Below are 46,109 nucleotides of genomic sequence, written 5' to 3'. Positions count from 1 at the left end.
GTATCGCTATACTCGCTACGCTTCGCATAAAGCGATCGGTGTGCGAAGCTAAAAAGGATAAGCAGTTATCCTTTTTTTAACGCTTCTCCTCCAAAATCCCATCATCACAATAATATCTGCTTGCCCTTATTTCTTGCACACATTTCTTTTTTGCCATCCTCACTTTTTAATCCACTTTATATTTTTTAATATGATTTACTATTTTTATCTTTGCACAACATTATTTTTACCCACATCAACCCTCTTATTTTCCTCACCTGAAGTGCCAAAATCCTTCATTTCATATGATTTTTTAGATACTATTTTTATAAATTTGTCAAGCCTTCTTTTGATTAAAAAAAGTATTTTAACCCGCCTAAATTTCACTATCAAGCCCTATTTTAATCCAATCTCTGCCAATAGCCCCACAAAACCCCTTCTAATACGCATCTTACAACCACCCATCAAATGTTATTAAAATGATATTTTTAAAACCTTTTTTAAAATATTTTTTTTATTTAAATTTTATATGAATATGAACTCACCTTTTTTCCCCCTTATCCCATCCTCCCCCCGCAGGTGGCTAACCGCAGGAATTTATGACGAGTGAGAAGGACCCAAACACAGGGGAGGGGTTGAATGCAGAGCTTGATTGATTCTCTTATGTAGCTTGTATGCACAACTAAGATTTTATTTTGGCAAAACATATTTTATATTTTTTGTGCATATTGATCGGATTTTTATTTGATCTTAGAGTTTAGAATGATATTTACTAGCATCTTGTATTAATGATTTATTTTGGAAGTTTTTTGAGGCTAGTTTTTCGGAAAAACCATAGATAGTTTGATAGTTATTATGCGGAAGTTAAGGGATTTTATGGCGGTTATTTTTCGGAAATTAAAGATTGAGAATAGAGTCAAAATAAAGAGATTTTTAGCCTTTTTAAATGAATAAATTTCTTAACAATTAAAGCTTTTAACTTTCAGTCAATTCCATATTTTATCTACCCATTCTTTGCCACTATCAGGCATTAAATGAGAGTATCGCATTGTCATGTGTATATCCTTATGATTGAGGAGTTTTTGAATGATCTGAATAGGTGTATTCCCGATAGCTAAATGAGATGCAAAGGTATGACGCAAACTATGAATAACGACTTTTTGTTTATTTTCAGGTGAGTTTTGATTGAATAAATGGTTTAAAATACCCTGCAGTTTTTCGGTGATAAGTCTCTTGCTTTTTTGAATAACTTTGTCATCATCTTTTAGATTATCCCATTTTTTTAATAATAATTCTTTGACCTCATCATTTAGATAGCCTTGATAAGTTGATGGATTTTTAAAATCTCTTAGTTTGATAGTCTTGTTTTTTAAATCAATATCTTTTTTTCTTATATCTAAAATACTCATCAGCCTAGCACCAGTACAGAGAGCTAGATTTACAAATAATAAGTGTTCATAGTGGCTATTTAGTGCTATTTTGAGTGCTAGAATCTCCTCTTTGCTCAAGAATCTCTCTCTATTATCATTGGTTTTGAGTTTTTGAATAGATAGTTTTTGAGCTTTAATCCCATATTCTGTGTTGGCAAATTCTAAAACAGCCTTTAATGTGCTTATTATTCGGTTGATACTGCTATTTGCCATCTTGTTTTTAAGGCTGATAATCATATCATTAATATCTTTTTGGTTGATTGAGTCAATATATCTATCATCTAAATATTCTAGGTGTTTTCTAACTCCACAAATAGTTAAAAATGATTTTTTTCTTAGGTGAATCTTTTTTATTTCTAGTAATCTATCGGCAACTTCTCTGAATTTGATAGACTTATCATCAATCTTTTCTGAATGCTCCATCTCTATTTTTTTGTTGTAAGCTTTTTTCTCGCTATAACCGCCAAATTTTGTCCCCACTTTTTTCTCATATCGTTTTCCATCTTTGGTAAAACGAATATAATAAGCCACATCCCCATCGCTTAAGTTTTTGTATCTTACACCTTCATATTTTCGGCTACTGAGGTTTTTAGCCATCCCCAATCTGTCCCCTTTTTGTGATTATTTTGGATAATTTTAAATGATTTTAGATGATGATAAATAAAAATCATTGCCTTAAAATCATCAGTGATTATACCTTACTAAGTCCATATTTATGGGATAAAATGATGATAAATATATTAAAATAATTTTAGATGGTATTTTAAGAAAATTGCAGAAAATCTAGTGGTGTCCTCGGCGGGATTCGAACCCACGACCTTATGATTAGGAATCATACGCTCTATCCTGCTGAGCTACGGGGACAGACATTAAAAAACCGCATCCAGACTCCATAAAAGTCCAAAATGCGGTATAAACTTATTTTTTTGCTTTAGCAACTTGATCTTTAAGACCTTTGCCTGGTTTGAATTTTGGTACCATTTTGTCAGCTGTTTTGTAGGTTTTACTACTACCAGGAACTTTTCCTGACTTACCTTTTTGAAGAACAGTTTCAAATTTTCCAAAACCTACAAGCTCAACGCTTTGTTTTTTCGAAAGTGCTTTTTCTACTGCTGCAACAAAAGCATTAACTGCAGTCTCTGCATCTTTTTTTGTTGAGTAGTCTCCTGCGTCTTTTACAAAATCGACAAATTCCGCTTTATTCATAATAAACCTCCGTTTAGGATATTTTGTTTTTATTCAAAACCCGCTTATTCTACATATATTTTGTTTTAAAATCAAGTATTTTAGGGCATTTTATAAAATTTTCCTCATTTTTTTCGAGTTTTTAAGGCATTTTCATATAGAATTACCCCAATATAACAATAATACTAAGGAGTAGGTATGTCCTTAAAAGTTGCAATCAATGGAACAGGTAGAATTGGATTATGCACAAGTAGAATTATTGGAACTAGAGATGATATTGAACTTGTTGCACTCAATACAACAACAGATATTGATACTTTACTTCATTTGATACGATACGATTCTGTGCATAGAAGCTATGATGCAGAAAAGATAGATGATAATACCCTTCGTATAGGGAATAATAAAAATGTAAAAATCTTCTCTGATCGAGATCCTGCAAAATTAGATTTTTCTAAATGCGGAGTTATAGGCGTAATTGAATGCACTGGCAAATTTAATGCTTTGGAAAAATCTTCTATCCACATAAGAGATAAAGTGCAAAAAGTTGTCATATCCGCACCTGCAGAAAATACACCTACTTTTGTCTATGGGGTTAATCACACTGCTTATAAGGGTGAAAGAGTAATCTCTAATGCTTCTTGCACGACAAATTGCCTAGCCCCTATAGCAAAGGTACTTCAAGATAATTTTGGTATAGAAAATGGATTGATGAGCACAATTCATAGCTATACTAATGACCAAAATATTTTAGATGTTAAACACAAGGATATTAGACGTGCGAGGGCAGCTGCACTTAATATGATACCAACTTCAACGGGCGCGGCAAAAGCTATTGGTTTAGTGATGCCTGAGTTAGATGGGAAGTTTAATGGTTTTGCCATTCGCGTACCCACTCCTGATGTCAGTTTGGTAGATTTGAATGTGAATTTGCTCAAAAGTGTTACAAAAGAAGATATTAATCAAGCCTTTTTAGGTGCTCAAAAATCTTCCATGAAGGGTATTATTCTTGTAGATGAGGACAAATGTGTCTCTAGCGATTTTATAGGTTCTTCTTATAGTGCTATTTTTGTCCCTGATAAAACGCTTGTAGTAGGTCAAAAAACTGCAAAAGTTTTGGCATGGTATGATAATGAGATGGGTTATAGTCATAGACTTGTAGATATGACTGTTTGGGCTTTGACTCACTAGATATGCTAACTTTTAACCAATATTTTGATAAAAATTCAGATCTAAGGCATCTTGCTAACCCTAATCAAAAGGCACTTGATAGTGTTTTTGATCTTATTTCCCTTGAGCGAAAAAATAAAAAAAGTGGCTATTATGAACTTCCTTTTGAACAAAAAGCCTTACAAGAATCCCATGCTTATGTAAAAGAAAAGCAGTTTTTTTTAGATAGTGTGAAAAATATTGTTATTATAGGCATTGGTGGGAGTTCTCTTGGATTAAAAGCAATTGATGGACTTCTTTCTCATCTTCCTGCGAGAAAAAAGATTCAATTGGCTTTTTTGGAACATACTGATCCTATAGAGATTCAAAAATCTCTATATAATATTCACATAAAAGATTCGCTTTTTATCATCATTTCAAAATCTGGCACAACTATTGAAACTTCATCGTTAATGAAGTATGTTATTCATCGTTATGGCTTGTTTGAAAGCTTTGAAAAAAAATCTCATCTTTTATTTATTACAGATGAAGATTCCCCCTTGTATCTTCTAGGAAAAAAAGAACAAGTATCTACAGTGGGTATTTCAAAAAATATTGGCGGAAGATTTTCTGTTCTTAGTGCAGTTGGAGTGCTTCCTTTGATGCTTCTGGGTTATGATGTAGAAAGACTTTTGGAAGGGGCAGCAGAATTTGAGAAGAATTTTTTTGAAAGAAAGGAGGAACATCTCTTAAAAAAAGCGATTTTTCTAGCAAAAAATCGAGATAGATTTCCTATTAATATTTTATTTTCTTACTCAAGTGTATTTAAGGATTTTAATTCTTGGTATGTCCAATTATGGGGAGAGTCGCTAGGAAAGTTTGATATTTATGGTAAAAAAGTTGGTCTCACCCCTATTAGTCTTATTGGAAGTATCGATCAGCATTCTTTTTTACAGCTTATTGCACAGGGATTGATGGATAAAACCATTACTTTTTTAAGTATTCATCAAGCCAAATATATTGAACCAAAGATACCAGATATTTCTTTTGAGTATTTAGGTTGTACTGATTTTGTCAATGGTGCTTCATTTGCAAAACTTCTCAATGTACAGCAAATTGCCACAATGGAAACCATACAAAATGAGGGTATTCCTACAGATCATATTGAGTTAGAAGAATTATGCGAAACAAATGTTGGGAAGCTTATTATATATTTTGAACTTCTGACTTCTTGTGTGGGTGGCATATTTAATATTAATTCTTATGATCAGCCCGGTGTAGAACTTGGAAAAATTCGCCTTAGAGAGATTTTTAAGATTTTATCAAAAGCTTGATTTTGATAAAATGCCTGAATAATTTACTTCCCAAAAGGAGCTTCAATGCTACAAGTAGCTAGTATTGCACTAATGCAACGAACAAAAAGCATTCGTGATATTGAACTAAAAGATAAAAAAATACTCATTCGTGTGGATTTTAATGTACCCATGGATAAAGATTTCAATATTTCTGATGATACCCGTATGCGTGAAGCATTGCCTACAATCAATTATTGTATTGATAATGATGCAAAATCCATTATTTTGGTAAGTCATCTAGGGCGACCTAAGGGCAAGGATTCCGCATTTTCTCTTAAGCATATTCTCAAACGTCTTGAGAGGCTTTTAGATAAAAATGTTTCTTTTGCTGACAGTATCGATTCTGCAATCACTCTTCAAAAGACTCTCCCAAAAGGAAGTGTGATACTTTTGGAAAATATTCGTTTTTATGAGGGCGAAGAAAAAAACTCTAGAGAACTCAGTGAAAAACTTGCTAGTTTGTGTGATGTGTATGTAAGTGATGCATTTGGAACTAGTCATCGTGCCCACGCTAGTACTTATGGAGTGGCAGAATACGCAAAAGAAAAAGTTGCAGGTTTGTTGCTCAAAAAAGAAATTGATTCTTTTGCAAAAGCTCTAGCAAATCCGCTTCAACCTGTTTTGCTTATTGTCGGAGGTGCTAAAGTAAGCTCAAAGCTAGAGCTATTGGTAAATATTCTTGATGTGGTGGATAAAATCATCATAGGAGGTGCAATGAGCAATACTTTCTTGAAGGCGATCGGTTATAATATGCAAAAATCCCTTACAGAAGATGCCCTTATTGAAGATGCGTTGAAAATTCTCCATCTTGCTAAGACGAAGAATGTGAAAATATATCTACCTGTAGATGTCGTGAGTACAGATGATGTTAAAGAGCATAAAAATATCAAAATCACTCCGGCTCAAGATGTGCCTGAAGGCTATATGGCTGTAGATATGGGACCAGCAACTACAAAGCTTTTTACAGAGGTGATACATTCTTCTCAGACGATTATTTGGAATGGTCCACTTGGAGTTTATGAAATATCGCAATTCTCAAGAGGAACATTTAATATTGCTCGTGCCATATCTGATACTTACGCATTTTCACTTATTGGAGGTGGGGATACCGCAGATGCTATTGACAAAGCGGGTGAGCGAGATAATATGAGCTTTATTTCTACAGGCGGTGGAGCTTCTTTGGAGCTTTTAGAGGGCAAAATACTCCCTGCATTTGAAGTGCTAGATAAAAAATAAGTCTAAACAAGGAGAGATATTGGAAAATCAGCGTAGTTAGGGCTATGGATTTTTCGAGTCTGTATTTATTGCAGATTCTACAAAATCCATAGCCTCGAAGTCTTTATTTGCACAAAGGTTGTTATATGATGAATGTGTTTATGAAAAAAAAATCTCTTGTGGCTAGAGAAAGTTTCCAGAGTGTTGAAGATATTTCCCTTGATGATGGGATTATTCTATGGATAGATTTACTCCATCCTAGCAGTTCAGAAGTCTCTTATATTGCCAAAACATATATGCTTGATATTCCAACAAAAGAAGAACGCGAAGAGATTGAGCAGAGTGCTAGATATTGGGAAGATAGTACAAGCATTACTATCAATACCTATTTTTTGATAAGAAGTTCAGAATTAGAGCTCCATAATCAGACTGTTACTTTTATCATTTATCAGGGGATTTTATTTACCATTCGTTACAACGAATTCAGGGTTTTTGATGAGATACAGCAACGTGTTCTAGCAAGTCCAAAAAATTTTGAAGATGGTTTTGATCTTATCAGTAAGATTTTTGAAGTTAGAGTGGAAAAAGATGCTGATATGTTAGAGAGTGCAGGGAGAGAAACGAGTTGGCTTAGAAAAAATGTTGTTTTCAATGAAAGCAGTCTTGATCATGATGGAATTCTTGCAAAATTATCAACCCTACAAGAATTGAATATGAGTCTGCGTGACTCACTTTTTGACAAACGTCGTGCTATTACAGCACTACTAAAGAGTGACAAAGTTGATATGGATGTCAAAAAGAATCTCACGATTGTTCTTAAAGATATTAATTCGCTTGTAGAGTTTACAACTGTAAATATGAATGTGCTTGATAATATCCAGAGTCTTTTTACTAGTCAGATCAATGTAGAACAAAATAAAATCATTAAGGTTTTTACTGTTGCGACAATGGCTATGATGCCTCCAACACTTATTGGAACTATATATGGAATGAACTTTGAACATATGCCCGAACTTCAATGGGAGTTTGGCTATCCTTTGGCAATTATTGTGATGATTATTTCTACTATCTTGCCTGTGATATATTTTAAGAAAAAAGGATGGTTGTAGTGTTTGAATGGCTATTAGATCCCAGTGCATGGATGGCATTAACTACGCTTACATTGCTTGAAATTGTACTTGGAATTGATAATATTATTTTTATTGCTATTTTGGTGGGTAAACTCCCTGAAGCACAACGCGATAAGGCAAGGATATTAGGACTTGGTTTAGCTATGCTCACTCGTATTGCACTCCTTGCTTCATTGTTTTGGATCATGAAACTTACACAACCACTTTTTGTTCTCTTTGGAAATGAAATATCAGGCAGAGATATAATTCTTATTGCTGGAGGGTTGTTTTTGATTTATAAAAGTACTCACGAGATACATCTTCAGCTTGATTTTAATACAGATGAAAAAAAAATCTCAAAAAAATCTCTCAAATTCTTTCCAGCTCTAATTCAAATAGCCATATTAGACATTATCTTTTCCCTTGATTCTGTTATTACAGCAGTTGGAATGGCAGATCATCTTGAAGTGATGATCATTGCAATAATTCTTGCAGTGCTTATTATGATGATAGCTTCTAAGGGTATTTCAAGTTTTGTAGATAATAATCCTACGATAAAAACTCTAGCACTTGCATTTCTTATTCTCATAGGCATAGCACTTATTGGAGATGGATTGGATTTTCATATTCCTAAGGGTTATATTTATTTTGCGATGGCATTCTCATTAATTGTAGAATGTATTAATATCTACTCAAGTAAAAAATCAAAAAAACAATAAGATAAGAAGGACTACTCTAGCCCTAAAATAGCTCAGAGTAGTTTGATGGATTAAAAAGTATAGAGATAACTCACATATACAGAGTAGTTGAGTTCAACATTTGTTTTAGTATCTACATTGGCTGACATTGGTCCTATCTTGAAAGGTTCATTGGTATCTTTGAAAATCTCATCTTGAAGTAATGGAATTTTCACTCCAACTTCTAGACCATGATGTTTCGCGAAGTTGGTTCTTAGTCCTACATCAATAGTAGTTTGGAAGTTTGCATAAGTAGCCTTTCCATTTGGAAGATATTTGTCTTGAAAGTCTTTTCCATTTGCTATCCAAGTATCCGCTCCAACTCCTACACCAGCAAAAATACCAAAGCTACCGTTTTCTTTATTGATAATATTCCATAAAGTATCTATGCCCACTCCATAGCTAAACATATCTGTGTGATATTTTTCATCTGGAAGAATACCTGATCCAAAATTACTATGACCATAGTCCAAAAAAGCGTAATAGCGCAAACCAAACCATTTAGATTGACCGAAAAATTGCTTATAACCGATTTTTAGTCCGGCTCCATTTGTGTAGGCTTTTTTATTAAAGTTAGGCAATAAGCCACCTGCCATTGAAGTAACATCCTTTCCACTCATAGACGCAGTCGTTGTTTCTTTGGCATTTGTTTGTCCAAACTGATAACTTACTCCTACAAATGCTCCGCTATCCTCTGCAAAAGCTGAACTAGCTAATGCGACAGAACAAAGAGTTCCTGCTAGAATTTTTTTCATACCTTCTCCTGAATCAATTTGATTATTTATAATAACTATTCCTAGTTAGGTAAAATAATTATTATATGATTGCATAATAACATAATTATTTCAAGAAAACAAGAGATATAAAAAATGAAATAGTTATTTTTATTTATTAATAAAAATAATAAAATATATTATTGGGTAAAGAGCTTACTCAATAATATAAGAGATTGGAGATGAATAAAAAGATAGGAGAGGAAGATCTATTTTTTACATTGTTTATATTTAAATTCACAGCGACCTAGTGCCACTATGTGTCCCCTCATTGCGTCATGCATGTCATTGATGAAAAAAGGTAATTTAATGTCTAATTTTTCAATATCAAGTGCATAGACATTAAAAAGATAGTAATGATCACCATTAGGAGGCATAGGACCAATATATTTGCTCGATTTTATATTGGATTGTGGCTTTTTACTTTCATCTATATTTGAGCGTAAAAAACCTTCTGTGAGACTATTGATTCCTTGTATAATGTCGGTATTTTTTCTACTAGCATTTTCTTCTAATATAGTTGAGTGGATATTTCCTACAATCCAATGCACGAAGATTTTTCCTATAACAGGACAGGAGTCATAATCAATGAGTTCCAAAGCATAACTTTTTGCATTTGGTACTTTTTCCCAGCTTATCTTTGGAGAAAAATCAGGATAACTGTCTTCATCTAGAAATTCCGCATTTGCATTTCCGCCATACTTATTATGTATAAATCCATCCTGATCGACCTCAACATTGACTTTGAAAAATTCCATATTTATGACCTTCTTGATTTAATTTCTACAGCATTGTACCTCCATAGAACAAATGAATATCAAATCTCTGTTCCATGCTGAATTGTGGCATACAAATCTAAAAAATTTTTATGTTAAAAAGAAAAATATATTCAAGAGTCAGCTATTGTTCTTTACAATCTATTTTATAATCGATTAAATTTTCATCAACGACCTTATGATTAGGCATTTGGTAGCATTCTTTTATATTTCCTGCTTGGATTATTTTTATGTAGCTTTCAGGAATAGCGATATTATCTTTGATATAATCTGGATTTTTGGGATAAATAACTATGTTTAATACCTCTGCTTCCCCTTCTTGTTTAGCTAGTTTTCGTTCTCTATCTTCGGCTTTTTTCCATACCCTTTGATTGATTTGAGGGTTTTGCGGAGTGATATTGCTCATTAAAAATGTTGAAGCTTGAGCCTGTGTTGTTGCATTCATAGATTGGTTAGATAGTGTATGACCCCTGTCATATCCGCTGTGAGTGTAGTCTTGGGTTTTGGTGCGGTATTGTTCTGGGACTTGAGAGTCTGATTTAAAAGAAGGTCTTTTTCCTGCACTTCCTAGTTCTAGTATTTTCCCCTCTAATTTATAAGCAATTGCATCAGTTCCCTTATGTTTAAAACTGTAGCAATTGACATAATAATATTTGTCCATCACTAGAGAACATTTTTGTTTTGTAAAATACTTTTCAAACGGAGGATAGATTTTATAGTGCTCATATACCGCTAAAAGTGGCGTAATACAAATAAAAATTATAGTCAAAAGGCTTTTGATTTTCATGTGAAATCCTTTTGAACATCTTAGCTAAAAAAAACATTCATAAATCAAAAATGATATTTTTGAATCTAGCTTTCTGACCTAATGTGAACTATACTTACATGTTTATCAGATGTATTTTTATATTAAAATAGAACATTTATTCCAAAGTTAGGATCTAATTGAAAATAAGCCATTAATTTTAAGATTAATAAAACACTAAGCCCTGCTAAAATACCAGCTAGTGCATCATCACCAACAACCCCAAGTCCACCTTTGACATTTCTATCTATTTTTCCAATGATTGATGGTTTGGTAATATCATAGAGTCGGAAGAATAAAAATGATCCTATGATGCCCGTGATAGAGATACCAGCCATTCCCATCGTAAGCCACATACCCACCAATTCATCAATAACGATACTTTTATCATCGTGAATGCCACCATTGTTTTCATAAATATCAATTTGTTTTATCGATATTAAGCCAATAAAAATACCTAGCAAAAATATGGTTTCATTAGAGTAATATAATATAGGGATACCTAGAATAAGTGCGAGTATGCTACCCATAGTTCCAGGTGCTATAGGGGATTTGCCACTATAAAATAAAGTTAAAAATAACATTCTCATTTTATTATACCAAGTGAGATTTTTGATAAAGTTGCATGAGTTTAATATAAAATTCCTCTTCGCTTTTATTTTTCAATATACCTTCTGATGGCACAATATCATAGTAGAGTTTTTCTAGGTTTGAAAAACGATTTGGATGGAGCGTGGAGAGGATGATAGCGGATATTTCTTCTCTTACTAATATAGAAGGTGGCAAAATACCTAATTTTAATAGCTCCAAAATAGATTCTGAGTTATAGTTGGTGTGGCGGTGGTTTCCATGAGGGCAGGTTGATTGACTTACTAGAGTTTTACATAGCTCACAATAAACATACTCACTGATGATTTTAACCTCAATATCCACTCCTTGGAGATTGTCAAAGATAGAATGTCTAGTTTTTTCTGTGTAGTAAATAGAGAGATTGGGGCTATTTTGACCTACAATAAGTTTGGTGCATCCATAGTTTTTTGCTACTATTGAGTGGAGTATCATTTTGTTTTGTCCTGCAAATAAATAAGTATCATCAAGAGGAATAATGCAGATTTTATCCTTGATAAGGTAGTTATTGGCTATGTATTCTAAAATCCTTTTTCTCAATGAATAGGGCATAAAATCATTTCTATAGGGTTTGAGTAAAAATACAACCATCAGATCACAATCTTGCAGCTCTTCTCTGAGCATTCTTTCATGAGCTCTATGGATTGGCTTAGCACTCATCATTACACCCGTTATTTTTTTTGCATTGTGAAGTTTTATTTTTTCCTGTAGAGCTTTTTTCGTTTCTTTGATTTCTTCAAAGATCACATTATATTCCCCACTGATTGCATAATCTCCAAGTCTTTCAAGCACAGATGAAGCTTCTTTTGTGGATAAATCTCCGCCCATAAGCTTTTCTAGTCTTTGGATTTTATCTATTTTAAAAACCTCTTGAGCTTTGATTTCTCCAACAATTTGATTGTCGCAAACAATATCTAATACCTCATTTTCTTGTGCTTTAGATAAGACTTGAAGATTTCTTTTACCATTAGGGCATAATAAAAAAGGGCAGGGGAAGGTTTGATCTTTATATATTCCCATTTTATTTACAGATTCCATTTCTTTTTGTCCCATCAGTGTGGTTGCAGGATGCAACAACCCTTCTTGCACGAGCGATAGTGCAGAAAGTGCCTCTTTGTCGATGTATATTTTATTTTTTTCTTGAGATGCCATATTTTTTTCTCTTTTCCCATAAGCTTTTTCGACTCATACCGAGTTTTTTTGCGAGTTCTATATCAGGATAGCGTCCTTCAAATTTTGTAATGATAGCCTTTTCGTATTCCTTTACAGAAAGTATTTCTGCCCCAATCTCATGATTATTTGGAATATTGGATATATCGACAATCTGAGGGAAAATTATTTTGTCAGTGGTGATGATAGAAGCGATTACAGGATATTTGGTGATCGAATCTAAAAAATCCTTCCGATCTTGTTTTTTGAGTTCTTCTAGGTTCGTTATGTATGCAAGGGTATTTTTTGAAGTGTTGTTTTTGAGGAAATTCTTGTATCTGTCTTCTTTGATACTAAAAAATTCAAATTGAATATTTTTTTCTTTGGCGTATTTCATTGCATAAATATCGGCACTTCTTTGGGAATTGCTTTTAATTACAAATGGTGGATGGTATTGAAATGGCGTAGGGGTATTAAGCTCTTTTTCTATGAAATTAAAATAAGATCTGTAAAAGTTGATTTTGTAGAGTGTTTCTTTGTATTCTCTATAATGTTCAATTTTTCTTATCAATTCATCAATCATAAAGGGTTTGAGGATATAGTCTTTTGCACCTGCTTTGATGGGTTTGCTAACAGTATCATCACTTACATATGAAATCATCATAATAATAATTGAATCAGAGTTGTTGCGTATAAATTTTTCATAATGATCCCCGCAAATGCTTGAAGAAATCAATATAACATCATAAGCATTTTTTAGATTTAAATCTATTACGGAAGTGATATGGCAATCATGACCGATATCAGCTAGTTTTGAGGCTATGCTTTGTGCCAGATAAGTTTCATTTTCTATAATCAATACATTCATATTTTTTCCTTCCAGTTTATAAGTCTTAAATTTACATTTGCGATCGCACACACACCTTCTTTTCTGCCAATAAAACCGAGATTTTCGGTTGTGGTTGCTTTGATATTGATTTTGGCTTTGTCGGTATATAAGATTTTTGCAATACACTCTTTGATTTGAGATTTATAGGGAGAAATCTTTGGAACTTGTGCCAAAATTGTAATATCAGCATTGACAAGCTCAAACCCCACGCTCAGTGCAAAATCGTAGATTTTTTTGAGCAAGACTTTTGAATCTGCATTTTTATGTACCATATCAGTGTCTGGAAACCATTCTCCGATGTCTCCACCACCTATGGCACCAAGTATCGCATCACACAGAGCATGAAGAGCCACATCTCCATCGCTATGAGCAGCAAATCCAAAATCAGATTCTATTTTTACTCCACCTAAGAACATAGGCTTATTTTTTTCAAAGCTATGGACATCAAATCCACTTCCGCTAAAAATATTGCTAGAAGGTGGTGGCAATTGTGTGAGTGAATGAATATCTTCTTGATAGGTTATTTTAGAGAGTTTTACACTTCCTTGAACATATTCGACTTTCCCCCCATTATTTGTGATTGCAGAGCTTTCATCGCTAAATTCTTGATTTTTAAGTGATGATTTTAGTTTGTTTAATCTGGAGATTTGTGGTGTTTGGATGAGTTTTAAAGATTCTCTATTTACATATTTTCCTTCATACATAGTTGTATCTGAAACATTTAGATAAGGAGCTATACAATCAAGTGAATCATCAAATTTTTCCAACAACCTTTTTAAAACATTTTTATCTATATTCCATCTCGCTGCATCTGTAATGAGCACAAATTCAGTTTGGATATAATCTAGTGCATTCTTGATTGATTCTTGTCTTGAATTTCCGCCCAAAACAATTTCAAAATCAGAAATTTTTTTCATATATTCAAAATCTTCCTTAGAAGCAGTGACGATAATTTTTTTAAACTCATAAAGCTTGGAAAAATCATTTGCTACTTTTTCCCACAAGGGAAGCGTACCCGTGCGTAGCCATTGTTTTTTGATACGATAAGGAGTCAGGGTTTCTGAACAAAAACGACTTGAATTTCCTGCTGCCATTACGATAAGAGATAAATCTATATTTTTAATTGGCACTTTTGTAACTCCCTATCAGATAAAAATTGTTACCAAATTATACAATTCTAAATCTGTATAAAAGCTTGAATTTTTATTTTTTTTCAAAAATTTATTGTAAGCTTTTTTTGATGTATAATTAAAAAATATTATTTATGTTATATGAAAGAGTAAAAAATGAGAAAGCAATGGATAAATGATCGTAAGAACGATAAAATCAAAACTCAGCTATATTATGCAAAAAGAGGGATTATTACTCCTGAAATGGAATATATAGCCAATAAGGAATGCTTAAATAGCGAGACTATCAGGAAAGAAGTAGCAAAAGGTAGGTTGATTATTCCAGCAAACATCAATCATATAAATTTAGAACCAATGGGCATAGGCGTGGCATTGCGCACCAAGATAAATTCGAATATTGGGAGTTCTTCTATCATCAATTCTATTGATGAGGAAGTTGAAAAACTTAAAGTTTCCATCAAATATGGAGCTGATACAGTAATGGATCTTTCCACAGGAGGCAACCTCGATAAGATACGAGAAGCGATTATAGAGGCTTCTTGTGTTCCTATAGGCACAGTGCCGATTTATCAAATATTGCACGATGTAAAAAATGATGTAATGAAGCTTGATATTGATGTGATGTTGAAAGTTTTGAAAAAACAAGCACAACAAGGTGTGAGTTATTTCACTATACATTGTGGATTTTTATTGGAGCATATGCCTTTTGTAAGTCGCAGAAAAATGGGAATTGTCAGTCGCGGTGGTAGTTTGATGGCAAGTTGGATGATGAACTATCACAAACAAAATCCTTTCTATGAGGCTTATGATGAAATTCTTAAAATTTGTCAAGAATATGATGTGAGTTTGAGTTTGGGAGATTCTTTAAGGCCTGGGTGTTTAGCAGATGCAAGTGATGAGGCTCAGTTTGCAGAACTAAAAGTTTTAGGAGAACTTGCTAAGAGGGCTTATGATGCAGACGTTCAAGTGATGATAGAAGGTCCAGGTCATGTTCCCCTTAATCAAATAGAACGTAATGTAAAGCTACAAAAAGAGTATTGTAATGAAGCACCTTTTTATGTATTGGGACCATTGGTTACAGACATAGCTGCAGGATACGATCATATTGCAAGTGCTATAGGGGCTTGTGTTGCTGCATGGAAGGGAGTAGCAATGTTGTGTTATGTAACGCCAAAGGAACATTTAGGACTTCCTAATGCAAAGGATGTTAGAGAGGGGATTTTAGCATATAAAATTGCCGCACATGCTGCAGATATAGCAAGAGGCAGGATTGGTGCAAGAGATAGAGATGATGCGATGAGCGATGCAAGATATGGTTTTGATTGGAATAAACAGTTTGAACTTGCTCTTGATTCTGATAGGGCTAGAGAATATCATGATGAGGGATTGCCTCAAGAGGTTTTTAAAGAAGCAGAATTCTGTTCAATGTGTGGACCCAAGTTTTGTAGCTACAAGATCAGCCAAGATATTTTTAGAGAATATAAAGAAGAGAGTGTGGAATAGTTAAAAATGAGGGTTAGGGTATAACGTGTTCAAAATCGTATCGCTATTTTCTGGAGCAGGTGGCTTAGATCTTGGGTTTGAAAAAGCTGGTTTTTTACTGTTTGGGCAAATGAGTTTGATAAGAAAATTTGGGATACTTTTGAATATAATTTTCCTAAATGTAGATTGGATAGACGAAATATTATAAATATTTCGTCTAAAGAAATTCCTGATTGCGATGGAATTATCGGGGGACCACCCTGTCAAAGTTGGAGTGAGGCGGGAGTTGGCAAAGGAATTAAAGATGAAAGAGGTCGACTATTTCTTGATTACATTAGAATTTTAAAAGACAAACAACCAAAATTTTTTCTAGCAGAAATGTATCTGGAATTTTACATCCTAAGCATAAAGTAGCATTTGAATATTTTCTTTCCCAGTTTGAAGAATCTTGCTATAACATTTCTTGGAAATTGCTTGATGCAAATGATTATGGTGTGCCAGAAATCGCTTAAGAGTTATTATTGTTGGATACCGCAAGGATATGTCGAAGAAATTTGAATTTCCTTCTCCAATTATGGGCAAACTAACCTTAAGAGATGCAATTTCGGATTTATGTGTTCCAAAACCAGCAAAAGAAAAAAATAAAACAAATGGGGAGGAACTAGAAGTCTCAAATCACGAATATATGAACGGAGGTTTTTCTAGTATCTATATGTCAAGAAATCGTGTTAGATCATGGGATGAACCGTCTTTTACTATTCAAGCAGGTGGTCGTCATGCTCCTACTCATCTTCAAGCTCTGAAAATGAGACTTATTTCTGAAAATAAACGAATTTTTGAACCAGGTTATGAAGAGAAGTATAGACGTTTATCAGCACATCTTGATTTTGGTAATATTTGGTTTGGCACATTAAATCAAGTGGCGAAAAAATATGTCTCCAAAGATTATTATTCCCGAGATTGAACTGCCAACGAGAATTATTGAAATAGCTTTTAAAAATAATTCAAAAACGACAGTTATTCTCACAATGGATAATGGATGGTCAATTTCATTTAGAATACATAATGCAAGTTCAAAAATCGAACCGAGTTTAAAATTCGATATTCAACTTCAAAGTAAGCCAGAAAATATTTTTTATATCAACAAACAATGGTGATTAAAAAATGAAACATTATTCATGAGATTATTTTCTAAATATCTTCGTATGGATTTATTCTATAGTTTTATCGGATTGGATATACAATTACAAAGCATTTATTTTTTGTTAAGATTTATTTATTATAAGGTTTATAAAATTTGATATTTAAGGAAGATAATGATCACGCAAGATAAGGTATTAGAAGTATTAAAGACGGTTATATATCCGAATTTTGAAAAAGATATTGTCAGTTTTGGTTTTGTCAAGAATATTACGTTGCACGAAGACAAACTCGGACTTTTGTTAGACATTCCTTCAAGCTCTGATGAAGTGGCTCAAACACTCAATAATGAGGTAAAATCTAAACTAGAAGCTTTGGGGATTAAAAATATTCATATTGATATTAAAACCCCTCCAAAAGCTACTCCTAAAACACCTAGTACTAAAAATTTAGCTCCCCAAATCAAACATTTTGTGATGGTGAGTTCTGGAAAGGGTGGTGTGGGCAAAAGTACTACTAGTGCCAACCTTGCTATTGCATTAGCACAACAAGGCAAAAAGGTAGGATTGCTTGATGCTGATGTTTATGGTCCAAATATCCCTAGAATGTTGGGTTTGAACACATCTAAACCTCAAGTTGATTCTAGTGGAAAAAAACTCATTCCATTAAAAGCCTTTGGTGTAGAGATGATGAGTATGGGAGTTTTATATGAAGAGGGGCAAAGCCTGATTTGGCGAGGTCCTATGTTAATGAGAGCGATTGAACAAATGCTCACTGATGTAATTTGGAGCGATCTAGATATTTTGGTTATTGATATGCCACCAGGTACAGGTGATGCACAGCTGAGCATGGCTCAAAGTGTTCCTGTGAGTGCAGGGATAACTGTGACAACCCCGCAACAAGTTAGCTTAGATGATAGTGCAAGAAGTTTGGATATGTTTGTGAAGTTGCATATCCCTATTGCTGGAATTGTTGAGAATATGAGTGGGTTTATTTGCCCAGACTGTGGCAAAGAGTATGATATTTTTGGCAAAGGGACTTCTCAAGTTTTAGCAGATTCATATAGCACTAACATTATCGCACAGATTCCTTTAGAACCTAAAGTTCGTGAGAGTGGAGATAGCGGCAAACCCATCGTATTTTTTGAACCTAACTCACTTAGTAGTAAAGCTTATGTGAAAGCTTCTATTTCTATCATTGAGTTTTTAAATAAGGTAGAGCGTGAGTCTTTGGCGGATAATAAAAATATACAACCCACAAAAGACAATTCTCATCTGCACTAAATTATGTGCGGTTATTGATTTTCTTAAAATACCATAATCCAATAATAGCAAGAATAATAAGTGGGGCTAATATCCCCACTTCTGGTAAAAATAATCCACTAATACTTAGCTTTCCTAGTGCAAAAAATAACCCCCAAATTACTAGAGAAATCACGATAAATCCAAAACTAAGCAATGCGAGATTTCCATACCTTGCCAAACTCGGGGTATAATAAGCAATAATCATTGCAGTAAAAGGAACAAAAAGCGGAATCAAGATAAAGCTATAAAGCATCGATCTAACTTTTTCACTCCCTGCATTTTGATTTTTAAGAATAATCACTGATTGAATTGCATCTACAATTGATACAGAGGGTTTGTTTTGGTAAATGGTATCTAATATTTTAGGGCGAAAACCTTTTAGAATTTTGAGCTCATCAAGATGCTTGGTTTCAAGTCCCTTTCCTCCTAGCTTAAAAATATCTGGCAAGGTTGAAATATTAACATCCTGTAAAACCCAATACCCATTTTCAAAATAGGCAGTATTAGCCTGTGTAAAAGAACTTAGAAAGTAATTTTTTAGTTGAAAAATCTTTATATCTTGAGCTTTTTGCAATAAGGGGAAAATTTTACCAAAATATACATAATCTTCTCCGTATTTTACCAGTAAGTCCTCGCTAGTATTTGAGAAATTACCTTGATAGATAATAGATTCTGCTTTTTCTTGAGCATATACAAAAGGTGTGGCATTTAAACCAATATAAACTAAACTAAAAAATAAACTAATAATAATGATAGGCTTTAAAACTGCTTTTTTGGAAAATCCAATAGCTAACAACGCAGTGTATTGATTCGCTTTTATCATAGTGATATAAAAAATTACCATCCCCAAAAGCAAGGAAATTGGCAAAGTATAGTTGACGGCATAAAGTGCATCATAGACAAAAAATAGTATCGCAAGGTTTGCGGAATCTGGAAATTTATCTACATATTTGAGACTATCAATACTGATAAAAAACATTTCTAATGCACAAAAAACAATCAAAAAATATTTTAGATAGTAGTATCCCACAAATCTAAAAAGCATTTAGATGACCTCGTTTTTGATGTTTTGTGTAAACTTGTTTTGGAGTAGTAAAAAATCTTTTTTGTCAATAAAGAATTTTATAGATTCCACACAGTGCTCTAGGAGCGAAGGTATTTTATCAGATTCTTGAGGAGTAAATTTTTGGAGCACATAATCAATCACAGGTATTTTTTCACTTCTACTGATGCCAAAACGCAAGCGATAGTAGTTATTACCAAATGAGCTATCAATAGATTTAAGTCCATTGTGTCCGCCACTTGAGCCACCTTGTTTAAATCGAATACATCCTAGTTGCAGATCTAGATCATCATGGATAACCAAAAGGGTGCTTATCTTATAAAAATTCATCACAGGGGCTATAGAGTTGCCTGATAAATTCATAAATGTTTGAGGTTTAATAAGAATAATCTCTTTTGAGGGAAGCTTTGCAATGAATGCTTGAAATTTGGGGAAGGGTTCAAACCCTACACCCAATGAATGAGCTAGAGAATCTAAAATATCAAAACCGATATTATGTCTAGTATGTTCGTATTTACTACCCGGATTTCCTAAACCCGCTATGAGAATAGGTGACATCTTTTAGGTTACTTGGCTTTTATGACGCCCACAACAGCAACAGATGGATTTTCTATGATTTTCACATCGGCTTTTTCTGTCAAATCTCTCACAAGAACAGAATCTCCGACATCAAGTTTTGAAACATCAATATCATAACTTGCTGGAAGTTTTTCAGGAGCAGCTTCGACGGTGATTCGTTTTTTTGAAAATAATAGAACACCTTTATTTTTAAGTCCTACTGGCGTTCCACTGATTTTTACAGGAACTTTATATCTTGAAACGATACCTTTTTGTGCCAAAAGCAAATCAACATGCATAAGATTGCTAGTAACAGGATCTTTTTGATATTCTTGTACGACTACTTCAAATGTTTCAGAGCCTATTTTTACTGGGAATATCAAGGCTGTTTTTGTTTTGAGTGCCTTGATAAATTCATTTGCCTTAAAAGCACAATGAATATTTTTGGTTCCCTTGCCGTAAATATTGGCAATTAGATAACCATCATTCCTTAAGGCTTTTGTGCTTGCCTTTGAAATACTCTCTCTAATTTTTCCTTCTAACATTTTATTTCCTTTTTTTGTTGATAATAAGAACACGGATTGTATCGAAAAAAGCCTTAATTTTTCAAATATTAGATTTTGGTAATTCAGATACTACGTAATAAATCTTCAAAAGATTTTTCAAAAGCCTCTAAACCTTCTTTTAATAAAGTTTTATACAGATTTTGAATATCCACTCCTGCATTGATTATCGCCTGAATTCCTTTTTTTACAGACTCTTTATCAAGAGGAATTTGAGTTATGGATTCTTTGTTGTCTAAATAGGCTTTAATTGAGTCTAATGGAGCTGTATTGACACAATGAGGCAAATACAACATATCAATATAGTAATTTTTTGGTAATTTATCTCCTTTTACCCCAGTAGAGGCAAACAATGTTCTAATGAGCGGATCGTCATATTCTTCAATAAGATTATAGCATTCTATCGCGTTGTAGATACCGAGCTTTGTCTGCAGTTCAGGAGTATTTTTCAAATGTTCTTCAACAGCCCTATCAAAACGTGAAACAAACACGCTTATGACAGATCGACTTTGATTTGAGGGAGTATTTTTTCGAGCATTTTTAAAAGCATCGGCACAATTTTTAGCCTGTATAGGTGAAAATATCAAGGTAGCATTTACAGGGATATTATTCTTGTGAAGTTCATACATTACTTCATATCCAGCCTCTGTGGCAGGGACTTTTATCATTACATTTGGAGCTTGAATAGATTTAAATAGTCTTTTACCCTCATCTATGCTTTCTCCCGCATTTTCTCCCAAAAGTGGATCAATTTCGATACTGATATAACCATTGTCTTTATTTTCTTGCCACAGCGGAAAAAGAATAGATGCTGCCATTTTCACATCTTCTATGGCTAGGGCTTCGTATATTGATTTTGGATTATTCCCCTTCATAGAAGATATTTGAGCTTTATATGCAGGAGAGTTTAAGATTGAATTTGCAAAAATGCTTGGATTGCTTGTAGCTCCCAATATTTTTGGAATGAGGGATTTGAAGTCTTTTTTTAAAAAATCTCTTTCTATAAAATCACACCATAGACTGAAATTTTTAACATCGTTCGTCATTTGATTCCTTTTCTTGGATTTAAGTATTCTCTGATGATTTCTCTATCATCAAAATGGATTTTTTGATTGCCTATAATCTGATAAGTCTCATCACCTTTTCCCAAAACAAGCAAAACATCATTATCTTCTAAGTCATCTATAGCTTTTTGGATAGCTTTTTTTCTATCAATTGTTGTAATGATTGGATGCGCCAGATTTTCAGGAATGCCTTTTAAAATATCCTCAATAATGCTTTGGGGATCTTCAGATCTTGGGTTGTCTGATGTGATGTAGATTTTTTGAGCGTAGCTAGATGCACATTCTCCCATTTTAGATCTTTTACTCTTATCTCTATCTCCTCCAGCACCAAAAACAACAGAAATATTTTTTGATTTAAAGCTTTCAAAAATTTGTTTCATTCCATCGTGAGTATGAGCAAAATCAACTATAATCAGAGGTGATTGCGAAACAACTTCCATTCTGCCACTTACTCCAGCAAAATTCTCCAATTTTGTAGCGATTTCTTCTAGTGGTCTTTGGGTGATAATCTTAACACAAGTTATCGCTCCTAAGATATTGTAGAGATTATGAACTCCATATAAGGAAGAATCTACAAAAGTCTCTTCAAAATGATTTTCTCTTAGACTTTCTCTCCAGATAATATGTGCATGGATACCTTTTTTGGGAGAGTAAGCACTCACACAGAGATTTGCCTTTGAATTTATCGCATAGCTATAGGAGTTGATGGGATTATAGAGTGCTTTGTTCTCATCTCTATTGATGATTTTGATTCCTTCATCTGCAAAAAAACTATTTTTTATGCGAATATATTCTTCAAGTGTCTTGTGATAATCTAGATGATCGCTAGTGATATTTGTGAGGATTTTGGCTAGAAAATCTAATCCTTCGATACGTTCTTGTTCAATCGCATGTGAGCTTACTTCCATTACAAAATATTCACATTCTAGCTGGGCTGCGTGTTCAATATCTTCATAAAGCTCTAAAATACTAGGCGTAGTAAGACCCTTTGGTTTGATTTCTTTGTCATTTATAAAAAATCCTCTCGTCCCAAGCAATGCGACTAAATAACCCATATCTAATAAGATAGAGTAAATGATTGCAGCAGTTGTTGTTTTGCCATTTGTACCTGTAATACCTATGATTTTTGGGGTCATCTTAAAGTATTTTTTGAGATCTCTTGCTTGTAAAATATCCAATTTGTGTTTTTTGACTTCATTTACAAATGAGCTGTTTTGCTTGGTATGGACAAACAAACTATCAGAATTGTTTATCACATCCCTAGAATCATCACTCAAAAAATTATATATTTTTCCATTATACTCAATGCGTTTTTGTATCTTCACTTTGTTTTATTTACCGCCTTTTGGAGAATTTTACGGATTTTTGTATCATATATGGCCACACCTGGCATATTTTCGATATAGCTGATGGACATCTCATAAAAATTATTTTCTACCAAAAGATCCAAAAAATCATAAAAATCATTTTTGTTTGTGAAAACGATTTTTGTGCTAAATATCAGATTCTCAAACACCTCTTTGAAATTTTTGTTTTGACATATTTTTTTAAAATCTGGATACAAAATACCATCAATATTCTCAGCTTCTGCATTATCTTCGTTTGAAATCACAGTGCTCATTTTATCCAAATTAGCATCAAAAGAGTTGATAAGCTCTAAAATTTGATGCTGTATTTTTGCTCTTGCAACGCGAGGTTGAGTGTTTGTCATTGTTTCATAAAGCTCATAAAATCCATAAGCTTCCCTTGGAAAATCCATTGCCATATCAGAGAGCAGGAGACCAATTCTTGCACTCAAATCATCTTTATCTAAAAACAAAGCATCTGAAAAAAATCTAAGAGCTATTTTATATTCTTGATTTACAAAAGCCTTGAATCCCTTCTTGATAAGAGTTCTTTTTTTTGGATCATTGTTGATTTGAAAGTTGGTTTGCATAAAAACCTCCTTTAAAATATTGGGTAGTTTTTTTCTTCTCCATAACGGATATTGATGATTTCAATATCTGGATGAATATCTTCTTTGAGTTGCCTTTCAATACCATTTTTCAAAGTTTGAGTACTACTTGGGCAAGTTTTACATGCACCCTCGAGTCTTACATAAACTTTGGCATCTTTGATTGCTAAAATACTAATATCTCCCCCATCATTGGTAAGCAGTGGGCGAATTTTTTCAATAGATTTTTCCACAGGTTTTTGAAGTTCTTTGTCGCTAAAAGGAAACATAACATCCTCCTCAAAATATATTCGAGTGTTATAACATAAAATCTTCACATTTTCTTTGAAAGAGAAATCTTATATCAAATATTATAACCAAATCCTAATTCCTGAAAAAATCCCATTAGTGCTTGTGTAAAAAATACAATCCAATGCAAATAGCAAGTATGGAACAAGCAAAAAATATCATATCTTGTGCATTTGTTATGCCCATGCTTAAAACTTTTGAAAAAAAGGCCACAATCAAAGCCATCACAATAACTTTGGCTAGTTTATCTTTGAGTTGATCAAGAGTGTGTATTTCTAGGACTTTTGAACTTGTATCATCTTTGATGGTGATTTTTCGGATAAAGAGTTCGTATAAGCCAAATGAAAAAATCAAAAGCACAACTGCAATCAGGTACAAATCAATAGCTGTTACAATTGTGTGCAATAGGACATTATGAATATCTGCTGATTCCCCTAAAAATCCCATATAGTATTTGTAAGTATTTCCTATAGCTTTAAATATATCAATGCTAGCGACGATAAAAAGTAAAATCGCTCCAATCATTGATAGAATAACTGCTAAAAGCACAAAAAGTCTAGAGTTCCAAAGCGTTTTTTCAAATAATTTTTGTAAAAAATCCATAAATCTCTCCCTGTTTAAAAAATACAATTTTACCAAATATTTATTTTCTAGAGCTGATATAGAGATAAATAGCCTTGATTTCTTCTTCTGTGAGGTTGTATTTTGGCATAATCCCTTTATCCTTCCCGAGTGCTTTTTTGAATGTTTCGAAATCCATATCATTTATTTTTGGAGTTTTGATGATTTTATTCTTATTTTTTGTCTTATAGGTTGCTATAACTTCGCTTTCCCCATTCTTGCCATGACATTTAATGCAACCTATATTGCGTGGATTTTCATAGAGTTTTTTTCCATATTCTTGAGTTGTGATAAAGCTCGTATCTTTGGTTTCTTGCGCAAGAATACAAACAGGGAAAATAAAAAAGCAAAAAAATATTTTTTTGCCACCTTTAATCATAGAGTTCCTTTAAGAGTTTTTTATTATAATAGCATACACACTACAATCTAAAGGCAATTAAATGATCCTTCTTGATGGCAAAGCTTTGGCAAGTACTATTGAAAAAGACATTACAAATGAAGGCTCTAAGCTTAGAAATCAAGGTATTGTTCCCACGCTTGCGGTGGTGTTAGTAGGAGAGGATGCAGCAAGTTGTGCATATGTGAATATGAAAGTCAAAGCTTGTGAACGTGTAGGTATTAAAAGTATTGCTAAAAAAATGCCCGAGAATGTTTCTGAAGAGGAGTTATTGAAAATCATTGAAGAGCTTGATAAAAATGAAGAAATTGACGGTATCTTAGTGCAGCTTCCTTTGCCAAAGCATATAAATACAAAACTTGTTTTAGAGGCCATTAGTTATCAAAAGGATGTAGATGGATTCCATCCTTTTAATATTGGTAGGATTTTAGCCGGTATAGAAGCATTTGCTCCAGCAACTCCGCTAGGTGTGATGAATCTACTTAAAAATTACAACATATCTGTTCGTGGCAAAAATGTTGCTATAATTGGAGCTAGCAATATTGTCGGTAAGCCATTGGCTTCTTTGATGTTAAATGCTGGAGCAACAATTAGCGTTTGTCATATCCTTACTCAAGATTTAGCATTTTTTACCAGAAGTGCTGATATTGTTTGTGTGGGTGTAGGAAAACCTGATCTAATTCAAGCGGATATGATAAAAGAAGGTGCTGTTGTCATAGATATTGGTATTAATCGCTTAGAAAATGGAAAATTAGTCGGAGATGTCGCGTTTGAAAGCGTGAGTAAGAAAGCTAGTTTTATCACACCAGTTCCAGGTGGCGTGGGGCCAATGACGATTGTTTCTTTGCTTCAAAATACGCTTTTAGCAGCCAAAAATAGAAAGATTAAAAACTAAATCCATAGGGGATAAAATGAAATTTTTTAGATTTATATATAATTTTTGTGCGAGTTGGACGGGCACAATTATCATCGTATTGTTTATTGTATTTTTTGTTGCACAGGCATTTATCATTCCTTCACGATCGATGGTTAGTACTTTATATGAGGGTGATATGCTTTTTGTAAAAAAGTTTTCCTATGGAATTCCTATTCCAAAAATTCCTTGGTTGGAGGTTGCTGTATTACCTGATTTTAGGGGGAATGGACATCTTATTGAAGGAAGTAGGCCACAAAGGGGTGATGTAGTTATCTTTATTCCTCCATCTGAGCCAAAGACTTACTATGTTAAAAGAGATTTTGCAGTGGGTGGAGATGAGGTTATTTTTACCCAAAAAGGTCTATATCTTCATCCTCACGAGGGAGATGAATATGTAGATTCGCATTATAAAGATTCAGAAGTGGCTATTATGATGGGAAAAAAATTTGTATTTGAACCTTATTCAAAAGAACATCCAGGTATCCACTACAAATACAATAATTCATCTTATGGACAAATGGTGCTTATCGCCCAAGAAATATTAAATTCACCTTTTCCTGAGGCTTTGGGAACAAATAATAATCCAAATGCAAAAGGTATTGCTATGATGCCTATGAATATTGATGGTGAATGGGTGTTTTATAAAAAAATCGCTCCAGATGAATTTTTTATGGTTGGAGATAATCGTGACAATAGCAATGATTCTAGATTTTGGGGCAGTGTGCCTTATAAAAATATTGTAGGTAAGCCATGGTTTATTTATTTTAGCATCAATCTTAAAAATAGCGAAGAAGTAGATGCACAGAATAATCCAAAAGAGGTTTTTTCTATCAGATGGAAACGTGTTTTTAGAACTGTCGAAAGTCTAGAAAAAAGCATCAAAGAACACAATCAAGAACAGGTTATAGAAAAATAAAATGGATTTAGATATTTTTTCCTCTGAGAATGTTATAAAAACCCTTATCATGATGATAGCCTTTTTGATAGCAATCATTGGGCACGAAATTATGCATGGGTATGTAGCATTTCGCTATGGAGATGATACTGCAAAGAGTATGGGACGCTTAAGTATCAATCCTATTAAACATATTGATTTAGTTGGTTCTATTATTGTTCCAGCTGTCTTATTTTTTGCCCAAGCTCCTTTTCTCTTTGGTTGGGCAAAGCCTGTTCCAGTTAATATGAGCTATATTATACAAAGATGGGGTTATGGTGCTGGAATTGCCGTAAGTTTGGCTGGAGTGGCTTATAATCTCATTTTGGCTCTAATAGCAAGTACTCTTTTATTTAGCAATCTTATTCCTGTGTCAGGTTTTTTTGGAGCTATTCTTGTTAGCTTTTTAATAAAATTGATTATTTACAATGTAGTGCTTGGAATTTTTAATCTTTTTCCTATTCCTCCACTTGATGGTTCCGCTGCTTTGAGTTTTATTTGTCTTAGGCTTGGCATACAGAGTGTTCCAAGATTTTTAAACCAGATCGCTCCTTATGGATTTATAATCATTATGCTTTTATTTTTTACCCCATTGTCTGAAATATTCTTTTATCCTATGAATTTTTTGTTACAATTTTTGCTAAGGTAAAAAAGGAAATAGTTATGACATATATTTTAGGATCAGATCACGCAGGTTTAAAGCTTGGAAATTTTGTGAAAATGTATTTGGAATCCAAAGGTTTTGAAGTGATAGATTATTTGCCACAAAATGACATCAAGGTGGATTATCCTGATTTTGCCAAAAAAGTTTGCAAGGAAGTTCTTAATATAAAAAATTCTAAAGGTGTTCTTATATGCGGCACAGGGCTTGGAATGAGCATTGCAGCCAATCGTTATAGCGGAATAAGAGCTACATTGTGCTTAGATGCGTATATGGGAAAAATGGCAAGAGCACACAATGATGCTAATGTGCTATGTTTGGCTGAGAGAATCAGTGGAATAGGGGAAGTAGAGTCTATTTTGGAGGCTTTTATACATACGGATTTTGAAGGTGGTAGGCATGGATGCAGAATTGCAAAAATTGAGGATTTGAATTAGATGGGAGTTTGTGTATGAATGTAGCTTTACAGGGATTTTTTATTACCGTTTTTATTCTCTTTATCCTTTATATGGTCATAAAAACTTTTTTTTACAAGTCTGTTGCTGAAAAAGAACAAAGAAATTCTGCTTCTATGAAGCTAACTTTGCAAGAAGCGGAGATATTGATCCAAAAACATCAGCTTCAACTTCAAAGAGCACTTGGAAATATTGAAATACTTGCACAAGAAATGAATTCACTCAAAAATGAGGTAAAAACCTTAAAACAAAGAAATTCTCAATATCGAATTGAAACAGATAAGTATAAAAGTAGAATAAAAGATCTTGAGCAAAAAATCGAAGCTTTATTATAAAAAAGGAAAAATATGCAAATTATCTCAGAGCAATTAAAAAAAGATTTACTCCACTCTATTAGGGATATTCCAGATTATCCAAAACCCGGAATTGTATTTAAAGATATTACCACATTAGTCAATAATGCTCCACTGCTTACAAAACTCATAGAATCCCTAAAACAATACTACGATAATATGAATCTTGATTTTGTTGCAGGTATTGAAGCTCGAGGTTTTATTTTTGGTGCGATGTTGGCCTATGCTCTAAATGTAGGTTTTGTCCCTATTAGAAAGAAGGGAAAATTACCTTTTACAACTATGAGTGAAAAATATAGTCTTGAATATGGGTTTGATGAGGTTGAGATACATATTGATGCTTTTAGAGAAAAACAAAATGCCAGAGTTTTGCTTATTGATGACTTGATTGCTACAGGTGGCACGGCTCAAGCTGCTTTTAAACTGATAGAGAGTTTAGGAGCAAAATGTATAGAGGCTTGTTTTATTTTAAACTTGCCAGATCTGCAAGGGGCACAAAAGCTAAGCAAATCCCTAAAGGTTACTACCATATTGGATATAGGAAATTAAAATGGGAATCGAACATCATATCGTTGAACTTTGGGATACTTATGTAGCTGATTGGGGATATTTAATTTTATTTTTTTGGAGTATTTTAGAAGGTGAGCTTGGTTTGATATTTGCAGGTATTGCCTCTCATACTGGACATATGAATGTTTATTTAGCGGTTTTTGTTGCAGGTATTGGTGGGTTTGTGGGAGATCAAATTTATTTTTATATTGGTAGATTTAATAAGGGTTATATTCAAAGACATCTCAAAAAACAACGTAGAAAATTGGCTTTAGCACATTTGTTGCTTCAAAAATATGGATGGCCTATCATCTTTGCTCAAAGATATATGTATGGAATGAGAACGATTATTCCTATAAGCATTGGATTGACTAGATATAGTGCGTTAAAATTTGCTATCATTAATCTTGTCAGTGCTTGGGTTTGGGCAGCTATTACGATTTTATTGGCTTGGTTTTTAGGAGATCAAATATTACATATTTTGTCTTGGCTCAAAGGACATCCTTATATTTTTGTTATTTTACTCGTAGGATTTTTGGGCTTTGTGATTTGGTATTTCAATTCTCATACTAAAAAAATTGATAAAAAGATTCAAAAAATTCAATCTAAATTGGAAATAAAAAAGGAAAATAAATGTTAAAAATACAATTCAAAAAAACAGATTTTAAAAATACAAAAGCAGACTTGGGACTCGTTTTTATTCCCAAAAAAAATCTCAAAGAAAAATGGATAGAATCCAAAAATTTCAAGGATTTTGGTTATGAAGGGGAGGGGATATTTCTGGATCAACAAAATCATATTCTCTATCTTGGTGTGGAAGATTTTAGTGTAGATGCACTCAGAGAGGGAAGTTTTCAAGCCATCTGTTTTGTAAAAAAAATGCCCTTTAAAAATCTCAAACTAGGCATATATGGAGATGGTATGCTAATGCAGGGGATTTTTTTGGGGTTGCTTTTGGGAATGTATGAATTCAATAAATACAAGAGCAAGACAAAGATATCTGCATTAAAAGAGATTTTCATCGTGAATGAGGGAATCAGTAAAGATATCCCTAAAGATCTTGCAAAAAATTTGATCTCAGCGGAAATTTTGGCACAGAGCATTGTTTTGGTCCGAGACGCTATAAACACTCCACCTGAAGATGCTACACCGTTATTTTTAGCCAAGTTGGCGGAAAGTATTGCCAAGGAAAATAAGCTTACTTGCAAGATTGGGGATGAAAAATTTCTTGCTAAAGAAAAAATGGGAGCATTTTTAGCGGTTAATCGTGCTTCTATTCATCCCCCGCGATTGATTCATCTAACCTATAAACCTAAAAAACCTAAAGCAAGAATTGTTATTGTAGGTAAAGGACTTACATATGATAGCGGAGGACTGAGTTTAAAGCCCGCAGATTATATGGTTACCATGAAAGCAGATAAGAGTGGTGGTTGTGCTGTTCTTGGCGTTATTAATGCAGTTGCAAAAATGGGAATAAATGTCGAACTTCACGCAATTGTAGGTGCTACAGAAAATATGATTGGTGGGAATGCGTATAAACCTGATGATGTTTTGCTCTCTCGTGAAGGCAAAACAATTGAAGTGCGTAATACAGATGCTGAAGGTAGGCTTGTTTTGGCGGATTGTTTGAGTTATGCTCAAGATATAAAGCCTGATTGCTTGATTGATTTTGCTACACTTACAGGAGCTTGCGTGGTTGGACTGGGGGAATATACTAGCGGGGTGATGGGGCATAATGAAGAGCTAAAAACTCGCTTTGAAAATGCTGCTTTAAAATCTGGCGAATTAGCAACTAGACTTAGTTTTAATAAGCATCTTAGAAAATTAATTGATTCTAAAATTGCTGATGTATCCAATGTTGCTTCTTCTAGGTATGGTGGTGCTATCACTGCAGGGATGTTTTTGAGCGAATTTATTCGTGAAGAATACAAAGACAAATGGTTGCATATAGATATTGCAGGTCCTGCTTATGTGGAGAGAGATTGGGATATTAATACTTATGGGGCAAGTGGAGCAGGTGTGAGGGCATGTGTTCAGTTTTTGCTTGATTTTGTAAAAAAGGACTGACATGGGGCTTTCAATAGGGATTGTGGGGCTTCCAAATGTTGGAAAATCAAGTACTTTTAACGCACTCACCAAAGCTCAAAACGCACAATCTGCGAACTATCCTTTCTGTACTATTGAGCCCAATAGGGCGGTGGTGAATGTGCCAGATAAAAGACTTTTTGAATTGGCAAAGATTGTAAATCCTGAAAAAATACTTCATTCAGTCGTTGAATTTGTCGATATTGCAGGATTGGTTAAGGGTGCTTCTAAGGGCGAGGGATTGGGAAATCAATTTTTAGGTAATATCAAGGAGACAGATGTGATTTTACACATCGTCCGTTGTTTTGATGATGCTGACATCACTCATGTGGAGGGCAGAATAGATCCTATTAGCGATGTTGAGATTATAGAGTTAGAGTTGCTTTTGGCTGATATTGATACTCTGTGCAAACGTATAGAGAGATTAGAACGTCAAGCTAAGGCAGATAAAGATGCTAAGGCTATGCTTGTTTGTGCTAAAGAGCTTCTAGCACATTTACAAGATAATAAACCTGCGAAAACTTTTGCCAATGTCAATACTGAAGAGTTCAAAACTCTTAACAAAGAACTAAGGTTTTTGAGTTTTAAAGAGGTTATTTATGGAGCAAATGTTGATGAAAATAGCATCTCTTCAGGAAATCTTTATTTTGAAAAACTTAAAGAACATGCCCAAAATAATAATGCTGAAGTAATTATGCTGTGTGCAAAACTTGAAGAAGATATGGTGGGAATGGAGGATATTGAGCGAAGAGAGTTTTTAGATTCGTTAGGTTGCAAGGAAAGTGGGCTTGAACAGATTATTCGTGTAGGATTTTACAAGCTTGGACTTATTAGTTATTTTACTGCTGGGGTAAAAGAAGTCAGAGCATGGACCATACATAAAGGTGATAGTGCTCCTGTTGCCGCTGGAGCGATTCACAAAGATTTTGAAAAAGGCTTTATCCGTGCAGAAACCATTTCTTATGAGGATTTTATTAAATATGGGGGAGAAGCAAAAGCAAAAGAAGCTGGAGCACTTAGAATAGAAGGTAAAGACTATGTAGTCGCTGATGGCGATGTGATGCATTTTCGTTTCAATGTTTAGATTTAAAAAAATTTATATAGAAATCAGTGATATTTGTGGGTTGAGTTGTAGTTTTTGTCCTGCTCCAAAAAATACTCGTAAAATTATGGATATTGATTTATTTCAAAAAGCTTGTTTGCAAAGTGCTTCTCTTACAAATACAGTTAGTTTGCATTTGCTTGGAGATCCGTGTGCTTTGAAGAATTTAGAAGAGTATTTAAAAATCGCACATTCTTATGGACTGGATGTGGATTTGGTAACTAGCGGATTTTATTTGCACAATAATGATTTTGATCTCTTGATTAAGCCCCCTATTCATCAACTTTCTATTTCTTTGAATGCGGGTTTTGATGAGGGCAATCAAGCTAAACTTTCAGATGATTATCTTAAAAATATTTTTGATTTATGTCGCTATAAAATTCTTCAAAATACTTCTAGTTTTATTAACCTGAGACTTCAAGATACCACAATACAAACTCTTTCTTGGGTCAAAGAAAAAATTCTTTGTGAATTTGGTATTGAAGATAATGATTTTTCTTCTAGGTTTAGGCTTGGGAAGAAAGTATTTTTAAACATCACAAAGACTTTTCAATGGCCAGATTTAAAAAATTCCTCAAATCAAAAACAAAAATATTGTCATGGACTGATTTCTCAAATTGGCATATTGTCAAATGGCTTAGTAGTGCCTTGTTGTATTGATGCTAGAGGTTATATTGGACTTGGAAATTTAAAAGATAGTGATATTTTAGATATTATTAACACTCCTAAGGCATTAAAAATCAAAGAAGGATTTGTGAGAGGAGAAGCACTAGAGGAGTTGTGTAGGAATTGCAAGTATCCCGCAAAACATTATTAAAGTTTTATGAAATAAAGCTGTGATATGATATACACAAAGAAACATAAAGAGGAAGGTCGGTAATGTCAAATCTATCCCAAGTTGATCAAATTACAAGTTTGCACAAAAATAATGAACTTCAATTATTGTGTTTTCGTTTGGAAAAAGATAAAGATCTGTATGCCGTGAATGTCTTTAAGATACGTGAAGTTGTGAAATATCAAGGACAACTTACAATTGTAAGTCATGAAAAAAGTTCTTTGATTGAGGGTTTGATTACTATTCGTGAGCTTACGATTCCTTTGATTGATATGAGAAAGTGGTTTTATTATGATAGTACCAATAAAACAAAAGATCTCACTCCTTATGGCATCAAACACGAAAAAGATGAAGATGATGTTATTATGATCTGTGAATTTTCCCGATGGACTATTGGGGTTAGAATCTATGAGGCTGATAGAATTTTGAATAAACGATGGACAGAGATGGAGCAAAGTGCTGGTATTGGAGGAAATGGCGGGAATTCTAAATTGGTAAGTCGCACAAGATATTTTGATGGCAAACTTGTTCAGGTTGTGGATATTGAAAAAATGCTTGTAGATGTATTTCCTTGGATTGAAGAAGAAAAAAAAGAAGAACTTATCAAGGTTTCAAGATTAAAGAGCAATAAAATTATTCTTTTGGCTGATGATAGTCCTAGTGTGCTTAAAACAATGCAAATTATCCTAGATAAAATTGGTATTGCACATATCGATTTTATCAATGGACAAAAACTTTTGGACTATTTATTTTCTCCAAACATTGATATGGAAAATATTGGAATGATTATCACAGATTTAGAAATGCCAGAAGCAAGTGGATTTGAAGTCATCAAACAAGTCAAAAATAATCCTATCAGTGCTCATATTCCAATAGTGGTGAATTCTTCTATGAGTGGAAGCAGTAATGAAGATATGGCTAGATCTTTAAATGCAGATGATTTTATATCTAAATCTAACCCTATTGAAATAGAAAAAGCAATCAAACAATTTATTATTGATAAGCAAGAGGATAAATGAAGTATTTTGACATTCCCTCACCTTGTTATGTGCTAGAAGAAGATAAATTCAAACACAATTTAGATATTTTAAATCTAGTCCGTTCCGCTTCTAAGGCGAAGATACTCCTGGCTCTTAAAGGATACGCTTTTTGGCGAAGTTTTGATATTGCACGTGATTATCTTGATGGCTGTTGTGCAAGTGGTATTTATGAGGCATTGCTTGCATTTGAGGAATTTGGAGGCAGAGAAGTTCAAAAGGATATTTGTGTTTTTAGTCCTGCTTATAAAGACTGCGAAATAGATTTGCTTCTTCCTATTGCAACACACATTATTTTTAATTCTTTTGCACAGTGGCAAAAATTCAAAGATAAAATAAAAATAAAAAACAAACAATTAGATTCTCTGGGTCTTTGTAAGATTGAAGTTGGATTGCGTGTGAATCCTCTTTATAGTGAAGTGGAGCCACCTATATATAATCCTTGCATACCCGGAAGTAGATTGGGGATTGTTCCTAGTGAATTTCAAAGGGGCTTGGAAGAGTTTGGACTTGAAGGTATTGATGGACTGCATTTTCATACACATTGTGAGCAAAATTCTGATGCACTCAAGAGAACATTAGAACATTTTAAGAAGCATTTTGGAGATTATATTTCCAAAATGAAATGGATAAATTTTGGTGGAGGACATCATATCACGCGCATTGATTATGATGTAGATAAGCTCATTTGTATCCTTAAGGATTTCAAAAATAGTTATTCTGATGTAGATATTTTTTTAGAACCTGGAGAGGCAGTAGGTTGGCAGAGTGGATTTTTGATAGGTGAGGTTGTAGATATTATTTACAATGAGATGAATGTCGCTATTTTGGATGTAAGTGCAGCAGCACATATGCCTGATTGTCTTGAGATGCCATATCGTCCTAATGTAAAAAAAATCTCCATTAATGATATAAACGGAGATGAACTAATTGAGGAAGATAAGGGAATAGGGGTTGGCAAATATATTTATCGTTTTGGTGGTCCTACTTGTTTGGCTGGAGATGTGATAGGAGAGTATAGTTTTGATACTCCGCTTAATATCGGTGATAGGATATTGTTTGAAGATATGATGCACTATACTATTGTAAAAAATAATACTTTTAATGGTGTTCCGTTACCATCTTTAGGAACTATTAGGGATGAAAAATTTGTATTATTGAAGAGTTTTGAATATATGGATTATAAAAATCGCAATTGATCGGCTATTTAAAACTCTAGGTAGTTTTTATTCTGTCTGATTGCTTCATACAATACTGCTCCTACAGAGGTAGCTAAATTGATACTCCTTGTACCTTTTGTCATGGGTATTTTTAGAGTTTGATTGGGATATAAGCTTAAAATTTCCTTATTGATTCCTGCATCTTCTCGCCCAAAATACAAGAAACATTCATTTTCAAAATTCGCCTCATAGTAGATTTTTTTTGCTTTTGTACTTAAGAAAAAATGATTTTTATCTACAGGATAAAACTTCCAAAATTCTTCTATATTTTCCCATTCTTTTACACATAAACTTTTCCAGTAGTCCATTCCTGCACGTTTGAGTGATTTTTCATCGATACTAAACCCCAGAGGGTGAATGAGATGTAATCTTGCATTTCCTGCAACACAAAGTCTGCCTATGTTTCCTGTATTTTGTGGGATTCTAGGTTCTATAAGTATGATATTTAGCATAGTTACCCCTAATAAGATGGACCAAAAATCATTGAGGACATTCCAAGAATAAGTCAAAATGAGTATTATTTCTGAGTTCTCGTTTTGTGTCTAGGTTGATGATTATTTCTTTGGTTTGATTAAGCGAACCAGTGAGTTCTTTTTTGATTACAATTTTACAGCCCTTAGCATCGAAAAATACAGGAATTTTTTTGATCATTATTTGGTATTGTTTTTTTGATATTTTTTTGAGTGGATATTTTTGATGAGGTGCTATGGCTGAATATCTATCAATGGATTTTTGAGCGTATTTATACTCTTGAATCTTTCCATTAACATTTGTAATTTGAGTATAGGAATCTTCAAGAGCGAAAGTCTGCACTTGTTGTTTGGTGTTATAAACAATCCCTTCCATAAATTTTTGGAGTTCATCTGAATGTATTTCTAAAAATAGTTTTGCGTGAGCTTTGCTTACTGAGATTTCATTTTTTTTAGGATTATAAAACTCCTCTTGAATAAAAGTTATTTTTTTAGTTTTTTGAGGTTTTTCTTTCAAGAGAGGTTCTTTTTGGGTTCTATCGGTTTTAATTGAAGATGATTTTTTGATTTCCTTAGCCGGGTTATTTTGTTTGGCAGGGGGGTTATTTTCCTTAGCTGGTATATCTTGGTTTTTTGGTTGAGGTTCTTTGATTGCTTGGTTTGTGTCTGTGATATTGTTTTTTTGAGTAGATTTTATTTCATTGGATGAATCATTTTTATTTTCTTCCCCTAAACTCCGCCAATTTTTTTCAGATACTTCTGGTGCAAGAGTAGCACTAGAGGGACTTTCTTCTTGATGGGGCATAGAGGGTTTATCGGAATCTTGCATGTTTGAGGCATCTGGAATATTTTGTGTCGATGTATCTTTCATATTGCTTTCTTTGATGGAAAAATCGATATTTTCTTTTTGATTTGGAAGCGGATTGTCAGTATTGTTCTGTATTTCTTGAGCATAGCTTATCAGCATCACACCCAAAAAAATACATAATAAGATTTTTTTCATACGGAATACTCCTGTAAATTTTAGGTTTATTGGCTATTATTTCATATCCACACTATAATAAAATTATAAGAAAAATATCATTAAAAGAGAAGCATATTGATGAAAAAAATCGCAATTTTGGGCAAACCAAATGTCGGCAAAAGTTCTTTGTTTAATCGTTTGATAAAAGAACGTGTTGCTATCACATCTGAAATTTCAGGCACTACAAGAGATGTAAATAAAAAAATAGCTTCTATTGAGGGTAATGAAATTCAGATTTTTGATACAGGAGGGATTGATGAAAGTACCCTTTTGTTTTCAAAAGTCAAAGAATTAAGCCTAAAAAGTGCCAAAGAGGCTGATGTTGTGCTTTATTTGGTGGATGGGAAACTTATTCCCCAAGATGATGATAAAAAACTTTTCAGACAGATAAGTAAAATTAATAAAAAATGTTTTCTAGTGGTCAATAAGATTGATAATGATAAAGAAAAACAACTCGCCTATGATTTTAACTCCTTTGGTACAAAAGATTTATATTTTATCTCTGTAAGCCATAATCGAGGCGTTAAAGCTCTCATTGAAGGGGTTTTATTTGAATTAGGCCTAGAAGAAAATATGATGTTAAACGCAGATGAAGAGGAAGATATTTTGGATTTTATCCAAAATTCGCAAGAAGACAGGCAAGAAATAGATGAAAATCCTTATGAAAACCAAATCAATGTAGGAATTATAGGTAGGGTTAATGTCGGCAAAAGTTCCTTGTTAAATGCCCTTATTGGCAAAGAAAGAAGCGTGGTAAGTGAGGTGGCAGGAACTACCATTGACCCTGTAGATGAAAAAATCAATATTGGAGATAAGGAAGTTTGTTTTGTTGATACTGCTGGAATTAGACGCAAAAGCAAGATAGAAGGCATCGAGAAATACGCATTAGATAGAACTCAAAAGATACTAGAAAAAAGCCATATTGCTTTGCTTGTCTTAGATGTAAGTACACCTTTTGTTGAGCTTGATGAAAGGATAAGTTCCTTGGTTGATAAATATTCATTAGGCGTGATTGTGGTGCTAAATAAATGGGATATTAGACATAGTGAATACCAAGTCATCATGGCTGAATTTAAAAGAAAATTTAGGTTTTTAGAATATGCCCCAGTATTGACTTTGAGTGCAAATACACATAGACATATCAAAGAGCTAAAAGAAAAAATTTTGGAGGTATATGAGTATTTTTCCTATCGCATCCCTACAAGCATTTTAAATGAAACCATTTCACAAGCAACCAGAAGGCATCTACTGCCTAGCGATCACGGAAAGATTGTTAAGATTTATTATGCTACGCAGTATGATACTTGCCCTCCAAAAATCGCATTAGTGATGAATCGTCCGAAGTCTTTGCATTTTAGTTATAAAAGGTATTTGGTGAATGTAATGAGAGAGAAGTTTGGTTTTGTTGGAACTCCTATTATTTTCACTCCAAGAGACAAAACCCAAGCAAAGCAAAGAGATGAGATTAATGAGTGATTTGAGAAGGATATAAGATAGATGAAATTTTTTACTCCTACTAAAGGGGCAATGATTGCAACTCTTACATCGATTGTTTTAGCAACCATTAAATTTATTGTGGCTATTAGCACAGGTTCAATAGTCGTTTTAGCTAGTGCGATCGATTCTTTATTAGATATTTGTATGTCTGCGTTTAATTATTTTGCTCTTAAAAAAGCACAAAAACCAGCAACTAAACATTTTAATTATGGTTTTGAAAAGATCCAATATATTGCTGCGATGATTGAGGGTATAGTGATACTTTTTTCAGCGGGTTATATTTTTTACAAAGCGATTTTACATTTAGATTCTAAAACTCCCCTAGTAGATGCTAAAATCGCAATATGGGTGATGATTTTGAGCATAGTGGTAGTGAGTATTTTGATAGTATTTTTGGGTAAAATTGCAAGATCTACCAAAAATGAAGTCATTAAAACTGATATTTTGCACTACAAGAGTGATTTATTTAGCAATGGTGCGATCTTGTTGTCTTTATTGATTATTGAATTCAGTGGTTTTTATTTGATAGATTCTATTTTTGGGATATTGATTGCTATATATATCGCTTATAGCAGTTTGGGGATTATTAAAACAGCGGTTGTTACGCTTTTAGATAGTGCATTAGATGAAAACACTCAAAATTCTATCTTGGAAGTTTTAGAAAATAGCTCTATTTTGGGTTATCGGAATCTAAAAACTCGTATTGCCGGGGATAGGGTTTTTGTAGTGGTGGATTTGATTTTTGCAGAGAAAATCACTTTATTATCAGCCCATCAAATAACTGATGACATAGAGGATCGTATTAGAAAAATAGATTTATCAAAAAGATGGGATATTATCATTCACCTGGAACCTGTAGAGTATTTTAAAGATAGCCATTCTAGTTTTATTAAAAAGGAATCATTTTGAAACATTATGTTAATTTTATTCATTCAAAAAATATCAAAAAAAGCACTATATACCCACATTTAAAATGTGATGAATTGGAAGCTGAAATACTTCGATATATGGCAGAAGGCTTGATGAGTGGAAATGATGAATTCAATGTTTTAAATCTTATCGGTAGTGTTTTTGGTGCAAAGGATGTGCAATTGCTCATGCATTTGCCAAAAATTAAAAATCTTTTAGAGCTTGGTTGGGTTGTGCAGACGGGATTTTTATCAGCAGGTATGAGCCAAATCGCAATGTTGGAATTGCTCAATACAAGCATTGCTTTGAGCCCGAGTTTTCTCAAGCTTTTAGAAGATGGTGCATTAAATTTAGAACTCCCAGAAATCAGTCCTTATGAGGATCACCTAGAATATTTAAAAGATCAATTTTTGCGTATTGATTTGCTTCAAAAACTTGGCTATAGCTTTCAAAAGCTCTCTTCAGCATCGCTTTCTAGAACACAATATCGTCTCAAGCTTTTAGAAGAAAGAATTCTCTCTCGCCTCAAAATAACCAAAACACCCATACAGGTGCAAGTTCTTATAAAAGAAAATTCACTCAATGCAAAAGAAGAGATTATCTTTTTTGCTCTTTTAAAAGAAGAGTACTCTGGAGGAGATGAGAATCTACGAGATATGAATAGCTTGATAGATTTGGTAAGTGAAGATGAGTATGAAAGGATTAAAAATCGTGCCTTACTTGATGAAAAAAGCAATCTAGTGGAAAAAAATCTAGTGGATTATGATGAAATGCTCAGTCCTTTTGGAGGCATTAATAGGACATTTTTTATTCCTGAAGAGGTATTAGAAAAAGTAATGCACCCAAATCGCAAGAAAAAAAAGCCAAAAATATCGCTTCAATCTCTAGTAAAAGAGCAAGAAATTTTTGAGATATTAGAGCCAAAAGCCTCTCTTGATGAGGTGGTGCTATATCCTAAAACAAGAGAAACTCTTCAGTCGTTGCTAAAACAAGTAGATTCAAATGTAGTTGCACGTTTGAAAGAGTGGGGAATAAAGGAAAAAAATAAAGGCATTGATGCACGGATTATTTTTTATGGTCCAGCAGGAACAGGTAAAACCATTACAGCATTAGGAATTGCCAAGAGTTTGAAAAAACCCGTGATTAGTTTTGATTGTTCTAAAATCCTTTCAATGTATGTTGGAGAATCTGAGAAAAATGTCCGCAAAATTTTTGATGGTTATAAAGAGATTGCCAAAAAACTCAAAAATAATCCTATATTACTTTTAGATGAGGCCGATCAGTTTTTGAGTGTTCGTGTCAGCAGTGGCGGAGGTGCAGAAAAAATGCACAATCAAATGCAGAATATTTTTTTAGAGCAGATTGAAAAATTTGAAGGCATTCTTATTGCTACAACCAATCTTTTAGAGACAATAGACTCGGCGTTTTCAAGAAGATTTAATTATAAGATTGAATTCAAAAAACCATCCATTGATCAAAGGATTATGCTTTGGGAAAAATATCTTCCTAAGAATGCAAAATATGCTAAATCAGAGACAATCAAAACACTTTCTTTAGCGTTAGCGGAGTATTCTTTGAGTGGGGGACAGATTTCTTTGGTTATTAAAAATACTGCTTATAAGGTTGCTGCTAGGGAAAATCCAGTGTTTCAAAGAGAAGATTTTGTCGAGGAAATCAAAAAAGAGCAAAGTGGAAGTTTTGATGGAGAAAAAAATCTAGGCTTTAAATCCTAGTGCAAAAAATTTTTATAATTTATGTTCGTTTTATCTTTAAAGAAATATAATTAATAATGTTTGATGCAAACAGATAAAGGAGATTCAATGAAACGATTAGGATTTAAGGCATTGATGGTTATACCATTGATAGTGACAGTGGGTTTTAGCTTTGATAAAAAGCTAGATAAAGAAAAGGCGGCAACAGGCATTGATTTGCCCGTACAGGAATGGAAATTACCTGCTGCAATGCAAGAAGATGGATATATAGATGAGAGCAAAATGCCAAAAAATTCAAAATATACCGAAATGGTTGTTTTGGGTAATAAGATTTTAAATGAGACTTCAAAATACATAGGACCAACTGCCAAAGATCCAAAGATGAGATATGCTGGAAGCAATCTATCTTGTTCTAGTTGCCATGCAAATGGAGGTACTAATCAGTATCAATCTGCTTTTGTTGGAATTTGGGGAAGATTTCCTCAGTACAGATCTCGAAGTGATAGCATTAATACACTAGAAGATAGGATCAATGGATGTATGCAAAGAAGCCTAAATGGCAAGGCTCTACCTGTGGATTCCAAAGAAATGAAAGCAATAGTTACTTACATGCAGTGGCTTTCTCAAGGTATCCCAGTAGGTGCTAAAGTCAAGGGTCAGGGGCTTGTAAAAATGGAACTTATGAATAGAGCTGCAGATCCAAAAAAAGGCAAAATTGTATTTGAAGAAAAATGCGTTGCTTGTCATCAAGCTGATGGTCAGGGCATAAAAAATGAATCAGGAGAAGGTGCTTATTATACATTCCCACCACTTTGGGGCAAAGATAGCTACAATACAGGTGCAGGTATGCATCGTGAGTTAAAAGCTGCAGCTTATATCAAAGCTAATATGCCACAAGGTAATCCCGATCTCACAGATGAAGAAGCTTATGATGTTGCCGCTTATATCAATTCACAGCCAAGACCTATCAAAGCTGGCGGAGAAAAAGATTTTCCTGATAAGAGAGTCAAGCCTGTAGATGCAGTTACTGGTCCTTATAATGATAATTTTTCTCAAAAACAACATCAATTTGGTCCTTATAAACCAATGATGAAATAATCAAAAAGTATGGATGGGATCAATATCTATTTCAAATCCCATCTTTTGACACAGAGTGCTTATTTTATTAAGCACTCTTAATATCCCTGTGTGGGTATTTGAACGCAAGAATATATGATAACGATATTTTAGAGCTATTTTTTCTATCCCTGATTTTCCATAACCCACTATATTCACATCGTTTTGTAAACCCGTTTCTGAAATATTTTTTTTAAGTATATTTAGGATTTTTTGCATATTTTCAATCACTTTTTCTTCGTTTTTGTCAGAAAAATGCAACATAGCAAGTTTACGATAAGGTGGATAAAAATCCTTGCGATTTGTGAGCTCATAGTTTAAAAACTTTTCGTAATCTCCGATGAAATTTTTTAAAAACTCGCTATTTAGGCTCTGTATGATAACTCTTCCATCTTCTTTTCTCCCACTCCTTCCAGCGATTTGATGAAGCAATGAAATAGAATATTCATAAGATCTATAATCCCCACTTCTTAGTAGATAATCTATGCCCAAGATGATGGCTAGATTGACTTTGTGATAGTCATGCCCTTTTGCAATCATTTGCGTACCTACTAATATATCAATTTTATTTTTATTAAAATCATTGAGTATATTTTTTAACTTGTTTTGAGTGCTTGTATGATCTTTGTCAAAAATAGCTATAGAAGCTTCTGGAAGAAGTTCTTTTAATTCAGCTGCGATTTGTGCTGTGCCGATACGATAAGTACTCATTTCTATGCTTTTGCAATTTGGGCACTCTAATGTAATAGGCATACAATACCCACAATAATGGCAAGAAAGCATTTTTTTATTCAAATGCAAACTCATATCCACACTGCAAAACGGGCATCTTATGCTATGACCGCATTCTTGACACAAGAGGGTTTTAAAGTTTCCTCGTGTAGGTAAAAATATGATGGCTTGTTCTTTTTTTTCAAGAATATTTTTTAAATTTTCCAAGAGTGTTGGGGTAATTTGTGTGGGTTTATTTTCAAATAGAATTTGTTTTTTTGTTTCAAAAAATCTCCCCTGCAATCGTATTAAATAGTTGTTTTTTTTTGCATTTTCATAGCTACTCACACTAGGGGTTGCAGAGCCTAATAAAATTTTTATATTATTCTTGTTTCCTAGATAAAGACTGATGTCTCTAGCATTGTATCGAGGTTTTTGTTGTGATTTGTACGCATCATCGTGTTCTTCATCAATAATGATAAGCCCTAGATCTGCTAGAGGTAAAAACAAAGCACTTCTTGCCCCAGCAATGATTCTGATCCTGCCTTTTTTGATATCTTCTAAAAGAGCGGATTTTTTTTTACTAGAGATTTTGGAATGCCATATGCCTACGATTTCTCCAAATACTTTTTTTAATCTTGCCTCAATTTGAGGAGTTAGGGAGATTTCAGGCATCAGAAAAATAACATTTTTATTTTGAGCAAGCGTGTCTATAATAAGATGGATGTAAATTTCTGTTTTTCCACTTCCTGTATCTCCAAATAGCAGTGCTAAAGGTTTTTTATAGATATTTTCTAGCGCCTGTTTTTGGATAGCATTTAGTGCATTGGGATAGTGGCTTGAGGTTTTGGTAATAATAGGGGTTGTATTTTTTTCAAATGGCACAAATAATCCATAAGCCTCTCCATAAGTGCAGCAATAATACTGCGCAATAAAATCTCCCAGAATAATTTGATTTTTTCCAAAATAATAAGGAGTACTTTGAGCTTGTTTGCAGGAAAAATTTGGTTTTTCACAGGATCTTATAACCACCCCTTGTAATATCTTATTCTTGATGGGTATATCAAGAATATCGCCTTTTTGGAAGGTTTGTGCAGATTGGTAAGTTAAAATAGGTGAGTTTAGCTTTAATGGAGCTATTTCATAATAATTCATGAAGGGATTTTTTGAAGTAAGCTCTTTAGTTGATTATTTAGTTCTGAACATTCTTGGACTTTGCTTAGGTATTTTTGTATCAATTCGATAAGCTTAATATCTTGATCTTCAAAAGTTTTTTTGATCTCATCTGCCGCCTCTGGCGTGAAGGTATCTAAATTTAGTTTGAAGATTTTATCATAAACTCTGATTTCTATAGATTCTTGTTTCATTTGTCTAATACTTCTTGGATTTTATCATATAGACTTTGAACGCTTTTATCTTTGTTTGCGATTTCTTCATAAAGCGTGGATATTTGCCTATCTTTTTCTTCGCTTTGTGCTATGAGGGTGCTGATTTTTAGCCTCAAGTCCTGAATTTCTAGTTCTTGATTATTGGTTTTATCTAATAATAGGTCGATTTTTTCACTTAATTTTTCTATCAATGACATTTTGGCTCCTAAGAGGTCATAAGGTGTGAGAATTAAAGTATAATTGTAGCTAATAATTTAGAGTTTTAGGAATCATAATGCCAAATTTCATACTCAATTCTAGCTATTCTCCTGCAGGGGATCAGCCCCAGGCTATTGAAAAAATATGCCAGAGCATCAAAGAAGGGAATCAATATCAAACTCTCATAGGAGTAACAGGAAGCGGAAAAACTTACACGATGGCAAATATTATTGCAAAGCTTAATATGCCAACTTTGATTATGAGCCATAATAAGACCTTGTGTGCTCAGCTTTATAGTGAATTCAAGGGTTTTTTTCCAAAAAATCATGTCGAATATTTTATTTCTCATTTTGATTATTATCAGCCAGAGGCATACATTCCACGTAGGGATTTGTTTATAGAAAAAGATAGCTCTATTAATGATGATTTGGAGAGACTGCGGCTTTCTGCTACGACATCTCTTTTGGCTTATGATGATGTGATTGTTATAGCAAGTGTTTCAGCGAACTATGGCTTGGGAAATCCTACAGAGTATCTTACGATGATAGAAAAAATAGAAGTGGGAGAAAAACGCAATTACAAGGAATTTTTACTCAAACTTGTAGATATGGGTTATAGCAGGAATGATAATTTTTTTGATAGAGGTAATTTTAGAGCACAAGGAGAGAGTGTTGATATTTTTCCAGCTTATAATGAAGTGGAATTTATTCGCATTGAATTTTTTGGAGATGAGATAGAGAGAATAGGGGTTTTTGATAGCATAGAACGCAAAGAAATTAAAAAAATAGATTCTTATGTTCTTTATGCTACAAATCAATTTATCGTTGGTCAAGAAAGACTTAATGTAGCGATAAAAAATATCGAAGATGAGCTAAGCGATCGACTTAATTTCTATGAAAAAGAAGGCAAGATGATTGAACATAGTAGGTTGAAAGGAAGAACAGAGTTTGATCTAGAGATGATTGCCACTAGTGGTATATGCAAGGGGATCGAAAACTATGCTAGACACCTCACAGGAAAGGCACCTGGAGAGACGCCTTATAGCTTGAGTGATTATTTTGAACAAAAAAAGAGACCTTATTTGGTTATCGTAGATGAATCCCATGTGAGTTTGCCACAATTTGGCGCTATGTTTGCTGGGGATATGAGCCGAAAGAGTGTTTTGGTTGAGTATGGATTTCGCCTCCCTTCTGCTCTTGATAACAGGCCATTAAAATTTGATGAATTTATCAACAAAGCCCCACATTATCTTTTTGTATCCGCTACTCCTGCACCCTTAGAGTTAGAACTTTCTAAATCCAATATCGCCGAACAAATCATTCGCCCAACAGGATTGCTAGATCCCGTTTATGAAGTCAGAGATAGTGATACACAAGTAGAAAATCTTTATGATGAAATAAAAAAAGTACTCGCAAAAAAAGAACGCGTTCTTATCACAACTCTGACAAAAAAGATGTCAGAAGAGCTATGCAAATATTACTCTGAATTGGGGCTTAAGGTGCAGTATATGCACAGCGAGATTGATGCAATAGAACGTAATCACATCATTAGAAATTTGCGTTTAGGTGAGTTTGATATTCTCATAGGAATCAATCTTTTAAGAGAGGGGTTAGATCTTCCTGAAGTGAGTTTGGTGGCGATTATGGATGCAGATAAAGAAGGATTTTTACGTAGTGAAACTAGCCTCATACAGACGATGGGAAGGGCTGCTAGAAATATCAATGGAAAAGTGATTTTGTATGCCAAAAAAATTACAGGAAGTATGCAAAGAGCGATGGAAATCACAGATTATAGGAGAGCAAAACAACAAGAGTTTAACAAAGCTAATAACATCACTCCAAAATCAGTGGCTAGAAATCTAGAAGAAGAACTCAGATTAGAATCAACTGCAAACGCAAAGCTTTATGAAAAAGCTATGAAAAAAACAAAAATTCCAAAAGCTGAAAAGGATTCCATCATCAAAGAACTTAGCAAAAAAATGCTAGATGCTGCTAAAAGGCTGGATTTTGAAGAAGCAGCAAGAATACGTGATGAGATAGCTAAAATAAGGAGCTTATAGAATAGTTACATCAGCTTAGTAGCTTCTAGCCCTAAAGTGCCTCCTCAAACCTAAGCAGTCTGTCTCTGTAATACTCATACTGCTTCTTCCGCATCTGTATCTCCGCAGGAATCCCCAAAGAAATATCACTCACAAG

General features: G+C 33.6%; 48 protein-coding genes, 1 tRNA gene and 1 pseudogene. 26 read left to right on the top strand and 24 right to left on the bottom strand.

The features are described from left to right. Positions 1-965 precede the first annotated feature (965 nt). The 3 genes from Q5I06_RS07915 to Q5I06_RS07905 form a co-directional block, all read right to left on the bottom strand. Complete coding sequence (locus tag Q5I06_RS07915; RefSeq protein ID WP_305517609.1) at positions 966-2,006, bottom strand: tyrosine-type recombinase/integrase; 1,041 nt, start codon at positions 2,004-2,006, stop codon at positions 966-968. A gap of 190 nt (positions 2,007-2,196) precedes the next feature. Further along, positions 2,197-2,273 (bottom strand) — tRNA-Arg (locus tag Q5I06_RS07910). Positions 2,274-2,327: 54 nt separating this feature from the next. Next, positions 2,328-2,615, bottom strand: a complete 288-nt coding sequence (locus Q5I06_RS07905) for an HU family DNA-binding protein (RefSeq protein WP_305517607.1) — start codon at positions 2,613-2,615, stop codon at positions 2,328-2,330. A 177-nt stretch (positions 2,616-2,792) separates the two neighbouring features. On the opposite strand from Q5I06_RS07905, the gene gap reads away from it, so the two are divergent. The 5 genes from gap to Q5I06_RS07880 all read left to right on the top strand — a co-directional run bounded on the left by gap (position 2,793) and on the right by Q5I06_RS07880 (position 8,141). Continuing rightward, on the top strand, positions 2,793-3,785 hold the full coding sequence (gene gap / locus Q5I06_RS07900) for a type I glyceraldehyde-3-phosphate dehydrogenase (RefSeq protein WP_305517606.1): 993 nt from the start codon (positions 2,793-2,795) through the stop codon (positions 3,783-3,785). Positions 3,786-3,787: 2 nt separating this feature from the next. Next, the gene (locus Q5I06_RS07895) at positions 3,788-5,077 is read left to right on the top strand and encodes a glucose-6-phosphate isomerase (protein ID WP_305517605.1); all 1,290 of its coding nucleotides are present in this window, start codon (positions 3,788-3,790) and stop codon (positions 5,075-5,077) included. 45 nt (positions 5,078-5,122) lie between these two features. Then, on the top strand, positions 5,123-6,334 hold the full coding sequence (locus tag Q5I06_RS07890) for a phosphoglycerate kinase (RefSeq protein ID WP_305517604.1): 1,212 nt from the start codon (positions 5,123-5,125) through the stop codon (positions 6,332-6,334). 125 nt (positions 6,335-6,459) lie between these two features. Beyond that, entirely contained in the window at positions 6,460-7,422 is a 963-nt protein-coding gene (gene corA, locus Q5I06_RS07885) for a magnesium/cobalt transporter CorA (protein WP_305517603.1), read from the top strand. After that, on the top strand, positions 7,422-8,141 hold the full coding sequence (locus Q5I06_RS07880) for a TerC family protein (protein ID WP_305517602.1): 720 nt from the start codon (positions 7,422-7,424) through the stop codon (positions 8,139-8,141). Before corA ends, Q5I06_RS07880 begins: the two co-directional genes overlap by 1 nt. Positions 8,142-8,191: 50 nt before the next feature. Here Q5I06_RS07880 and Q5I06_RS07875 read toward each other — a convergent pair whose 3' ends face one another. From Q5I06_RS07875 to Q5I06_RS07845, 7 genes are all read right to left on the bottom strand, one after another. Then, a complete protein-coding gene (locus Q5I06_RS07875; RefSeq protein ID WP_305517601.1) occupies positions 8,192-8,914 on the bottom strand; it encodes an outer membrane protein in 723 nt (240 codons plus the stop codon). Between the two features lie 227 nt (positions 8,915-9,141). After that, the gene (locus Q5I06_RS07870; protein ID WP_305517600.1) at positions 9,142-9,690 is read right to left on the bottom strand and encodes a YbhB/YbcL family Raf kinase inhibitor-like protein; all 549 of its coding nucleotides are present in this window, start codon (positions 9,688-9,690) and stop codon (positions 9,142-9,144) included. Positions 9,691-9,832: 142 nt separating this feature from the next. After that, entirely contained in the window at positions 9,833-10,495 is a 663-nt protein-coding gene (locus tag Q5I06_RS07865) for a DNA/RNA non-specific endonuclease (RefSeq protein ID WP_305517599.1), read from the bottom strand. A 122-nt stretch (positions 10,496-10,617) separates the two neighbouring features. Further along, a complete protein-coding gene (locus Q5I06_RS07860; protein ID WP_305517598.1) occupies positions 10,618-11,103 on the bottom strand; it encodes a phosphatidylglycerophosphatase A family protein in 486 nt (161 codons plus the stop codon). 4 nt (positions 11,104-11,107) lie between these two features. After that, positions 11,108-12,292: a sulfate adenylyltransferase gene (locus Q5I06_RS07855; protein ID WP_305517597.1), complete on the bottom strand. Its 1,185-nt coding sequence runs from the start codon at positions 12,290-12,292 to the stop codon at positions 11,108-11,110. Further along, positions 12,270-13,157, bottom strand: coding sequence for a response regulator (locus tag Q5I06_RS07850; protein WP_305517596.1), 888 nt, complete (start codon positions 13,155-13,157; stop codon positions 12,270-12,272). Before Q5I06_RS07850 ends, Q5I06_RS07855 begins: the two co-directional genes overlap by 23 nt. Then, positions 13,154-14,308 carry a bifunctional 2-C-methyl-D-erythritol 4-phosphate cytidylyltransferase/2-C-methyl-D-erythritol 2,4-cyclodiphosphate synthase gene (locus Q5I06_RS07845; protein WP_305517595.1) on the bottom strand — a complete coding sequence of 385 codons (1,155 nt, stop codon included), beginning with the start codon at positions 14,306-14,308 and terminating at the stop codon, positions 13,154-13,156. Before Q5I06_RS07845 ends, Q5I06_RS07850 begins: the two co-directional genes overlap by 4 nt. A gap of 156 nt (positions 14,309-14,464) precedes the next feature. On the opposite strand from Q5I06_RS07845, the gene thiC reads away from it, so the two are divergent. The 4 genes and pseudogenes from thiC (at position 14,465) to Q5I06_RS07825 (ending at position 18,213) form a co-directional block, all read left to right on the top strand. Beyond that, a complete protein-coding gene (gene thiC, locus Q5I06_RS07840) occupies positions 14,465-15,811 on the top strand; it encodes a phosphomethylpyrimidine synthase ThiC (protein WP_305517594.1) in 1,347 nt (448 codons plus the stop codon). A 25-nt stretch (positions 15,812-15,836) separates the two neighbouring features. Continuing rightward, a pseudogene (locus tag Q5I06_RS08750) lies at positions 15,837-16,754 on the top strand (DNA cytosine methyltransferase). Next, positions 16,723-16,947: a HaeIII family restriction endonuclease gene (locus Q5I06_RS07830; RefSeq protein WP_305517593.1), complete on the top strand. Its 225-nt coding sequence runs from the start codon at positions 16,723-16,725 to the stop codon at positions 16,945-16,947. The pseudogene Q5I06_RS08750 and the gene Q5I06_RS07830 overlap by 32 nt, the downstream one beginning before the upstream one ends. Positions 16,948-17,106: 159 nt before the next feature. Continuing rightward, complete coding sequence (locus Q5I06_RS07825; protein WP_305517592.1) at positions 17,107-18,213, top strand: Mrp/NBP35 family ATP-binding protein; 1,107 nt, start codon at positions 17,107-17,109, stop codon at positions 18,211-18,213. 1 nt (position 18,214) lies between these two features. Here Q5I06_RS07825 and Q5I06_RS07820 read toward each other — a convergent pair whose 3' ends face one another. The 9 genes from Q5I06_RS07820 to Q5I06_RS07780 all read right to left on the bottom strand — a co-directional run bounded on the left by Q5I06_RS07820 (position 18,215) and on the right by Q5I06_RS07780 (position 24,724). After that, positions 18,215-19,279 carry an LptF/LptG family permease gene (locus Q5I06_RS07820; RefSeq protein ID WP_305517591.1) on the bottom strand — a complete coding sequence of 355 codons (1,065 nt, stop codon included), beginning with the start codon at positions 19,277-19,279 and terminating at the stop codon, positions 18,215-18,217. Beyond that, complete coding sequence (pth, locus tag Q5I06_RS07815) at positions 19,280-19,855, bottom strand: aminoacyl-tRNA hydrolase (RefSeq protein ID WP_305517590.1); 576 nt, start codon at positions 19,853-19,855, stop codon at positions 19,280-19,282. Positions 19,856-19,863: 8 nt separating this feature from the next. Beyond that, positions 19,864-20,400: a 50S ribosomal protein L25/general stress protein Ctc gene (locus tag Q5I06_RS07810; RefSeq protein WP_305517589.1), complete on the bottom strand. Its 537-nt coding sequence runs from the start codon at positions 20,398-20,400 to the stop codon at positions 19,864-19,866. Positions 20,401-20,483: 83 nt separating this feature from the next. Further along, a complete protein-coding gene (locus Q5I06_RS07805; protein WP_305517588.1) occupies positions 20,484-21,464 on the bottom strand; it encodes a transaldolase in 981 nt (326 codons plus the stop codon). Then, positions 21,461-22,807, bottom strand: a complete 1,347-nt coding sequence (locus Q5I06_RS07800) for a UDP-N-acetylmuramoyl-L-alanyl-D-glutamate--2,6-diaminopimelate ligase (RefSeq protein WP_305517587.1) — start codon at positions 22,805-22,807, stop codon at positions 21,461-21,463. Before Q5I06_RS07800 ends, Q5I06_RS07805 begins: the two co-directional genes overlap by 4 nt. Further along, the gene (locus Q5I06_RS07795) at positions 22,804-23,418 is read right to left on the bottom strand and encodes a histidine kinase (RefSeq protein WP_305517586.1); all 615 of its coding nucleotides are present in this window, start codon (positions 23,416-23,418) and stop codon (positions 22,804-22,806) included. The genes Q5I06_RS07800 and Q5I06_RS07795 overlap by 4 nt, the downstream gene beginning before the upstream one ends. An 11-nt stretch (positions 23,419-23,429) precedes the next feature. Beyond that, positions 23,430-23,705 (bottom strand): NifU family protein, encoded by a 276-nt coding sequence (locus Q5I06_RS07790; RefSeq protein WP_305517585.1) that lies wholly within the window; start codon positions 23,703-23,705, stop codon positions 23,430-23,432. Positions 23,706-23,820: 115 nt separating this feature from the next. Beyond that, positions 23,821-24,327 carry a YqhA family protein gene (locus Q5I06_RS07785; RefSeq protein WP_305517584.1) on the bottom strand — a complete coding sequence of 169 codons (507 nt, stop codon included), beginning with the start codon at positions 24,325-24,327 and terminating at the stop codon, positions 23,821-23,823. A gap of 40 nt (positions 24,328-24,367) precedes the next feature. Beyond that, positions 24,368-24,724: a c-type cytochrome gene (locus Q5I06_RS07780; protein ID WP_305517583.1), complete on the bottom strand. Its 357-nt coding sequence runs from the start codon at positions 24,722-24,724 to the stop codon at positions 24,368-24,370. Positions 24,725-24,785: 61 nt separating this feature from the next. Between Q5I06_RS07780 and folD the strand changes: the two genes are divergently transcribed. The 12 genes from folD to nspC all read left to right on the top strand — a co-directional run bounded on the left by folD (position 24,786) and on the right by nspC (position 34,868). Next, positions 24,786-25,637 carry a bifunctional methylenetetrahydrofolate dehydrogenase/methenyltetrahydrofolate cyclohydrolase FolD gene (gene folD, locus Q5I06_RS07775; protein WP_305517582.1) on the top strand — a complete coding sequence of 284 codons (852 nt, stop codon included), beginning with the start codon at positions 24,786-24,788 and terminating at the stop codon, positions 25,635-25,637. 16 nt (positions 25,638-25,653) lie between these two features. Beyond that, positions 25,654-26,574, top strand: coding sequence for a signal peptidase I (gene lepB, locus Q5I06_RS07770; protein ID WP_305517581.1), 921 nt, complete (start codon positions 25,654-25,656; stop codon positions 26,572-26,574). A gap of 1 nt (position 26,575) precedes the next feature. Beyond that, positions 26,576-27,241, top strand: a complete 666-nt coding sequence (locus Q5I06_RS07765) for a site-2 protease family protein (RefSeq protein WP_305517580.1) — start codon at positions 26,576-26,578, stop codon at positions 27,239-27,241. A 14-nt stretch (positions 27,242-27,255) separates the two neighbouring features. Beyond that, on the top strand, positions 27,256-27,690 hold the full coding sequence (rpiB, locus tag Q5I06_RS07760; RefSeq protein WP_305517579.1) for a ribose 5-phosphate isomerase B: 435 nt from the start codon (positions 27,256-27,258) through the stop codon (positions 27,688-27,690). 14 nt (positions 27,691-27,704) lie between these two features. Then, positions 27,705-28,043 carry a hypothetical protein gene (locus tag Q5I06_RS07755; protein ID WP_305517578.1) on the top strand — a complete coding sequence of 113 codons (339 nt, stop codon included), beginning with the start codon at positions 27,705-27,707 and terminating at the stop codon, positions 28,041-28,043. Between the two features lie 12 nt (positions 28,044-28,055). Continuing rightward, entirely contained in the window at positions 28,056-28,610 is a 555-nt protein-coding gene (locus Q5I06_RS07750; RefSeq protein ID WP_305517577.1) for an adenine phosphoribosyltransferase, read from the top strand. A 1-nt stretch (position 28,611) separates the two neighbouring features. After that, positions 28,612-29,250, top strand: a complete 639-nt coding sequence (locus tag Q5I06_RS07745) for a DedA family protein (RefSeq protein WP_370690951.1) — start codon at positions 28,612-28,614, stop codon at positions 29,248-29,250. Then, positions 29,244-30,677, top strand: coding sequence for a leucyl aminopeptidase (locus Q5I06_RS07740; protein WP_305517576.1), 1,434 nt, complete (start codon positions 29,244-29,246; stop codon positions 30,675-30,677). The genes Q5I06_RS07745 and Q5I06_RS07740 overlap by 7 nt, the downstream gene beginning before the upstream one ends. A 1-nt stretch (position 30,678) precedes the next feature. Beyond that, positions 30,679-31,779 (top strand): redox-regulated ATPase YchF, encoded by a 1,101-nt coding sequence (ychF, locus tag Q5I06_RS07735; RefSeq protein ID WP_305517575.1) that lies wholly within the window; start codon positions 30,679-30,681, stop codon positions 31,777-31,779. Next, a complete protein-coding gene (locus tag Q5I06_RS07730; protein ID WP_305517574.1) occupies positions 31,772-32,614 on the top strand; it encodes a radical SAM/SPASM domain-containing protein in 843 nt (280 codons plus the stop codon). Before ychF ends, Q5I06_RS07730 begins: the two co-directional genes overlap by 8 nt. A gap of 62 nt (positions 32,615-32,676) precedes the next feature. After that, positions 32,677-33,651 carry a chemotaxis protein gene (locus Q5I06_RS07725; RefSeq protein ID WP_305517573.1) on the top strand — a complete coding sequence of 325 codons (975 nt, stop codon included), beginning with the start codon at positions 32,677-32,679 and terminating at the stop codon, positions 33,649-33,651. Then, entirely contained in the window at positions 33,648-34,868 is a 1,221-nt protein-coding gene (gene nspC / locus Q5I06_RS07720) for a carboxynorspermidine decarboxylase (protein WP_305517572.1), read from the top strand. Before Q5I06_RS07725 ends, nspC begins: the two co-directional genes overlap by 4 nt. A gap of 8 nt (positions 34,869-34,876) precedes the next feature. Here the strand turns inward: nspC and Q5I06_RS07715 are convergent, their stop codons facing one another. Both Q5I06_RS07715 and Q5I06_RS07710 read right to left on the bottom strand, forming a co-directional pair. After that, on the bottom strand, positions 34,877-35,341 hold the full coding sequence (locus Q5I06_RS07715; protein WP_305517571.1) for a tRNA (cytidine(34)-2'-O)-methyltransferase: 465 nt from the start codon (positions 35,339-35,341) through the stop codon (positions 34,877-34,879). 28 nt (positions 35,342-35,369) lie between these two features. Continuing rightward, the gene (locus Q5I06_RS07710) at positions 35,370-36,362 is read right to left on the bottom strand and encodes a hypothetical protein (protein WP_305517570.1); all 993 of its coding nucleotides are present in this window, start codon (positions 36,360-36,362) and stop codon (positions 35,370-35,372) included. 99 nt (positions 36,363-36,461) lie between these two features. Here Q5I06_RS07710 and der point away from each other — a divergent pair, with 99 nt between their 5' ends. From der to Q5I06_RS07690, 4 genes are all read left to right on the top strand, one after another. After that, complete coding sequence (gene der, locus Q5I06_RS07705) at positions 36,462-37,859, top strand: ribosome biogenesis GTPase Der (RefSeq protein ID WP_305517569.1); 1,398 nt, start codon at positions 36,462-36,464, stop codon at positions 37,857-37,859. A 21-nt stretch (positions 37,860-37,880) separates the two neighbouring features. After that, entirely contained in the window at positions 37,881-38,789 is a 909-nt protein-coding gene (locus Q5I06_RS07700; protein ID WP_305517568.1) for a cation diffusion facilitator family transporter, read from the top strand. Beyond that, entirely contained in the window at positions 38,786-40,522 is a 1,737-nt protein-coding gene (locus Q5I06_RS07695) for an ATP-binding protein (protein ID WP_305517567.1), read from the top strand. The genes Q5I06_RS07700 and Q5I06_RS07695 overlap by 4 nt, the downstream gene beginning before the upstream one ends. Before the next feature lie 114 nt (positions 40,523-40,636). After that, complete coding sequence (locus tag Q5I06_RS07690; RefSeq protein ID WP_370690952.1) at positions 40,637-41,599, top strand: c-type cytochrome; 963 nt, start codon at positions 40,637-40,639, stop codon at positions 41,597-41,599. Here the strand turns inward: Q5I06_RS07690 and Q5I06_RS07685 are convergent, their stop codons facing one another. The 3 genes from Q5I06_RS07685 to Q5I06_RS07675 are packed head-to-tail and all read right to left on the bottom strand — an operon-like array spanning position 41,600 to position 43,913. Continuing rightward, on the bottom strand, positions 41,600-43,483 hold the full coding sequence (locus tag Q5I06_RS07685; RefSeq protein WP_305517565.1) for a primosomal protein N': 1,884 nt from the start codon (positions 43,481-43,483) through the stop codon (positions 41,600-41,602). Next, positions 43,480-43,695, bottom strand: coding sequence for a hypothetical protein (locus Q5I06_RS07680; RefSeq protein ID WP_305517564.1), 216 nt, complete (start codon positions 43,693-43,695; stop codon positions 43,480-43,482). The genes Q5I06_RS07685 and Q5I06_RS07680 overlap by 4 nt, the downstream gene beginning before the upstream one ends. Then, positions 43,692-43,913 carry a DUF904 domain-containing protein gene (locus Q5I06_RS07675; protein WP_305517563.1) on the bottom strand — a complete coding sequence of 74 codons (222 nt, stop codon included), beginning with the start codon at positions 43,911-43,913 and terminating at the stop codon, positions 43,692-43,694. The genes Q5I06_RS07680 and Q5I06_RS07675 overlap by 4 nt, the downstream gene beginning before the upstream one ends. A gap of 77 nt (positions 43,914-43,990) precedes the next feature. Here Q5I06_RS07675 and uvrB point away from each other — a divergent pair, with 77 nt between their 5' ends. After that, positions 43,991-45,973 carry an excinuclease ABC subunit UvrB gene (gene uvrB / locus Q5I06_RS07670; RefSeq protein ID WP_305517562.1) on the top strand — a complete coding sequence of 661 codons (1,983 nt, stop codon included), beginning with the start codon at positions 43,991-43,993 and terminating at the stop codon, positions 45,971-45,973. The last annotated feature ends 136 nt before the right edge of the window (positions 45,974-46,109 follow it).

The sequence above is a fragment of the Helicobacter cappadocius genome (genome assembly GCF_030688855.1).
In the GTDB taxonomy this organism is placed as follows: Bacteria; Campylobacterota; Campylobacteria; order Campylobacterales; family Helicobacteraceae; genus Helicobacter_J; species Helicobacter_J cappadocius.
This window is presented reverse-complemented; position numbering and strand designations above follow the sequence as displayed.

Excerpts from the sequence above, each read along its gene's own strand:
- Q5I06_RS07915 (WP_305517609.1), bottom strand. The coding sequence starts at position 2,006 with ATGGCTAAAAACCTCAGTAGCCGAAAATATGAAGGTGTAAGATACAAA.
- Q5I06_RS07905 (WP_305517607.1), bottom strand. The coding sequence starts at position 2,615 with ATGAATAAAGCGGAATTTGTCGATTTTGTAAAAGACGCAGGAGACTAC.
- gap (WP_305517606.1), top strand. The coding sequence starts at position 2,793 with ATGTCCTTAAAAGTTGCAATCAATGGAACAGGTAGAATTGGATTATGC.
- Q5I06_RS07895 (WP_305517605.1), top strand. The coding sequence starts at position 3,788 with ATGCTAACTTTTAACCAATATTTTGATAAAAATTCAGATCTAAGGCAT.
- Q5I06_RS07890 (WP_305517604.1), top strand. The coding sequence starts at position 5,123 with ATGCTACAAGTAGCTAGTATTGCACTAATGCAACGAACAAAAAGCATT.
- corA (WP_305517603.1), top strand. The coding sequence starts at position 6,460 with ATGATGAATGTGTTTATGAAAAAAAAATCTCTTGTGGCTAGAGAAAGT.
- Q5I06_RS07875 (WP_305517601.1), bottom strand. The coding sequence starts at position 8,914 with ATGAAAAAAATTCTAGCAGGAACTCTTTGTTCTGTCGCATTAGCTAGT.
- Q5I06_RS07870 (WP_305517600.1), bottom strand. The coding sequence starts at position 9,690 with ATGGAATTTTTCAAAGTCAATGTTGAGGTCGATCAGGATGGATTTATA.
- Q5I06_RS07865 (WP_305517599.1), bottom strand. The coding sequence starts at position 10,495 with ATGAAAATCAAAAGCCTTTTGACTATAATTTTTATTTGTATTACGCCA.
- Q5I06_RS07860 (WP_305517598.1), bottom strand. The coding sequence starts at position 11,103 with ATGAGAATGTTATTTTTAACTTTATTTTATAGTGGCAAATCCCCTATA.
- Q5I06_RS07855 (WP_305517597.1), bottom strand. The coding sequence starts at position 12,292 with ATGGCATCTCAAGAAAAAAATAAAATATACATCGACAAAGAGGCACTT.
- Q5I06_RS07850 (WP_305517596.1), bottom strand. The coding sequence starts at position 13,157 with ATGAATGTATTGATTATAGAAAATGAAACTTATCTGGCACAAAGCATA.
- thiC (WP_305517594.1), top strand. The coding sequence starts at position 14,465 with ATGAGAAAGCAATGGATAAATGATCGTAAGAACGATAAAATCAAAACT.
- Q5I06_RS07830 (WP_305517593.1), top strand. The coding sequence starts at position 16,723 with ATGTCTCCAAAGATTATTATTCCCGAGATTGAACTGCCAACGAGAATT.
- Q5I06_RS07825 (WP_305517592.1), top strand. The coding sequence starts at position 17,107 with ATGATCACGCAAGATAAGGTATTAGAAGTATTAAAGACGGTTATATAT.
- Q5I06_RS07820 (WP_305517591.1), bottom strand. The coding sequence starts at position 19,279 with ATGCTTTTTAGATTTGTGGGATACTACTATCTAAAATATTTTTTGATT.
- pth (WP_305517590.1), bottom strand. The coding sequence starts at position 19,855 with ATGTCACCTATTCTCATAGCGGGTTTAGGAAATCCGGGTAGTAAATAC.
- Q5I06_RS07810 (WP_305517589.1), bottom strand. The coding sequence starts at position 20,400 with ATGTTAGAAGGAAAAATTAGAGAGAGTATTTCAAAGGCAAGCACAAAA.
- Q5I06_RS07805 (WP_305517588.1), bottom strand. The coding sequence starts at position 21,464 with ATGACGAACGATGTTAAAAATTTCAGTCTATGGTGTGATTTTATAGAA.
- Q5I06_RS07795 (WP_305517586.1), bottom strand. The coding sequence starts at position 23,418 with ATGCAAACCAACTTTCAAATCAACAATGATCCAAAAAAAAGAACTCTT.
- Q5I06_RS07790 (WP_305517585.1), bottom strand. The coding sequence starts at position 23,705 with ATGTTTCCTTTTAGCGACAAAGAACTTCAAAAACCTGTGGAAAAATCT.
- Q5I06_RS07785 (WP_305517584.1), bottom strand. The coding sequence starts at position 24,327 with ATGGATTTTTTACAAAAATTATTTGAAAAAACGCTTTGGAACTCTAGA.
- Q5I06_RS07780 (WP_305517583.1), bottom strand. The coding sequence starts at position 24,724 with ATGATTAAAGGTGGCAAAAAAATATTTTTTTGCTTTTTTATTTTCCCT.
- folD (WP_305517582.1), top strand. The coding sequence starts at position 24,786 with ATGATCCTTCTTGATGGCAAAGCTTTGGCAAGTACTATTGAAAAAGAC.
- lepB (WP_305517581.1), top strand. The coding sequence starts at position 25,654 with ATGAAATTTTTTAGATTTATATATAATTTTTGTGCGAGTTGGACGGGC.
- Q5I06_RS07765 (WP_305517580.1), top strand. The coding sequence starts at position 26,576 with ATGGATTTAGATATTTTTTCCTCTGAGAATGTTATAAAAACCCTTATC.
- rpiB (WP_305517579.1), top strand. The coding sequence starts at position 27,256 with ATGACATATATTTTAGGATCAGATCACGCAGGTTTAAAGCTTGGAAAT.
- Q5I06_RS07755 (WP_305517578.1), top strand. The coding sequence starts at position 27,705 with ATGAATGTAGCTTTACAGGGATTTTTTATTACCGTTTTTATTCTCTTT.
- Q5I06_RS07750 (WP_305517577.1), top strand. The coding sequence starts at position 28,056 with ATGCAAATTATCTCAGAGCAATTAAAAAAAGATTTACTCCACTCTATT.
- Q5I06_RS07745 (WP_370690951.1), top strand. The coding sequence starts at position 28,612 with ATGGGAATCGAACATCATATCGTTGAACTTTGGGATACTTATGTAGCT.
- Q5I06_RS07740 (WP_305517576.1), top strand. The coding sequence starts at position 29,244 with ATGTTAAAAATACAATTCAAAAAAACAGATTTTAAAAATACAAAAGCA.
- ychF (WP_305517575.1), top strand. The coding sequence starts at position 30,679 with ATGGGGCTTTCAATAGGGATTGTGGGGCTTCCAAATGTTGGAAAATCA.
- Q5I06_RS07730 (WP_305517574.1), top strand. The coding sequence starts at position 31,772 with ATGTTTAGATTTAAAAAAATTTATATAGAAATCAGTGATATTTGTGGG.
- Q5I06_RS07725 (WP_305517573.1), top strand. The coding sequence starts at position 32,677 with ATGTCAAATCTATCCCAAGTTGATCAAATTACAAGTTTGCACAAAAAT.
- nspC (WP_305517572.1), top strand. The coding sequence starts at position 33,648 with ATGAAGTATTTTGACATTCCCTCACCTTGTTATGTGCTAGAAGAAGAT.
- Q5I06_RS07715 (WP_305517571.1), bottom strand. The coding sequence starts at position 35,341 with ATGCTAAATATCATACTTATAGAACCTAGAATCCCACAAAATACAGGA.
- Q5I06_RS07710 (WP_305517570.1), bottom strand. The coding sequence starts at position 36,362 with ATGAAAAAAATCTTATTATGTATTTTTTTGGGTGTGATGCTGATAAGC.
- der (WP_305517569.1), top strand. The coding sequence starts at position 36,462 with ATGAAAAAAATCGCAATTTTGGGCAAACCAAATGTCGGCAAAAGTTCT.
- Q5I06_RS07700 (WP_305517568.1), top strand. The coding sequence starts at position 37,881 with ATGAAATTTTTTACTCCTACTAAAGGGGCAATGATTGCAACTCTTACA.
- Q5I06_RS07690 (WP_370690952.1), top strand. The coding sequence starts at position 40,637 with ATGGTTATACCATTGATAGTGACAGTGGGTTTTAGCTTTGATAAAAAG.
- Q5I06_RS07685 (WP_305517565.1), bottom strand. The coding sequence starts at position 43,483 with ATGAATTATTATGAAATAGCTCCATTAAAGCTAAACTCACCTATTTTA.
- Q5I06_RS07680 (WP_305517564.1), bottom strand. The coding sequence starts at position 43,695 with ATGAAACAAGAATCTATAGAAATCAGAGTTTATGATAAAATCTTCAAA.
- Q5I06_RS07675 (WP_305517563.1), bottom strand. The coding sequence starts at position 43,913 with ATGTCATTGATAGAAAAATTAAGTGAAAAAATCGACCTATTATTAGAT.
- uvrB (WP_305517562.1), top strand. The coding sequence starts at position 43,991 with ATGCCAAATTTCATACTCAATTCTAGCTATTCTCCTGCAGGGGATCAG.